Raw genomic sequence first — 57671 nt, 5'->3', positions numbered from 1 at the left:
CGGTCCGCGCGGTCTGCACGGCGAGCGCGTGGCGGGCCAGTTCGTGCTCGGCCGTGCCCATCAGCGCCTCCACCCGCAGGGTCTGACCGTCCATCAGGGCGCGGCGCAGGTCGTGCAGCAGCTCGGCGCACCGGCGCCGGCCGGCCGCGTCGACGTCCGCGCCGTTCGCCGCGAGCATGGTGAACTGCCGTTCCAGCGCGCCGAGCTGGTACTCGTGGCCGGCCTCGGCGGGCCGGCCGTGGTCCTGGCTGGCCGGTCGCAGCGCGACGGCCCGGCCGCGCAGCTCCTCGACCTCCGCACCGAGCGCGGCGTCCGGGTGGTGCAGTGCGCGCGACCGCAGGTCGGCCAGCCGGCCGGTCAGCTCGCTCACGGTGCGGGGGTCGGCCGCCGACCGCGCCGCGTCCAGCAGGGCCGCCACCTCGTCCAGGCCGCGGGCCGCCGCCGTCCCCTGCTCGCGCAGTGCGGCCGTCACCTGCCCGGCCCGCTCGGCCTCCTGGAGCCGTCGCCGCTCGTCGGTCCGGCGCTCGGCCTCCGCCAGGGCCTGCGCCACGCGCTCCCGCTCGCGGCGCTCGGCCTCGGCACGGGCCCTGGCCCTGGCGGCGGCGCGGCGTTCCGCCTCGGCGTGGCTCCTGGCCCTGGCCGCCGCGCGCCGCGCCCGCTCGCGGGCCCGCTCCTGCTCCAGCCGGCGGCGCCGTTCGGCCTGCCGCCGCCGCTGCGCGGCCTCGGCGGCGAGCCGCGAGGCGCCGACCGAGACGCTGCTGTACATCGGTGATCCGCTCACTGTCCCCCTCCTTCGGTGTGCCGGCCCCCGTGCCGGGGGACCTCGGTGCTCGGGGCCCCGACCGGCCGCCCCGGCCGGTGCGGGCCCGGGTCGTGCGGGTCCGGCCGGTGCGGGCCCGGGGCGTGCGGGTCCGGGCGGCCGTGCCGGTCCGGTGGTTCCGGTCGGTCCGGTGGGTCCGCCGTGGTGCGCAGGGCGAAGCCCCGGGCCTCCACGCGCCGCTCCAGCTCCTCGCGGAAGCCCGGCACCGCCGGCACCCCGGCCCAGGAGAGCGACCCGTCGAGCCCGACGGAGAACTCGATCCCGGCACCGGTGTCGGGATCCGCCGGCAGGTCCGCGTAGCGCGGCGACAGCCGGTGCAGACGCTGGTTGGACGACCCCCGCCAGCGCAGGTCCGCGTGGAGCGACGCCACGTACGGGCCGTCGACGAGCAGGTCGAGCCGGTCCAGCAGGTCCCGCTGCGCCGGGGTGCCGCGTCGCAGGGTCTCGATGCGGAAGCCGGAGTACGCCATCGCGGACAGCTCAGGCCGCTCCGCCCGCAGCCCGTCGAGGAGCGCGACCAGCGCCGCGGCCTGGGCGAACGGCTCGCCGCCGGAGATCGTGATTCCCTCGATCCCGGCCAACCCGGCCATCCGGTCGACCAGTTCGGCCACCGGTAGGCCCGGCCCGTCGGTGAACGGCAGCGTCTCCGCCGCGACGCAGCCCCGGCAGCGCAGCGGGCAGCCCTGCACCCACAGCACCGCCCGGCGGCCCGGCCCCAGAACGGAGCACCGGTCGAGGGTGCGCGCCACCGACAGCCGCAGGTCCGCCCCGGTCATGTGGTCCTCCCCGTGGTGTCCGCCGCCCTGGCCGCCCGGGACGCCCGCCGGTCCGGCGCCGCCCCGGCGGGTGCGCCCGGGTACGCCTCGCCGCCGCGCCGTGCCAGGTCGCACCACGGACACCACGGCCGCTCCACCGTGAACACGTGGCGGCTGTTCCCGGCGCAGCCGCGCAGCCTGCCGTCCGCCAGCTCCGCGCCCAGGGCCGCGGCCCAGACCGCCGCCGCCGGACGGCTGCCGGGGCTGCCCCGCCCGGCGGGGCCGAAGGCGGCGCGCAGGAGCGCGGCGATCCGGCCGGGCAGCAGGTCGGCCGGGGGCAGCGGCCCCCGCAACGCGACGGACCGGTGGTCCGTCAGCCGGCAGCGTCCGTGCGCCAGGTTGTCGTCCAGCGAGACGTACCGTTCGCCCCGCCCGGGGTGCCCGGCGAACGGGTGCAGTCCGGCCATCAGCAACTGGTGCACGACGACGGCCAGGACGAAGTCGTCGCCCGCCCGGGTCGGGGCGGTCACCGGGGCCGCCACCTCCTCCGGCGCCGTGTACCCGGCCGTGCGCATCCGGCAGGCGAACACCCGCCCGCCGTCCGTGAACTGCCAGGAGTCGACGTCCGCCATCCCGACCGCGCCGTGCCCGTCCACCCAGAGGTTGTCCGGCTTGAGGTCGCCGACGAGGTACTCCTCCGCGTGCACGGCGGCCAGCAGCGCCGCCAGTCCGGCCGCCGCCCGCAGGGCGGTCTCCCAGGTGGAGCCCGGCAGCCGGGTCCGACGGCCGGACTCCGACAGCAGGTCCTCCATCGGCCGGTACCGGCCGCGCAGATCGCCCATCAGATAGCCGTGCACCCCGCCGCGCACCGTGGTGACCGGGACCCGGGGCCAGGCCACCCCGCCGCCGGCGCCGGCGAGCAGCCGGACGGTGCGGGGCTCGCGCCGCCGCCGTACCAGCCGCTCGATCCGGTCCCGGTACGCGGAGGGGTCGGGCGGGCGCGGCACCAGTTTGGCGACCAGCGCGGGGGAGTCGTCCACGGCGTAGACCACGCCCTCGCCGCCCTGGCCGATCCGTTCGGTCAGCGACCACTGCCGGCCGTCGTCGGCCATCACCTTCAGAGCCATCGGGCACCGTCCGGACACAGGGCGCAGAGCACCGTCAGGTCGTCGCCGCTGCGGGCCGCCGCCGGGCCGGAGAGCAGGGCTCGCAGCGGCTCGGCGTCGCCGCCGTTGGCGCGCAGCAGGGCGGCCAGCGGGCCGAAGAAGTCCGGTGCGGCGAGCGGGCCGTGGTCGTCGGGGAGGCCGAGCACCGAGGGATGGTCCAGGGCGAGCGGCGCGCAGCCGTCCGTGGCCAGGACGACGCCGCTGAGGTCGGGCTCCCGCAGGACGAGGGTGGTGACGCTCGCGCGCGCCCCGGGCGTGGAGAGGAAGACCGCCGGGGTACGCGGCGGCAGCACCAGACGGCAGCGTTCGCCGTGGCTGCCTTCGTCGCCGTCGCCGCCGTGGCCGTCGTTGTCGTCGCCGGGCCGGGTGCGGGTGAGTACGGTGGCGAAGCAGTCGCCGAGGGCGAGGAAGGCCACCCACGGGGGCCGGAGCACGGCCGCCACCAGGGTCGCGGCCAGCGCACCCTCGTCCGCCTGCGCTGAGTCCACCGTGCCCGCGGCACCCACCATGCCCGTGTCGTCCGCGTCGTCCGCGTCGTCCGCGGGGTCCGGGTGGTCGGCGGCGAGGACGGCCCGCACCGCCCGCAGGTACGCGTCCACCACGGCCACCGAGCGCTCGCCGATCCAGCCCCGCCAGACCGCCGCGCCCCCGTCGGCGGGCGGGACGTCGGTCGCGAGCAGCCGGCAGGCCGCGTCCACCGCGAGGTGCGCCCCGAGCGCGCTGCGGTCGCGGCTGCCCGCGCCGTCCGCGACGGCCAGCACGAGCGGCCGGCCCCCCGTCGTCGCGGGCCCGCCGCCGCCGTGCCCGGCCGCCGCCTTGAACGCGTCCTGGCAGCCGCGTCCGCTCGCCAGGTGCCCGGTGCCCTGCACCACGGCGCCCGCCACGATCGGCGCGCCGCCGCCGGCTGCCGCCCGCCGGGCCGCGGCGGTCACCGGTGGTCCCCTTCCAGGCTGTCGAGGGTGCGGGCGTTCTCGGCGTGCGTCCTGAGCCGGTCGGAGATCTCCGTGGCCCTGAGGTGGCCGGTGCGGTCCGAGCTCTGGAACACGATGTCCAGGATCCGGCCGAAGTCCAGGTCCTCCAGCAGGTGGGTCGCCTGCGGTGCGAGGGCCTCCAGCACCTCCCGGTCGGCCCCCCGCACCCCGATCACGAAGAGCACGCACTCGTCGTCGTGCTCCGCCTGCCGCAGCTGTTCGGCGGTGGCCGCGATCTCCGCCGCGCCCAGCCTCGCCCCGGCCTCGTCGCTCGGTGCGCCGTCGGTGAGCAGCCAGATCAGCGGCCGGACCACCGGCACCTGCCGGGCCGAGAGGTCGCGCCGGCGCCGGCGGGCCAGGTCGAGGGCGAACCGCAGGGCGGGAACCATGCAGGTGTAGCCCCCGGCCGTCAGCTCGGGCGGACGCAGCCCGTCCAGCGGGCTGAACAGCGCCTCGCGGTCGGCCTCCTCCGGCGGGCGGAAGGCACCCGCCGCGATGTCGAAGACCCGCACCCGCGAGTCGAACGCGACCAGGCAGACCTCCACCCGGGACCGCAGGCGGTCCCGGTCCCGGACGGCGTCGAAACCACGGGTGAGGGCCCGGTTGAGGCTCGCGATCGGCGGGTCGTGCGCGGGGCGGTTCATGGAGGCGGAGGTGTCCAGCAGGACGATGACCGGCTGACGTTCGTCCCAGCCGCTCCCGAACCCGATCCGGGTGCCCGTCGCCCCGGTGGCCGTCGTCATGGCGCGCCCACCGCCTCCGCCGCCCCGGGGCCGCGCGAGGCACCGCGGGCGCTGGCCGCGCCGCCGTTCGGGCCGCCGCCGTTCGCGGTGGTGACGGCGTCGACGGCGTTGACGGCGCGGTGGAGGCCGGCGGCGTCGACGTGGCCCCCGGTGCGCGGCCGGGGCGGTACGACCGCGGCCCGCAGCGGGGCGAACAGCCGGTTCACCTCCGTCACCCCGTCCGTGGTGTCCAGTTCACGGGTAACCCCGGAGCCGCCCTTCAGCGACTCCTCGCCGCAGCGGTCGCCGAACAGCACCAGGGCCTGCCGGGGCCGGTGCCGCCGGGACTGCCAGACCAGCCCCTGGGCCTCCGGCACCCGCGACCGCAGCTCCGTGGCCCAGCGCCGCGTCTGGGCGTACCCGGGGCCCTCGGTCTCCAGGAGCCAGGAGTCCTGGCAGACGGCGGCGAGGTCCTCCTCGGTGATCAGTTCGACGAGGCACAGGTCGGCGGTGGTGTGCAGCGCGGTCAGCGAGCGCTGTGCGACGGCCCGGTAGGGGACCAGCCGCATCCCGGTGTCCGCGTCGAAGGGCATCGCGCGCAGCAGCACCTCGGCCAGCGCGGTGGCCGGCTCGGGCGCGGCGTACAGGAAGGAGTAGGGGTCGGCCACGGTGCCGTCGAAGCGGCTGCCGCCGAAGTGGGAGTCGGCCGGCACCGGGTTGAACCCGGCACCGGGACGCCCCGTCCGGTGGCAGCGCCAGAGCTCGGTGCCGGCCGGCAGGGTCCGCAGGTTCGGGCGCATCCGGAAGCCGTCGGACTCCCGGGGCGGGGGGTACGCGGGCATCAGTCCCCCTCCACCATGGACAGGGCGGCCGCGGTGAGCAGCTCGTCCGAGACCAGTCCGAGCAGGGCGGCCGGTGTGCCGCCCAGCCAGCTGTTGCCGGCGAGCCACCAGTCGGCAGCTCCCCAGGGGTCCGCCTCGGCGAGCAGCAGCCGGTTGATCCGCGTGACGACCGGCAGCGGGCCGTGGCCGGTGCCGGGCTCCGCGCCGGGGGCAGGTCCGGCGAACTGGAAGGCGGGGTAGCGGTGTTCGCCCGCCTGGTCGACCAGGCGGATGATCAGACCGGCACCGGCCAGTGCGGGCGCGTCCAGGCCGCGCGCGTCCAGGTCGGCGCGGCCGAGCGAGGGCTCGGCGAGCAGGCGGCGCTGCGCCGTGGCGATGATCTCGGCGGTGTCCGGAGCAGCGTGCGGAGCGGCGTGCGGAGGGGTTCCGTGGACGGGACCGTGATCACGGCCGGGGCCGGAGCCGGAGCCGGGGCCGGGTGAGGGGAGACCGAGGGCGGACTCCGTGAACGCGGACGCGGCGTCGGTCTCCGCCAGCCAGGCCAGCAGCTCCCGGGCCAGCGAGGCGGTGGGCCGGGGATCGGCGGCGACCAGCCGGGAGGAGTCCAGCGCCGCGCGCACCGGGTGGTCCAGCGGGAGCGGCAGCAGCGCGAGCTTGACCCCGTGGAAGGCCCTCCTGATGGCCCGCTCTTCACCCTGCGTTCCGGCGAGCTTGTTCAACCGGGCCACCAGCACGCCGTGTTGGGTGTCGTCCAGGTCGGCCCGTATCGCGGCCCAGTGCCGGCGGATCAGCGCCAGCAGCTCCTCCGGGTTCATTCCGTCCCCTCCGGTTCCGTCGTCGTGCCGGTCGTGCCGGTCGTGCCGGTCGTGCCGGTCGGGTCGGGTGCGTCCGTCGCGTTCGGCGGCGGGTCCGCGGCCCCCGGGTGGCCCTGGTGGATGAAGGCCGCCCAGAGCGGCAGCCGGTCGAGGTGGGGATGCGCGGCTTCACGGCGCAGCTCCCCGCCGAGGCTCTCGGGCGGCTCGCGGCGCGGGTCCAGCATCCAGAGCTGGGCCGCGCGCAGCGCGTCGGCCGGGCTGAGTCCGGTGACCGCCACGTGGTGGTGGAAGACCGCCATCATCAGCGCGGACGCGCCGTCCCGGGTGGTCCACCGCGAACCGACGACGTCCTTCGCGCCGGCCGCCAGGAAGGCCGTGGCGAGGGTCAGCGCCTCGTCGTGGTCGCGGGTGGAGAGGTCCGTCTCACAGGCGCTCAGCACCACCAGCGGGCCGGCCCGGACGGCGCCGGTCGCGGCCGGCCGGTCCAGCAGCCTGGTCACGGTGAGCATCCCGGCGTCGGGGGCGTCGGTCGGCCCGTTCGTGGACGGGTCGGACAGGCCGGACGGGTCGGACGGCGGCGTGGAGAGGGAGCGTGGCTGCGCCGGGTCGGGTGGGGCGAGGTTGAGCGCGGACACCGTCGGGCGGACGCCCGCCGAACCGTGCGAGGCGATGTGCAGCAGCGAGAGTGGCCGGGGAGCGCCCGCGCCGGGGAGCAGCGCGAGCACGTCCTCCGGGGTCCCGAGGCCCGCCGGATCGCCGTCCAACTGGTAGTACTCGCCGTAGAGTTCGGCATCCGGGTAGTAGCCGTCGCGGAGTGAGAGGACCTCCAGCTCGGCCCGGGTCAGGTCCATCCGGGGGTCGGCCACCAGCACCGGACGGGCGCCGGGGGCGATCCGTTCGCGGGCCGCCGCCCGCAGGAACTCCCGGCCCGAGGCCGCGTACGACAGCACCATGATCTCGCACGCGTAGCGGTGCCGGGAGTCCTCGGGCAGCCTGGCGGCGTGCCAGGGCACGGCGCCGAGGTTGCCGCAGGGGATCAGCACGAACCGGGGCGGCCCGGGGCGGCCCCGGTGGCGGCCGGGGTTGGCCTCCAGGCGCTCGGCGATGCCGAGGAGGACCGGGCCGACGACGGCCGGCCAGGCCCAGTCGCACAGGTCCGTCAGGGCCTTCTCCCAGGGCGCGTCGAGCGCCCGGGCGGCGGCGTCCGCCGCGCCGGTCGCGCCGGTCTCGGCGGCCCGGGCGGCCGCACGGCGCAGCCGCGAGCGCTCCGCGGACACGTCGAGGAAGGACTCCAGCGGCGCGCGGCCGGCCAGGGCGAGCTGCGGCAGGGCGAGCACCCCGGGTTCGAGGTCCGGCCCCAGGATGACCGCCATGCCGGGCGTCCCCTCCGCGCCCGGCAGCAGGTACACCAGGGCGTCGGTCTCGCCCGGCCGCAGTCCGGCGGACAGCTCCGCCGGGGTCGGCGGCTCGAACAACCCCGGCCCGCCCCGGAGCGCGTCCAGGGCCCGCCGCCGCAACAGGCTCGGGACCGGCTGCGCCGCGCCGCCGTCCTGCGCCGACCCGGCCTGCCGCCAGGCGTCCGCCAGCTCGCGGTGGCCGCGCGCCGCCAGCAGTTCGGGCACCTCGGCCGAGGCGGCGGCCGCCTGCAGCACCATCGACCGGCCGAGTTCCAGCATGGTCACCGCCCGTTCGACCTGCCCCTGGGAGCCGGCCCACCAGGCCGCGTCCAGGGCACGCGAGGCCCCGTCCCGGGCCTTCATCAGCCGGTGCTCGGCGCCGACCTCCAGCAGCACGTCGGCGGTCAGGACCTCGAAGGACTCCACCATGGCCTGCGCCGCGGACGCCTGATCGCCCGCCCCGGCGTCGCCGCGCCGGCGATGGGCCTCGGCCAGGGCCCAGAGGAGGTCGGCGTGCTGCCAGGTGCCGCCGTCCGCCGCGTCGCGGCAGGCCGCCGCCAGCTCCTCGACGGCACGGTCCTGGTCGGCGCGGGAGCGGGTGAGTTCGGCCTGGAGGTGGCTGACGAACGCGTCGAGCGGCAGCCGCCGTCCGCGACCGTTGAGCAGACTGGGCGGATGCTCGGACGACTCCGGCCCCGGGTGGGTGCGGATGAGCCCGGGGTCGCCGTCGACCACGGCGCGGATCGCCGAGAGGTTGACCCGCAGCGGCTCCAGCAGGCCGCCGTTGCCCGGCCCGGTGTCCAGGAGGCGCGCGCCCTCCTCCATGAGCTGCGCTCCGGTCCGCAGGGTCTCCGTGTCGCGGGTCAGCGTCCAGAGGTCCTGGTAGGACGATCCGAGCATCAGCAACGTGATTCCCAGCGCGCCGTCCTCCCCGGACAGGCCCTCCCGCACGGCGCGGAGCTCCTCGATGCAGGACGCGACGCCCGCCCGGTCCTCGGCGCGCTGGAACCGGTGGCTCCGCTGGCCCGCCGCGAGGGCCCGTACCTGGGCCGTGAACGAGAGCGGCAGATCGCCGAGTCGCCCCAGCACCTCGGTGAGCTGCCGCTCCGCCGCCTCGGCGTCGACCAGGTTCCCGCCGAGGTACTGCGAGGCGGACAGGACGGCGGGGCCGATGGCGCCGAGCAGCTGGTGCCAGTCGCTGCCGGGCGGCAGGCCGTCGGCGGCCCGTTGCAGCGAGCCGAGGGCGTCGGAGAGCAGGCCCTGGTCCCGCTGCTGCAGGGCGGGGACCAGGACGGTCATGGCGTAGGCCAGCGCGTCCTGCGCCGCGTCCGCGGGGTCGCCGGTGCCGTGGGCGCGGCCGGGCCGGAGCTGCTGCGCCAGCTCGGTGAGCTGCTCCGGTGCGAGGGAACCCGGCATCGACATCTCCACCATGGCGAGCGCCATCGCCATGGTCCGGTCGAACTCCTCGCGTTCGGCCTCCGTGTCGATCGGCACCCGGGGCCGTGACGGCTCGGCGGGCGGCGGGGCAACGGGCGCCGGGGCCGAGGGCGTCGGTTCGGCGAGCGGTCCGGCCGGGGTCGGTGCGGTCGGGGCCGGGACGGTCGGGATGAGACTCATCAGCATGCGCAGCTGCTGGAGGCCGGGGAAGTCCGCCGGCAGCGACTCCACCAGCGGCCCGACACCGGCGGCGAAGTCGGCGGTGTCGCCCTGGGCCAGCCCGAGGACCGTGGTCATGGTGTCCAACTGCGCGCGCAGCTCAGGCATCAGCCGGACGTCGCGCAGGTCGTCCAGGAGTCCCCGCAGCTCGGTGACCTCCGGCCCGCGCGGGTCGAAGGCTCCGGGGTTGTCCCGTTGCCAGCCGATCAGGGCGGAGAAGTGTCCCGTGCCGCCGTCGGGCCGGCTGGCCGGGTGGGGGATCACCAGCATGACGAGGTACAGCGCGGCCCGGTGGGCCTCCCAGCCGGTGAGCGGCACCTGGTGGGCCCGTGCCTCGCGCAGCAGCCGCAGCGCGTGGGGGCGGTCGGCGGGTGCCCCGCCCCCGCGCAGGTGACGTTGCGCGAGCAGCCCGCCGAGCCGTGCCGCCAGGACCGGCCCGGTCGGCTCGTCCGGTGCCAGCAGCCCCTCCAGCCGGTCGAGTTCGTCGATCAGCCGGTCGTGGGCCACCGGGTCGTCCAGCCGCAGCCGGGGCGGCCCGGACGGGTCGGGCAGCAGCAGGGCCTCGGCCCGCCCCGTCGCGTCCAGAGCCCAGGACCGGACCCCGGCGAGACCGCCGGTACTCGTCAACTCGTCTCCTGGAGGGTCATTCTGACCAAGCGTCATGATCCGACTCCGTCATCCGTGCGCCTCGTGGCGTCCACATCATGGCCTGCCGGGGAACCGGATGAACCCTGCCCGGGACCGGCGACCGGATCTCGACCGGCAATCAACCGCCTTCCGCCCGCAGCCGGGTCCGGACCGGCGGTTTCGCACCGTCGGGCGCCCTGTCGCAGGGGCCGGCGCGGGGGCCGGCGGCCTTCCGTCGGCGGGGCGGCGGCCGTGCGTGGGACCGCGCGCGGGGCGCCGTCCGGCGGCGGCTCCCCGCCCGGGCAGGGCTTCTCGGCGGATCGCCGGTGGCGGTACGGGTGGGCACAGCAGGGTGACCGGGCGGTTCCGAAAGGCTGACGATTCACCCTGGACCGGGCCGTTCGGACCGTTCGGACCGTTCGGACCGTCCGGGCGGCCGGGCCGGGGAGGACGGCCGGGCCCGACGCGGACGTCCCGGGGCTGCTGCGGACGGAGGTCCTGCTCCGGCACGCAGCCGCACGGCTCCTCCCGGACGTCCTGCCGGCCGGGCCCGGGGAACCGGTCGCATCCGGTGACCGGCCCGGGGAGTCGGGCCGGGCCGAACGGCCGGCCGGGGCGGGCGGGGATCCGCTGCCGGGCGAGGCGGAGCAGCCGGCGGAGACCAGCGAGGAACTGGAGCGCTTCCGGGGGATCCTCGTCGGTCACCGGCAGGGTGCCGTGCCGGTCGAGGAGGCCCGGCGGCAGGCCGAGGCGCTGCTCGTCTCCGACACCCAGTACCCGCCGGCCCGGAGTCCCCGGCTCTTCGGCGAGTCGGGCGGCGCCGTCGACCCGGCGGACCTGGCCCTGCCCGGGGGAAGGTGGCGCGGCGCTCGGCGTCCCGACGTCGAGCGCCGGTGGCGTGGTGGTCCGCGAGGGCGGGCCGGCCCGGGTCCTGCTGTCGGCCGCCGACCGGGACCGGGTCCGCCATACGGCCGGGCCTGACCGTCCGACACCAGATGATCTGCTTTACGGACCTGATGCTCTACCGACAGACTGCCCGGAGCGTGATCCCGCCCCGTCCCCCGGGTACGACCCGAACCACGAGAAACGGACCCACCGCATGCCCGACCTCCTGGAGCTGAGCCGACTCTGGCTCAGGCAGTACCACCCGGCCCCCGGGGCCGGCCTCACCCTGGTCGCGTTCCCGCACGCCGGCGGCTCCGCAAGCTACTTCCAGCCGCTGTCCGCCGCGCTCTCCCCGGACGTCGAGGTGCTGTCCCTGCAGTACCCCGGCCGGCAGGACCGCAGGTCCGAACCGTGCCTCGACAGCATCGGCGGACTCGTCGAGGGCATCTGCGAGGTACTGAGCCCCCGGACCGAGCGCCCGGTGGTGTTCTTCGGGCACAGCATGGGCGCCGTCCTCGCGTACGAGACGGCCCGGCGCCTGGAGAAGGAGTCCTCCGTCCGGCTGCTGGGCCTGGTCGCCTCGGGCCGCCGCTCCCCGACGACCGCGCGCGAGGAGACCGTGCACCTGCGCGACGACGCGGGCATCCTCGCCGAGATCCAGCGGCTGAACGGCACCGACTCCGCGCTGCTCCAGGACGAGGACATCCAGCGGATGATCCTGCCGAGCCTGCGGGCCGACTACACGGCCGTCGAGACCTACGCCCACCAGGCCGGACCGGCGCTGCGCTGCCCGGTCACCGTGTTCACCGGGGACGCCGACCCCCAGGTGACCCGGGCGGAGGCGGAGCGCTGGTCCGAGCTCACCGACGGGGGGTTCCGGCTCCGGAGCTTCCCCGGGGGCCACTTCTACCTGGCCACCCGGCCGGGCGCGGTGACCGGGGCCCTGACCGAGGAGATCGCCGCCTTCCGCACCCCCGGCTCCCGGGCCGCCGCGGCCGGGCCGGGCGACGCGGGCCCGGGCGCCGGCTGAGGCCGGCCGGGCCGCGCACGTCTCGCCGAGGCCCTCCCACGCCCCGTCCGTCGGACGACGGGGAGCGGGAGGGCCTCGGTCGCCGACTGCTGCGGGGTGCCGAACCGGGTGTTCTGCGCGCGGACCGCCGCCGTCTCCGGGCCGCCCTCGGGGGTCCGGTCCCGCGACCGGTGGCCCTCGAAGACGCGCTGCACCGGGACCCGGCCCAGGCAGGAGGGCGGCTCCCGGCCGGGCGGGACGGCCACCTCGTCGACGGCCAGGTGGTCCTCGACCCTGACCGCGTCCCAGGCGTGCACGACCCGGCCGTCGCCGGCGCGGAACCCGACGTGGCCCCGGTTGCGCTGCTCCCCGGGTGCCCCGCCGACCCGGCCCCCGCCGCCGGTCGTCCTCAGCCGGCCGTGTCGAGCAGGAGCCCCGCGGCCACCGCCGCCCCGTCGGTGCGGAAGGCGCCGGCGACGGCGGTCGCCCGCTCGCGGGTCTCCGGGGCCAGCGCGATCGCCAGCGCGGCGGACAGCGAGGCGGCGGTCGGGGTCGGGCCGTCGTGGGTGGCGCCGATGCCCAGGCCGGTCACCCGGCTCGCGAAGTACGGCTGGTCCGCCCCCTGGGGCACCACGACCTGGGGCGCGCCGGACCAGGTGGCCGTCGTCGTGGTGCCCGCGCCGCCGTGGTGCACGACGGCCGCCGACCGGCGGAACAGCGCCTGGTGGTTGACCTCGCCCACGACGAAGCAGTCGTCCCGGTCGTCGACCAGGGCCAGGTCGGCCCAGCCACGGGAGAGGACGGCCCGGCGGCCCTGCGCACGGACCGCCTCGACGCACGCCCGGGCGACGCCCGCCGGGTCGGGCAGGGGGATGCTGCCGAAGCCCACGTAGACCGGCGGAGCCCCGGCGTCCAGGAACGCCGCCAGGTCGGCGGGCAGCGGGCGCAGGTCCGGCAGGACCCACGCGCTGGTCTGCACCACGTCGAGGTCCGCCGGCTGCTCCCAGGGCGCCAGCACCGGGTCCGTGGCCAGCCAGGGCCGGTCGGTGAAGACGTGGTCACGGACGTCGTCCACCGGCGGCAGGCCGACCGAGACCCGGTGGGAGTTGATCGCCTCGCCGAACACCTCCTGCGCGTCCCGGGCGTCCCGGTCCCACAGCACCCGGTTGTCGGTCACGTCCGGCGGGAGCGGCCGGCCCGGCCGGGGGATCGGCGGGTGGTGCGGGGAGGGCAGGCTCACCGGCTGGTAACTCGCGTACACGTAGCGGATGCCCAGCTTCTCGGCCACCGACTTCACCCCGGCCACGGCCGGGACGAGGCCGGTCGCCACCAGGACGTCGCACCCCCCGGCGGCCGCCGCGGTGACGTTCGCGTGGAACGCGGCGACCATCTCGGCGGCGCGCCGGGGCACACCGCCCGGCGAGGGCGGCGTCCGCCCGGTCACCAGCTCCCGCACCGACCTGCCGGTCGGCACCAGCTCGACGCCGACCCCGGCCAGCCGTTTCGCGAACTCCTCGTCCGGCGGTGCGCACACCGTGACCTCCGCACCGAACTCCCGCAGGCGTACCGCGAGGGCCACCAGCGGCTCGACGCCCCCGCGTGAATCGTAGGCAGACAACAGCGCGCGCATTTCCGTCTCCGGTTCTCGCAGGTCCGGAGTCGCAGTTCCGGCTTCGATCGGAGATTGTGGGCCGGTACGGGGGCCTTGCCGCAAGCCCCCTGATGGGCTGTAGGTTGGGAGTGGCAAGGAGCGGATTTCTCCCCTTGCCCTTTTCTTCGCCCCGAATTCGGCCTTCCGTCGACGCTGCCGACTCTGCTGATTCCGCCGTTCCGCCGAATTCCGCTGCGGACGGTGGTTCTCCGGCGGGGCGGAGGAGGACCACCGTCCGCGGTGCGGTGGTGCGCCCTTGGGCGGAGGCCGGCGTGAACCTGCGGTCGAGCGCCGGGGTGGCCGCTCCGGCGCTCTGAGGTGCGCCCGGTCGCGCCCCTGTACGGGCCGCATTCCGCGTGCTGACATGTACGTGACAAAGCCGTCGGTCGGGTCCGCCCGTGGGGGTGCGTGACCGGGAGCCCGGCGGCCGGACGGAAGGAAACTCCCGTGACCGTACGCCTCATGGCCGTCGGCGGTGCCGCCGCGGTCCTGTTCGCCACCCCGTTGGCCGGCACCGCCGGCGCCTCCGGCTGGACGACGCCGCCGCCGGACAAGATCGTCATCGACGTCGCCACCGTCAACGGCTCCGGGTGCCCGGCCGGCTCGGCCGCGGTCGCCATCTCCCCGGACAACACCGCCTTCACCGTGACCTACAGCCAGTACGTCGCCCAGGTCGGCGTGGGTTCGAAGCCGACGGACTTCCGGAAGAACTGTCAGCTGAACCTCAACGTCCACGTCCCGCAGGGCTTCACCTACGCGATCGCCTCCGCCGACTACCGCGGCTTCGCCCACCTGGAGAAGGGCGCGAGCGCCGTCCAGAAGGCCAGCTACTACTTCCAGGGTTCGCCCGAGACCGCCTCGCTCAGCCACCGGTTCACCGGGGCGCTCGACGACAGCTGGCAGGCCACCGACACCGTCGCCGTCGCGGCCCTGGTCTGGTCGCCCTGCGGCGAGCTCCGCAACTTCAACATCAACACCGAGATCCGGGTCAGCGCGGGTACCTCGGACACGACCAAGACCACCAGTTTCATGACCATGGACTCCACCGACGGCAGCGTCAACACGGTCTACCACCTCGCCTGGAAGCACTGCCCCTGACCGGTCCGCCCACCATCCGGTGGGCGGGGGCGAGGTCGGCCCGTGGTGCCGGGGCCGACCTCGCCGGGGCGTCAACCGGCTGGCAGGATCGGGGACACGGGGGCAGGGAGGGAACCGGTGCGGGGCTTCGCGGTCGGCCACGGGTACGCGTGGTTCCAGGGACCGGCGGCATCCGACAGCACCCTGCACCGGCACGCCGCCTTCCAGATCGCCGTCGCCGTCGAGGGCGAGGTCGCCATGGTCGACGCGGACGGCGTCCGCCACCGCGCCGAGGCGCTGCTCGTCCCGCCGATGGTGCGGCACCGCCTGCTCGCGGTGCCGCACCTGCGGACGTTCTTCGTCGACCCGCACTGCGCCTTCGCCGACCGGCTGCGCGACCGCTGCGGTGCCGGCGTCACCGAGGCGTCCGAGCTGCGCGACCTCCGCGAGGCGGACCTGCGACCGGCCGGCGGGCGGCCGTCGAGCCGGCTCGACCCCCGGCTGTCGGCGGCGCTGGACCTGCTGGCGGACCGGAGCCTGCCGATGCCGGACCTCGCCGCCCGGGTCGGACTCTCACCCCAGCGCCTGCGGGCCCTGGCCCGGCTGCAGTTGGGCCTGCCGCTCGCCCGCTGGCGCATCTGGCGGCGGCTGGCCCGCGCGGCCGAGGCCATGCGGGAGGGGCAGTCGCTCGCCGACGCCGCGATCACGGGCGGCTTCGCCGACCAGGCGCACCTCAGCCGGCAGATGCGCGAGATGATCGGCTTCACCCCCTCCGCCGTCCTGCTCGCGCTGCGGCCGTCAGCCCCGCCGGGCGACGAGGACGGAGATCGAACCGTTGACCGTCGAGACCACCTCGGCCTCGCGGACGTCCCGGAAGCCGGCCTCCGAGATCAGCCCGGGCAGGACGCCGTCGGCGTTGGGCCGGGTGTCCTCCTTCCCGTCCGCCAGCTGCACGATCCGGAAGGCGAGGCGCATCAGCGGCGTCCGCTGGAGCCCGAAGTCGGCGATCACCAGCCTCCCGCCGGGCCGCAGCGCCTCGGACATCGACGCGAGGACGGACCGCTTCACCGCGAGGGGGCACTGGTGGAGCACCAGCCCGGAGACGACGGTGTCCGCCGAGCCGGGATCGAGGACGTCCGCCAGCGCGTCACCCATGCCCACCCGCCACTCGACGTCCGCACCGGCGGCCTTCGCCTTGCGCCGGGCCAGCGCCAGCACCTCGCGATCGGGGTCGACGGCGACCACCCTCGCCCGCGGCTCGACCCGCTTGAGCAGCAGGGCCAGTGAGCCGGTGCCGGTGCCCACGTCGACGATCACGTCACCGGGCCGCGGTGCGGCGTGCATGGCCAGCAGCCCGCGCCACAGCCGCTCCCGGGTCAGGGCGATCAGGGGGTCGTAGAAGCGGACCGGGGCGAACCGGCCCGTCGCGGGGGTGAAGGCCCGGCCGGTCACCTCCCCTGTCGCCCGTCCGGTCGTCTGTCCGGTCGTCGGGTCGGCGGCGTGGCCGGCCGAGGGTTCGTCGGTCGTTCGGCGGGTCGTGTGCTCGGTCATGCGAGCAGTCTCGGAGCGGCGACGCCCGCGGTCTTGAACGAACCGCTCACGGTCCGACCGGGCCGGCCGGATCCCGGCGGGGCCGTCGAGGAGGCTGGTGCCGGCGGTGTCGGTGGTACGTGCGAGGCTTTGCCCCGTGGCCGGACGGTGGCCCGGCAGCGGCCGGGCCGACACCGCACGGCGGCACGGAACGGGCAGGACGAGGGGGCGGGATGACGACGGATCTGCTGGTGGACGAGGCCTGGCGCCGAGCGACGCCGCCGGCGCGGCTGCGCGAGCTGGCCGCCGACCCCGCGCTCGCGCGGATCGTGGCGTCCCGGATCGGCCTGCCCGCCGACCTGGCGGAGGAACTCGCCGTGCGGGCCGAGGAAGGCGGTGACGTGCCGCGGTGGACACCCGTCGCCCGCGCGCTGGCCGCGCAGCCGGCCACCGCTCCCGCACGGCTGGCCCGGCTTTCCGCCCACCCCGACGAAGGCGTGCGGCGGGCCGCCGCCGTGCACCGTGCCACGCCCCGGCGGGCGGTGAAGGCGCTCGCCGCCGACCCCGCGGTCGCCGTGCGCCGCGCACTCGCCGCGCGCGAGAAGCTGCCCCGCTCGGTGGCCGCCGTCCTGGTCGCCGATCCGTGCGCGGACGTCCGGCTGACCGTCGCCCGCCGGGTCGGTGCGCGGCCCGAGGAACTCGACGCGCTGGCCGGCGACCCGGACCCGCGCGTGCGCCGCGTCCTGACGGCCCTCGGACGCAGCAGCGCCGCCGACCTCGCCGACCCGGACCCGAGGGTGCGCCGCACGGCCGTCGAACGCCGCGGGCACCGCGACCTGGCACCGGTGCTGGACACCCTCGCGGGCGACCCGGACCCGGCCGTCCGCGCGCTGGTCGCCACCCGGTGGCGCAACCACGACCCCGTCTCGCTCGCCCGGCTCGCCGAGGACCCCGACCCGCGGGTGCGGGCCGCGGCGGCGGACAACTGGTACACCCCGGTCGCGCAGCTGACCGCGCTCGCGGCCGATCCCGACCGCAGGGTGCTGGCGGAGCTCTCCGACAACCGCCTCGCCCCGCCCGCCGCCCTCACCCGCCTCGCCGACACGCTGGCGGGGCTCGCCGACGACGACACCGCCGCGGGCCGGGAGCCCGACCCCGAGGAGCGGGAGGAGCGCCGCCGCCTCGTCCACGCCGTCCTCGGCCACCCGGCGACCCCGCCCGAGACGCTGCGCCGCCTGCACGCGCTGGAGCTGAACCCGTACTTCCACGAGGGGAACGCGATGTCCCAGCCGAACTGGCCGGCCGACCTCCTCATCGGCTTCGCGCTCGACTACAGCGGGCGGAACGTCGAGGGCGAGGCCGAACGGGCGAGCTTCGACCGGATCGAGCGGGCGGTCGGGACGCAACCGCCGGAGCAGGTCCTCGCCGCGATGGTCGGGAGCCCGGTCTACTACCTGAGCCGGGCGGTCGCCAACCGGCACGTCCCGCCCGAGGCGCTGGCGGAGTACGCCCGCGCGGCCGCCCTGTCGCCCGAGGGTCACGACCTGGACGACCTCGCGAGGAACCCGGCCGCCCCGCGCGACCTCCTGCTCGGCTGGGCCGCCGAGAACCGGTACTGCTCGACCATGATGGAGAACCCCGAGCTTCCGGTGCCCGTGCTCGCCGCGATCGCCGGGTGTTCGGACGACGACCACGCCGCCGAGGCCCGCGACCTGCTGGAGGTCCGGACCCTGCGCGCGGCCGCACGAGGGGAGACGGGGAAGCCGTGCTGACCACCTCCGACTGGCGGGCCCGGTTCGACCGCCTGTCCGACGCCGGCGCCTACGCCGAGCGCATCGGCCGGCACACCCAGATCGCCGACTACCTCGACGACCCCGACTACGGCTGGTACGTCCACCACGGCGACCTGGTCGTGCCGGAGGACCTCGACCACGACGTCGCGCTGATCGTCGACGGCGACCTCGTGGTGCACGGGTTCGTGGACGACTACGTCTCCCGCATCGGCCTGCTGGTCGTCCTCGGCGACCTCGTCGTGCGCGACCTCGTCTCCTGGGGCTCGGTGTACGTCGGGGGAGACCTGCGGGCCGAGGGCATGGTCTGCGGCCACTACAACGACTTCGTCTTCGAGGTGGCGGGCGCCGTCCACGGGCGGGCGCTGGTGCTGAGCGACAAGTCCTCCTCCTACGGCACGGGTGAGCTGGAGGTCGAGATCGACTCCTACGACCCGACGAGGGAACAGCTCAGGGCCGCGCGGGAGATCCTCGTCCCGCAGCTGTACGACGGGGGCGCGAAACGGGCCCGGGAGGGCCGGCCGCCCAAACTGGGGCGACCGAGCTACCGGCGGATCTGCCGTCGGCTGCACGCCGGCAAGCCGCTGTTCCGCACCGCGGACTGACGGACGCCGCGCGGCGCCGGCGCGCGGCCGACTGCTGCGGCGACGTCACGGGCGTGTTGCCCCCGATGGCGTTACCCGTGCGGCACTTGATCGCCTCCGGCCCACGTGTGAGTGTGGGTCGGACGCCCGGCGATCGGTCCCCGGGTCGTGACAGTCGAACCGCGCCGCTCCGTGCCGAGCCCGTCGCGGAAACGGAGGAACCGGTGCCGCTGCCCTCGCAGCCCCTTCGCAAGCTGGGGTTCCTGACCATCGGGCTGTTCGACCCCGCCGACCCCGGCCGGGGTCACGAGTCGACGCTCCAGCTCATCGAGCTCGGCGAGCAGCTGGGATTCGACAGCGCCTGGGTGCGCCACCGGCACCTCCAGTACGGGATATCCTCGCCCGTCGCCGTGCTGGCGGCGGCCTCGCAGCGCACCCGGCGCATCCAGTTGGGCACCGCGGTCATCCCGCTGGGGTGGGAGAACCCGCTGCGGCTGGCCGAGGACCTCGCGACCACCGACATCCTGTCCGGCGGCCGGCTCAACCCCGGCATCAGTGTCGGACGGCCCGGCCACTTCGACCAGGTCGCCCCAGCGTTGTACCCGGACACCGCCGAGGCCGAGGAGTTCGGCTACGAGCGGGTACGGCGGCTGCTGGACTTCGTCAAGGGCGAGCCGGCCACCGACTTCAGCGGCGTCGAGGGCATCGAGGTGTTCTCGGACCGGGTCCAGCCGGTCGCGCCCGGCCTGGCGAGCCGCATCTGGTACGGAGGCGGGAGCCTGCGCTCGGCCCGGTGGGCGGGGGAGCAGGGGCTGAGCCTGCTGACCAGCAACGTGGTGCGGGCTGAGGAGGCGGAGGACTTCGCCGAGATCCAGCGTTCGCAGATCGAGGCCTTCCGCGCCCACCACCCCGAGGGCGCGCGCGCCCGGGTCTCCCAGGGACTCGTGGTCATCCCCACCGACGGCGCCTCGGCCGAACAGCGCGCCAAGTACCGGGAGTACGCCCTGAACCGGCTCCCGCGCACCACCTCCCCGCAGGGTCCGGCACGCGTGATGTTCGCGCCGGACCTGGTCGGGACGTCCGAGGAGATCGCCGAACAGCTCTACGCGCACGCCGCGTTCCGGGAGGTCGACGAGGCCGTCTTCGCGCTGCCGTTCACCTTCGGCCACGAGGACTACGTGCAGATCCTCACCGACATCGCGACCCGGCTCGCCCCCCTGCTGGGGTGGAAGCCGACCGTCTGACCCGACGCGGCGGGCGGCGTGGCCGATGCTGCCGGCGTGGCCGACCGCGCTGACCGGTGGGCCTGTTCGCCGCCGCACGGCGTCGGGACCTCCCGGTCCGGTGCGACGCGGGGTGCCGGCCTCGGCGGCAATGACGGTGTCCCCGCGCGCCCCGCACCCGGTCTCGACGCCGGTCTCCACGCCGTCCGACGGCCCCTGGGCGTGGCCGAGTCGGGCGCGCCCGCCCTCGACCGTCCCGGCGTCACGCCGCCCGCCGTCCTCCGATCGACTGTGGCGTGACCGCAGGCGCGCCCCGGGTCGCAACGGCCCGTACCGGACCGGGATTTCCGCCGCGGGGGTGGGCGGCGGCGTCGTGCCGCCCGCGCCGGTGCCGGGGCGCCGCCCCACCTCCCGCCGGTACGCCGCGGGGGACCTGCCGGACCGGCCCGCGGTCGTCGAACGGTCGGCCGGCGGCACCCGTTCCGGCACCCGTCCCGGCGTCCGTTCCGTGACGCGGGATTTCCCTGAAGGATCATCAACTCCCGATCGTCGGATGATAGTTAGTCGCCAGATCGGGATATTCACTCGTGAGCATGAATGCCGAATCGGGCCCTTGTGCCGGTCGGCCGTATGCGTAACGGTTGTGGTCGAAGGAAGCCTCGCCGCGTCGACCGCACGGTGGGGTGCGTGATCCCTCCCGGGGCTGCTCCGTGCACGCGTGCGGCGGATGTCCCGGTGCCAACCCTGCCGGCCTTTTCAGGAATGCGGGAGACAACCGATGCCGTCCGATGTCGCTGCGCCCGCCGAGAACCCCGCCCCGGGGTCCGGTCCCGCCACCGTCGCGCTCGTGGGGGCCGAATTCGGATGGGGCAGTTCGGGGAAGCTCAGCGCCGTGCTCTCCGCGCTGCGGCGCCGTCCGACGACGCCGCTGCGCTTCGTGGGCCTGGCCTCCGGGCTGGGCCGGCCGCTGCTCGCCGAGCACACGGTGGACGGCTGGTACGACCTGCCGGACGATCCGGAGCGGCTGGCCGCGGCGGTCCGGGAGATCGTCCGCTCGCAGGGTGTGCGGGCCGCCGTGGTCGTCCTGGACGGCGCGGCCGCGAAGGCGCTGCTGGCGGCCGGCGTGCCGACGGTGTTCGTCGACAGCCTGCCCTTCCTCTGGTCCGAGGGCGACCGGGACGCCCTGCCGCTGGACACGACGGTGTACTGCGCGCAGCGGAGCGTCGAGCTGCCGTCCGAGTGCCTGGACGTCCTCGCCGGCGCCCGGGCCCTGCGCTGGGTCGAGGCGGTCATCGCCGCGCCGCGCGCCGCGGGGTCCGCGCATGCCGCCGGGGGGCCCGCGGGCGGGCGGAGCACCGGCGGCCCGTACCGCAGGGCGCTGATCAGCCTGGGCGGGCTGCGGGCCCCGCGACTCGGCGATCCGGGCAACTACCCGCGCCTGGTCGTGCCGGCCGTCCTGGAAGCCCTCGCCGCCCACGGCGTCGAGGAGGTGCACATCGCCGGGAACCTGCCCGCCGACCTGGCGGGCCGGCTGGTCGACGCGTCGATCGCCCCGCCGCGGACGACCACCGGCCCGCTCGGCCACGGGGCGTTCCTGGAGCGCCTGGCCGCGAGCGACGTCCTGCTCACCTCGCCGGGCCTGACCACCCTGCTGGAGGCCGGCGGCCTGAACGTCCCCACGATCTGCCTGCCGCCGCAGAACCTCAGCCAGATCTTCAACGGCCGCTACCACAGCCAGGCGCTCGACGCCCGGCTCCGGGTGCCCTGGCCCAAGGACGTGCTCGCCGAGGACGAGGCGCTGGCGCTGCGTTCCGAGGGGGAGGACCACGCCCTGGAGCTGATCTACGGCGCGATCGAGGCGGCGGCCCGGGGCGACGACCACCGAGCCGTCGGGCGCGTCCTGCGGGACGGTGTCCTGGAGGCACTGCGCCGGTCCGCGGAGGTCGAGGACTGGGGCGCGCTCACGACCGCGGTCGGCACCGGAGGCGCGGCCCAGGTGGCCGACGCCCTGCTCGAAGTCCTGGACGCGGCGCACCCGTCCACCTGACCCGGCGGCCGGGTCCGGCCGTCCCCGCCCCTGCTCCGTCCGCCCTCGACCCCGCCCCGCCTCCGTCCCGTGAACCGCCTGGAAGGTCCCGCCCCGTGCGTGCACGTGATCGCTACCTCTTCATCAGGATCCTGGAAGCCTGCAACGCCGACTGCTTCATGTGCGAGTTCGCCCTCTCCCGCGACACGTTCCGGTTCTCCCGGGAGGACTTCGACGACCTGCTGCCCAAGGCCCGGGACGCCGGCGTCGGGTACGTCCGGTTCACCGGCGGGGAGCCGCTGATGCACCCGGACGTGGTGGAGCTGGTGCGCTCGGGGACGGCCGCCGGGATGAGGATGTCCCTGATCACCAACGGCTCGCTGCTGCCCCGGCAGGCCGCCCGGCTGGCCGAGGCCGGCCTGGCCCAGGTGATCGTCAGCCTGGACGGCTCCTCCGGTGCCACCCACGACGTCTACCGGCGGTCCCCCGGCATGTTCGACAGCGGGCTGCAGGGCCTGCGCGACGCCGCCGCGCTCGGCGTCCTGCCCAGGGTCAACACCGTGGTCGGGCCGCACAACTACACCGAGATGCCGCAGCTGCAACAGGTCCTGACCGAGGCGGGGGTGCAGCAGTGGGAGCTGTCCGCCCTCAAGCTCGACCGCACCGTCACCTACCCCGACGCCGACCACGTCCGCACCGTCTGTGATCCGCTCTACGAGGCGGACCCGGACGCCGTGCTGGTCCCGATGGGCAAGCGCTTCTACGGCGACACCCCGGAGGAGCAGGAGCGGTACTTCACCCGGTCCGTCACCCCGCGCGCCGCCGAGCCGCTGTGCCACGTCGCCGACGACGTCATCTACGTCGACGGCAAGTACGGGCGGATGTACGCGTGCAGCTGCATCCCGCACCGGGACGGTGACGACGGGCCCGGCGGCGCACCGCTGCGGGAGCAGGGCGTGATCCGGCTGGACACCCCGGTCTTCCGGTCCCACGCCGACTACTTCCGCGAGCGCGGCCCCGAGGTGTGCAGCGGGTGTTCCACCACGGCCGCCGGCTACAGCGACGACGTGGCCCGGCTCGGGACGGTGGGACCGTGGCACTACTGACCTCCGGTCCGGAGACCGCCCCGCCGGCTGCGGAGACCTCGTCGGTGGAGACCTCGTCGGCTGCGGAGGTCCGGCCGGCCCCGCACGCTCCGGACGGCCGTGCCCCGTGCGGCCCCGGGGTGCTGCTGAGGGCCCGGGAGGGCCAGTTGGACTCGACGCTCGCCCTGCGCCGGGTGGCGGCCCACCTCGGGGACCTCCACCGGGTGGACGGGCCGGACCCCGACCCGCCACCCGTCGTGGCACTGGTCTGCGACGACCTGGCGGCCACCGAACGGCTGCTGGCCCTGGGTGTTCCGGTGGTGCACCTGGCGTCGGGCCATCCGGGGCCGTCCGCCGCCGACGCGCCGCCGGAACGCGCGCTCGGCCGGACCCACCGGCCCGGGTGGCTGCCGCGGTCCGGGCCCGCCGCCGGGGCCACCCGCCCGACCGGGGTCCTCGCGCCGCACCGCACCGGCCGCAGCCGGACGCGCTCGGGCACCCTCCTGCTGCTCTCCCTCTGGGGCGTGCCGGACGCCGACGCGGAGGCCTTCGCCACCGGACCGCTGCCGCGGCTCGCCGACGCCGCGCTGCGGCGCACCGGAAGCTGCACCGTGGTCGCCGACACCGGGCTCGACCTCCTGCGGTCCGCCCTGGAGGGCCGCGCGGAACACCCGGGCCTCCGGGTGGACCGGGCCTCCGAGGTCGACCCGGACGCGCTGCACGCCGGGGCCGCCGTGTTCCTCGCCTCGCCGGTGCTCGGGGTGCTGGCCCTCGCCCAGGCGCGCCGGGCTCCCCTGACCCTGCTGCCACCGCTCGGGCCCGCCCAGCGGGACCTGGCCGCCCGGGTCGCCGCGGTCCTGCCCCTGCCGACGGCGGAGGATCCCGACGACCCCGGCCTGTGGGAGCCGTCCGCGGCGACCGCGGCGGGGCCCTGGCACCTGCTCGATCCGGCCCTGGACGACCTGCGCGGCGCACAGCGCGTCGCCCGCACCGTCCGCCAGCTCGCGCTCGCCCCACCGTGAGCGCCCCCGCGCGGTGAACCCGCCGTCCCCGAGCGCGCCCCGCTGTGAGCTCGCCGCAGCGGTCCGTCCCGTCACCTCGTCAGCCCGCCGGTCCGGCCACGCCGGTACCGCCCCCCCTCACCCACGTCGCCCGCCTCGTGCTGGAGCCGCCATGTCCGACACCCTCCGCGAACCCACGGCTGCCACCCGCCCCGAACTGATCCGCCCCAGGGTCCCCGAGACCGACTGGGACGACTGGCGCTGGCACATGCGCCGGCGCATCACCACCGCCGACAAGGCCCGGCAGTGGATCAACCTCAGCGTCGACGAGGAGAAGGCCATCACCGGGGTGGCGGGCAAGTACCGCTGGAGCGTCACCCCCTACTACGCGTCGCTGATGGACCCGGACGACCCGGCCTGCCCGGTCCGGCTGCAGGCGGTGCCGGCGCTCGGCGAGCTGATGGAGTTCCCCGGGGCCGAGGTCGACCCGGTCGGCGACACCTTCTACCGCAAGACCAACCGGGTGGTGCACAAGTACCCGGACCGGGTGATCATGCTGGTCACCGAGGCGTGCCCGGTCTACTGCCGCCACTGCACGCGCAAGTTCCACACGACCGACGTCGAGGGCACCTACTTCCGCGACGACGAGGGCGGCTCGTACGACGAGGACCTGCGGTACATCGCGGACCACCCGGAGATCCGGGACGTCCTGCTGACCGGCGGCGACCCGTTGTCCTACCAGGACGGCAAGCTGGAGGAGATCATCGCCGGGCTCCGCGCGATCCCCAGCGTGGAGATCATCCGGATCGGCAGCAGGTTCCCGGTGCTGTTGCCGCAGCGGATCACCGAGGGGCTCTGCTCGATGCTCGCCCGGTACCACCCGGTCTGGCTGAACACCCACTTCAACCACCCGAAGGAGATCACCCCGGAGGCCGCGGCGGCCGTGGACCGCCTGCTCCGGCACGGGATCCCGGTCGGGAACCAGACGGTGCTGCTGCGCGGGATCAACGACGACGTCGACACCATGCGCACCCTGATGACCGAGCTGCTGCGGATCAGGGTCCGGCCCTACTACCTCTACCACTGCGACAACGTCACCGGGGTCTCGCACTTCATGACGTCCGTGGAGAAGGGCTGGGAGATCATGGCCGGCCTCCAGGGCCACATCACCGGGTTCGGCGTCCCCCAGTACGTGCTGACGACCAAGATCGGCAAGATCCCCATCGCGCAGCCCTCCTACACCCCCACCCCCGACGGCCTGCTGCTCCGCAACTACCGAGGCCAGGAGATGGTCGTCGACGGTACGGCGCAGCCGATCACGGAGTCAGACACCCCATGAGCTCTCTCGACAAGCGGCTCGGGCAGCGCTTCCTGCCCTACGGAGCGAACTACCTCGACTGGTCCGACATGGCGGAGCTGCAGGAGGTGATCGAGCACCAGGTCCTATTCCGCTACCAGACCGAGACCGAGAGCATGGCCTCCCGGCTGGAGCGCAGCGTCGCCGAGCGGCTGGGCGCGGGCCACGCCCTGGCGGTCCACAACTGCACGGAGGCGCTGCGGCTGGCGCTGATCTCCACCCGGCCCGCCATCGGCGACCTGGTCCACATCCCGGCGGTCACCTTCGTCGCGGTGGCCGGCGCGGTGCTGTCCTGCGGTCTGGTCCCGGTGCTGGTCGACGCCGACGACTCGCTCTCGATGGACCCGACCCTGCTGCCGCCCGACGCGCAGCGGGTGATCACGGCCCACATGGAGGGCACCGTGGCACCCCTGCCGGTGGGTGTGCCGTACCTCGTCGAGGACTGCGCCCAGTCCCTCGGTGCCCGGTTCCCCGACGGCCGGTACGTCGGGACGGCCGGGTACGCGGGGACGTTCAGCTTCCACCACAACAAGGTCCTCACCTCGGGCGAGGGCGGGCTGCTCGTCACGAACGACGAGGACGCGTGGGCGACCATGCGCCGCTACCACGACCACGGCTCGGCCCGGGTGCCGGGGCACTACCCGACGTGGAACCGGGACGCCCACTTCGGCGAGAACTTCGTGACCAGCGAGCAGGTCGCGGCCGTCCAGTGCCAGCAGTTCCGGCACCTCGACGAGCTGCTCGCCGGCCTGGAGCGGATGTACGCCATCGCCATGGCCGAGCTGCCGAACCGGTCCGACCTGGTGGTGCGGCCCCGGGCCGCCGGGGACGTGAAGGTCAGCCTGCGGTTCCGGTGCGAGAGCAGGGAGTTGCGGGACGCCTCGGTGGCGGCGCTCACCGCGGCGGGGATCGCCAACTGGACGCTCGGGAAGTACCTGCTGCCCGACCACCCGGTGCTCACCGGCCGGCGTTCGCTCTACCGCGACGGCTTTCCGTGGAACCACGCGCCCGAGGGCCCGCTCGCGCTCAGCCGCGACGGCTTCGCACGGACCAGGGACCTCCTGGACCGCACCCTGTGCGTGCCGCTCTCCCCGGAACTGTCCGAGGAGGAGCAGGCCCTCGCGGCCAAGGCCGTCCGCCAGGCGCTGGAGGCGGTGTGACCGACGCCGAGGTGCTGCTGATGGTGGACGACCGGCCGTCCTCGTTCACCCGCTACGCGGCCCGGGAACTGGCCGGCCGGCTGGTCCTGCTGAGGTTCGCCGGGACGGCGCCGGACCTGCCCGAGGACTACCTCCTGGAGACCGCGCACCTGCCCGCCTTCTGGGTGCGCGAGGACGTGCCGGCGCAGGAGGAGGCGAAGCGCTACCGGGAGTGGGCGGCCGGGCTGCCGACGGCCCCGAGCCGGTTCTGCAATCCGTCGGAGCCCCGGCAGGCGGTGGCCCAGCGGTTCGCGGAGCTGGCGGGCCTCCCGCACCTGACCGAACAGCAGGTGGTCCTGGTCCGGGACAAGGCCGCCATGAAGGAGCGCTTCCGTGAACTCGGCCTGCGGACGGCGGAGTTCGCGCGGGTCCGGTCGGCCGAGGAGGTCGGGCGGTTCGCCGCCCGGCACGGCTGGCCGGTGGTGCTCAAGCCGGTGGACTCGTTCGCCTGCGTGGACACCCACCGGCTCACCGGGCCGGGCGACCTCGCGGGGATCGACCTCGGCGCGCGGAACTGGATGGTGGAGGAGCACCTCGGCGGCACCGAGTGGGAGGTGTGCGCGCTCATCCTCGACGGCGAGGTCCTGGACGCGTGGCCGAGCGCGATGCCCTGCCGCCCGTTGGACATCGTCGACGGGGCGATGAACGCCAACATCAGCGTCGGCACCGGGGACGGCCCGCCGGTCGACCTGCGGGCGCTGGTCCAGCGCATCGTCACCGGGACGGGCGTCGACCACGGGTACGCGCACATGGAGTTCTTCCTGATCGACGGCGAGGTGTACGCGGGGGAGATCGGCGTGCGGCTCGCGGGTTGCGAGATCCCCGCCAACCACGGCCACGCGTACGGCTTCGACGTGTTCGGGGCCACCCTGGCGGTCTACCTCGGCCGCCGCCCGGACCTGGCCTACCGGGAGCGCCGCTGTGCGGGCGACCTGCTGCTGCCGCTGCCCGGGTCCGGCAGGGTCGGGCGGATCACGTCCCGCGAGGAGATCCTGGGGATGCCGGGGGTCGTCGACGCCGTGCTCAAGGTCGCCGCCGGTGACGCGGTGACGGCCCGTCGGGCGTCGCACAACGCCTCGGGTTACGCCCATGTCGTGGGAGGGTCGGTGGAGGAGGTGGAGGCCCGGATGCGTGAGGTGCTCGACCGGTTCACGATCGAGGTGCTGCCGGAGCGGGAGTCCGACCCCGTCCCGCTCTGATCCCACGCGCGCGAGCAGTGCCACCCGCACCACCCGCAATACCCGCACCACCCGCCTCGCTCGCGTCGTCCGCGGGCAGGGGCCGCACCACCGACCCCGCCGCCCCCGGGCGGCCACGGAACGGAGACCGACCACGTGACCAGCGGCCTGCCCCGTCGCTTCCTCGACCTGCTCACCCGACCCCGGGTGGCCGGCGCGGCCTGGTGGAGCGTCGTCTCCAGGCTGCCGGTCTACCTGATGTCGCTGGCCGTCGTGCTGACGGTCCGTGAGCAGGGCGGCAGCTACGCCCAGGCCGGTCTGGTCGCCGCGCTGTACACCCTCGGGATGGCCCTCGGCAGTCCGCTGATCGCCCGCCGCCTCGACCGGCGCGGGCGGGCGACGGTGCTGACCGCCACGGCTCTCGCGTACCCGGCGGCGCTCGCCGTCCTGGTCTGGGTCACCCGCCCCGGCGGGTGGGCGCAGCCGGTGGTGGCGGTCGTCGCCGGGGTGGTGCTGCCGCCGGCGAACGCCTGCATGCGCTCGCTCTGGGCGCGGCTGCCCCTCCGGGAGGAGGAGCGCGAGACGGCCTACCTCTGGGAGGCCCTGCTCACCGAAGTCCTGGTGATCGGCGCGCCGCTGATGCTGGCGGCGCTGATGCTGGTCGGTTCGGCGGGCCTGGCGCTGACGACGGTCGCGGTGCTCGGCGGCCTGGGCACGCTGGGGCTCGCGCACACCCGGCTGCCCCCCGGCACCGACGGCGCCGAGGCGTCCGCTCCGGACGGCCCGGACGGCCCGGGTGGCGGGAACGATCCGAAGGACCCGGGCGGCCCGAAGGACCGGGGCGGCCTGCTGGGTCCGCTGCGCGAACCGGCCCTGCTCGCGCTGGCGGCCGTCATGGCCGTCTCCGCGGTACCCGTCGGACTGCTGACCCTGGCGATCCCGGCCTTCGTCGCCCGGCACGGGGCCCCCGGCGGTGCGGGCGTGGTGTACGCGTGCTGGGGGATCGGCAGCGCCCTGGGCGCCCTCTGGCTCGGCCGCTCGCAGTCCCGGGTGCCTCCCCAGGTGCGCTTCCCGCGCCTGCTGCTGGCGTACGCCCTCGGGACGGGGCTGACGCTGCTCGCCGGCTCCCAGGTGGGCCTGGCGTTGGCCCTCGCGGTGGGCAGCGCGCCCATCGCCCTGGTGTCCGCCAGTGAGATGACCCTGGTGAGCGCCATCGCCGACGGCCGGTCGTTGGCGGAGGCGTTCACCTGGGCGTCGCTCGCCACCGTCCTGGGCGACGCGCTGGGCCAGCAGGTCGGCGGCCTGCTGATGGACCCGTTCGGGCCGCGGGCGGTCTTCGCGGTGGCGACCTGCACCGCCCTGGCCGCCGCCGGACTGGCCTTCGCCTGCCGGGGGTTGCTGGCCCGTCGGCCGGCCCCGCTGGTGGAGTGTGCGGCGTGACGGCCGGGCCCGCGACCCCCGTGGTCGGCCGCCGGTCCGGCCCCTCCGGCCTGTGCGGCCCGCGCCACCCGTGCGGGGCCCGCGGTCCGCGGAGCCCCCGCCGGCCCCGCAGTCCCGGCCGTCCCCCCGGCCCGCACCGTCCCCCCGGCTCCCTCCGGCCACGCAGGCGCTCCCGCCTCCGCCGGCCCGTCGACCCGTTCACCCGTCGTCGGCTCGTGCCCCGAGCCGCTCCCTTCCCTCCCGCCCTCCCGGCGCGGACGACCCGAGGTGGTCCCTCATGAGTACAGCCCTCACCGACCGGCGGCCCGACGGGCCGTCCGCGCCGAAGCCCCTGTTCCGCCAGGTCACCCGGCAGCAATTACCCCAGGCCGTCCGGGAGTTCCTGGACGCCCCGGAACTCTCGCCGGTGCCCGTCGCGACCGAGGACCGCGCCGACCTGGCAGCCGGTGTCGAGCTCGCGGGCCGGCTGTACGGCGGCCTGCGGCGACCCCACCCGGTGGACGTCGGAGTCGTCCTCGGCGCGGCCGACCTGCCCGCGGGGCTCGCCGAGCTGGCCCGCCCGCTCGCCCGGACCTGGGTGTCCGAGGAGGAACTGGCGGACCTCCCGGCGTTCCGGGCCCGGCACGCCGGCTCGCTGCTGGTCGTCGGCTGCTACGACCGGCTCACCCTCGACCCCGTCCGGGCCCTGCTGATGGCCACCTACCGCGGCCCGCGGCACGGGCTGACGCTGCTGAGCGGCCGGGACGGCGACTCGGTGGTGTGGAACGTGGCCAAGCAGTACGCGGAACCGGCCCTCGACGTCGACGCGCTGGGCCTGTTCACCGACACCGACCGGCCCCCGCGGCTGCCCGGCGTCCAGGTCTTCGACGACCGCGACTTCGAGCGTTCGGACATCCAGGCGGAGATCCTCGGCACCCGGTGGCGGCGGGTGGCCTTCCAGGGGCACGGCAAGGACGACAGCGTCAACCTCGGCGAGTTCACCATCTGCGGCCTCAACGGCACGGCCCGCGCCGTGCCCGGACTGCTCGGCCCGCGCTGCGCGTACGGACTCCCCTGCTACAAGCCCGAGGACAAGCTGGTGCCCCTCAACCGGGTGGAGGCCGTCGAAGTGGTGCTCAGCGCCTGCAACAGCGGCCCGCTCGCGGACCTCGCCCTGTACGACCCGAAGTACCAGCTGCTGCTCAACGCGCTCGACGGCCCGGCCCGCACGGTGGTGTCGGCCGTGTCGGTGCACGACTCCGACCGGCCGGAGAACGTCGCCTGGATGCACGGCGCCCTCCTCGGCGCCGACTCCGTCGACACCCTCAACGCCAGTCTGGCGGGCTCGCACCCCTACCCGGCGTTCATGCGGTTCGGACTGCCGGGCGCACCGGAGGACACCCCGCCGCCCCCGGCCCCGGCGGACCACCGGCCCGACGCGCTGCTGCTCACCGTGGGCCGGCGGCTGACCGCCTACCTCGCGTCCGACCTGCTGCCGCACAACCACCCGCTCCGGCCCCGGCTGACCAAACTGGCCCGCAAGGTGGACCTCTGGGTGGCCCGGCCCACGCATCTCGCCGACCAGTCGCCCGAACAGATCCACGCCTCGCTCACGGCGGACCTGCAGTCCCTCGACCACGTGATCACCGAGCAGGTCGCGGCCGACCCCGAGACCGAGCTCATGAACTACCCGGCGCACTTCGGGGACCGGAGCAGCCTGGACCCGCAGGTCCGGGAGGTCACCTGCCACTGCGGCCGCCCCGCGCAGGAGTTCACCCGGCGCGGGCTGCTCCCGCAGATCCTGGACACCACCTGCGCCGTCTGCATGCGGTGCGGTGACGTCACCTTCCGGGTCCCGGACGCTCCCGCGCTGCTCGCCCACGCCGCGGACGAGGTCGAACAGGGCGGGGTGCTGGAGGTCCGGGCCACCGTCACCGCGGCCCGCTCCGGCCCGGTCCGGCTGGGGCTCTTCGTCCCGACCTACCTGCGCGAGGACACCACCGTGGAGCCGGTCACCACCAGGCTCAAGCTCCCCGGCGGACAGGCCGAGGACGTCGCGTTCCGTGTGCGGTTCGCCCCCGGCACGGCCCCGCAGGCCTACTACTTCACGGTGTTCGCCGTGCAGGACCTCGCCGTCTCGACGGCCCGGCGCCACTTCGGGGTCGTCCCCCGGAGCGCCTGACCCACCCGCAACCCCAGGGAGAACCATGGAGAGCCAGACCAAGCCGGCCATCGAACTGATCGAGCAGAACGGCGAGGTGACCCTCAGCATCGGCGGCGAGCAGGCCATGCAGGCCTGGGAGCGGGACCTCATGTGGGCCAGCGCCGACATGCTCTGCGAGTACGGCCGGGACTTCTACGAGGTGGGACTCGGTCTCGGCCTGTCCGCGCTGCGCATCGCCGGCAACCCGGCGACCCGCAGCCACACCGTGCTCGAACTCTTCGACGAGGTCGAGGACCTCTTCCGGGCCCGGCACCCCCGGGTGCCCGACAACCTGACCGTCGAGCGCGGCAACTTCTTCGAGCGGGTCTTCGACCTGCCGTCCGAGAGCATCGACGGGATGTTCTTCGACCCGGCCCTCGACATGGACGTCTGGACGGACGCCGAGCTGTGGGCCAGGACCATGCCGGAGGTCGTCCGGGTGCTGCGGCCCGGCGGCGTGTTCATCCCGTTCTTCAGCACCAAGCCGGAGCTGCGCTGGCAGTACCTGCCGCACTTCCGGTCGATCCGGGTCGAGCGGCACCCGTTCGTCGCCTACGACACCACGGAGTACACCCACGGCGGCACCACCGGTGACGCCTTCATCCAGTGTTTCCGCAAGGACTGACCCGGCACACCGTCCGCCGTCCACGACCGCTCCGCCGGTCGGCCCTCACCCGACACCGCGCACCGGCGCCGCCCCGGAGGTACTCCCATGACCGTCACGCTGCCCGATGGCTCCCGCCCCGACCTCGGCATCCGATCGATCTTCCTCGCCGGCCCGTTCATCCAGCTCCTGGACCCGGAGACCGGCGAGATGCCGGCCGACGCCCGGGCCCCGTTCGACGTCCTGATCAAGCACTTCGAGGCACAGGGACTCTCCGTGCACAACGCCCACCGCCGCGAGGCGTGGGGCGCGGAGCTGATGCGGCCCGAGCAGTGCACCCGGCTCGACCAGGACGAGATCCGCAAGGCCGACGTCTTCGTCGCGCTGCCGGGCCATCCGGCCTCCCCGGGCACCCACATCGAGATCGGCTGGGCGAGTGCCTTCGGCAAGCCGATCGTCCTGCTGCTGGAACGCGGCCGGGAGTACACCTTCCTGGTGCAGGGCCTGCACACGGTGGCGTCGGTGGAGTACGTGGTCCACACGGACATCGCCGCCTGCCTGCCCGCCGTCGACCGGGCGGTCGAGCGGGCGGTGCTGCGCCTGCGGGAGGGCGAAGGCGGCCGGTGACCGTCGACCGCCCGGGGCCGGGCTCCGGCTCAGGCCGGAGCCCGGCCCGCCCGTCCTCGGCCCCGTTCACGGCCCCGTCCACCGTTCCGCTCCGGCCGGTCCCCGGGGAGCGCGGCAGGTTCGTGCGGATCCTGCCGGCCGTCCTGGCCTGCCTCGCCCTGACCGCCACCGCCACCGGCTTCGTGCCGCCCGGCGGCCGGCGGCACGGGCCGGCCCCGGCACCGACACCGGCGGCGGCGGTCTACACGGTCGCGCTGACCGGTGACTCCGCGGGAGGCCGGTGGTCCGGGCGCGAGGAGGTGAGCTTCACCAACGACTCCCCGGAACCGCTCCGGGAGGTCCAGCTCCGTCTGTGGGGCAACGCGCACGGGGGCTGCGCGGAGCCGGCGGTCACGGTGACGGGCCTGGTCGGAGCCGCCGGGGACGCGTTCTCGGTGGGCTGCACCGCGCTGCGGGTCACCCTGCCGGTCCCGCTCGGTCCCGGGGACCGGCACACGATCGGCTTCGACCTGACCGTCCGGGCCCCCGAACGCGCGGACAGCGCCGACCGGTTCGGACGGCACGGGGCGTACAGCTACTTCGGCAACGCGCTTCCGGTGCTCGCGGTGCGGGACGCCGCGGGCTGGCACCTCGACCCGTTCACCGACACCGGGGAGTCCTTCTACACCCTGGCCGCGGACTTCACCGTCGCCCTGGACCACCCGTCCGGCCTGGGGGTGCCGGCCACCGGCACGTCGACCGGGGCCCCGGGTTCCGCGGGACGCACCGTCACCACGGCGACCGCCCGGCAGGTGCGCGACTTCGCGTGGGCCGCGGGCCCGTTCGGCACCGTCTCGGGCGTCTCCGCGGGCGGGGTGGTGGTCAACGTCCACACGGTGGCCGGCGTCGGGGCGGAGGACGCGCGGGCGATACTGGCCGTCGCGGTGTCCGCGACGGACGCGCACTCCCGGGCGTTCGGCGCCTACCCGTACGCGGAGCTGGACGCCGTCCTGGACGACGACCTCTGGTTCAGCGGCATGGAGTACCCGGGATTCGTCCTGGACCGGGTGAACACGACCGCGCTCGTCCACGAGGTCGCGCACCAGTGGTGGTACGGCGTCGTCGGAGACGACCAGTACGGCCGGCCCTGGCTGGACGAGTCGTTCGCCGAGTACGCCACGGACCTGGCCCTCGGCCGGGACGGGGCGGACTGCTGGAACTCCGTCGCGTGGTCGTCGCCGCAGGAGCGGATCACCAACGGCATGGCGTACTGGGACGACCACCCGGCCCGGTACGGGGAGGTCGTCTACGGGTACGGCGGGTGCGCGCTGCACGACCTGCGCCGGCTGATCGGAGCCGGGGCGATGGCCGACCTGCTCCGCGGCTACGTGCGCGAGCACTGGTACGGCGTGAGCAGCACGCCGGCGTTCAAGGCCGCGGCCCAGGCCGCCACCGCCGAGGACCTCGCCCCGTTCTGGGCCGCCCACCGGATCGACGGCTGACCGCCGCCCGAGGACCCGGGTCGGGTCGGTCGGGCGGCGGCGGGCCGTGGACGGCGCGCTTCACGCGGTGCGGTGGGCGTCCTCGGCGTGGACCGGGTGGGCGAACGGCTGTCCGGCGGTGTAGCGGGCGAGCTCGTCGGCCGCGGCGGCGGCCATCCGGTGCAGCTCGCGGCCGAGCGAGCCCGCGATGTGCGGTGTGAGCACGACGTTGGGCAGGTCGTAGAGCGGGGAGTCGGGCGGCAGCACCTCGGGGACGGTGACGTCGATGACGGCGTCGAGCCGCCCCGTGGTCAGCTCGCGGACCAGGGCGTCCTGGTCGACGAGGGAGCCGCGGGAGGTGTTGACGAGGGTGGCGCCGTCGGGCATCAGGGCGAGCCGCCGGGCGTCGATCAGGTGGTGGGTGTCGGGGAGCTCGGGGGCGTGGACGCTGACCACGGCGCTCTCCGCGCACAGCTCGTCGAGCCCGACGGAGCGGGCGCCGAGGCGGGCGGCCTCGGCCGGTTCCACGTACGGGTCGTGGAGGAGCAGGTCGAGGTCGTGGGGGCGCAGGAGTTCGAGGACCCGGCGGCCGATCCGGGAGGCGCCGACGATGCCGACGGTGCGCCGGTAGTTGCCCGCGTCGGCGTAGGCGGCCTGCCAGTCGTACGGGGCGCGGCGGGTCCGGTAGTCCTCGCGGATGCGCAGCAGCTGCTTGTTGGCGTGCAGGACGGCGGCGACGGTGTACTCGGCGACGGGGAGGGCGTTGGCCCAGGCGGCGGAGGTGACCTGGATGCCGCGGTGCCAGCAGGCGTCGGTGATGTGGTGCTTGACGGAGCCCGCGGCGTGGATGACGGCGCGCAGCCGGGGGGCGGCGGCGAGGACGGCCTCGTCGATCGGGGGGCAGCCCCAGCCGGAGACGATCACCTCGGCCCCGGCGAGGGCGGTGGCGGCCTCGGGGGTGGTGAAGTCGTCGAGGACGAGCGCCGGGTCGAGGTCGGCCAGGGCGTTGAGACGGGCCATGGTGTGCTCGTCGATCAGGCGGCCGGTGAGGTCCCGCTGCATGGCGAGCACGGCGCGGGGGCGGCGCACCGCGCCGGCCCCCTCGGCCGCCGGGGGGTGGGGCATGGTGTTCGTTCCCTCGGGGTCGGCGTGGGCGGCGGGGTTCACTTGACGCTCCCTGCCGTGAGTCCGGCCTTCCAGTGCCGCTGGAGCAGCACGAAGGCGAGGATGAGCGGGACGACGGCGAGGAGCGCGCCGGTGACGACCAGCGGGTAGTACTCGGGGAAGGCCTTGGTCTGGGCGTTCCAGGTGAAGAGGCCGAGGCTGACCGGGAAGAGCTCGTTGTCGGAGAGCATCACCAGCGGCAGGAAGAAGTTGTTCCAGATCGCGGTGAACTGGAACAGCACCACGGTGACGAAGCCGGGCATGACCATGCGCAGCCCGATCGACCAGAAGGTGCGCAGCTCGCCGGCCCCGTCCACCCGGGCGGCCTCCAGGACCTCGCCGGGGACGTAGCCGGCGCAGAACACCCGGGCGAGGTAGACCCCGAAGGGGTTGACCAGGGAGGGCAGGAAGACCGCCCAGAAGGTGTTGACGATGCCGAGTTCGGAGGCGAGCAGGTACATCGGCAGGGCGAGCGCGGTGGTGGGCACCAGGACGCCGAGCAGCACCAGTCCGAACACCTTCTCCTTGCCGGGGAAGTCGTAGACGTGGAAGGCGTAGCCGGCGGCGACGCAGACCAGGGCGCAGAGGACGGAGCCGAACCCGGCGTAGAGCAGGGAGTTGAGGTACCAGCGGAAGTAGATGCCGTCGCCGGTGGTGGCGAGGTCGTGCAGGTTCCGGCCGAGGTTGATGTTGTCGGGGGTCAGGGCGTTGCCGCCGAGGAGGTCCGCGGTGTTCTTGGCGGCTGCGGTCAGCAGCCAGCCGAGCGGCAGCAGGGTGTAGACGGTGGCCAGGACGAGGGTGCCGTTGACGGCGGTCCCGGAGAGGGTCCAGGGGCGGCGGGGGGTGCTCATGCCGCGGCCTCCTTCCGGCGGTCGGAACGGCTGCGGGTGGCCCGGGTGACCGCGAAGGACAGCAGGGCGGCGGCGAGGGCGAGCAGCACCGAGGAGGCGGCGGCCAGGCCGTAGTCGCCCCGCTCGAAGGCGGCGGTGTAGGCGTACATGTTGGGGGTCCAGGTGGAGACCACGCCCGGTGCGGTGCCGTGCAGGATCATCGGTTCGGTGAAGAGCTGGAGCGAGCCGATGACGGTGAACAGGCCGACCATGGCGAGCGAGGGCTTGATGAGCGGGATCTTGATGCTCAGGGCGGTGCGCAGCGGGCCGGCGCCGTCGACCACGGCGGCCTCCAGCACCTCGCGGGGGATGGCCTGGAGCGCGGCGTAGAAGATGACCATGTTGTAGCCGGTCCACTGCCACAGGGCCATGTTGACCACGGCGGGCAGGGGGTTCCCGAGCGGGTCGGGCTGGGTGCCGAGGGTCTCCAGGGCGTCGAGCACCGGGCTGATGCCGGGGGTGTAGAGGTACATCCAGATCAGCGCCGCGATGATGCCGGGGACGGCGTGCGGGATGAAGAGCGCGAGTTGGAAGAACCGCTTCGCGCGGGTCAGCGCGGAGTCCAGCAGCAGGGCGAGGACGAGTGCGAAGCCGGCCATCAGCGGGATGTAGAGCAGGCAGTACCGGGCGATGGTGAGGAAGCCCTCGCGGTAGGCCTCGTCCTCCAGGGCCCGGGTGTAGTTGCCGAGGCCGGTGAAGACGGTCTCGGTGCCGCCGAAGCCGAGTCCCGAGTGGCGCTCGGTGAAGAGGCTGAGCCGGACCGCGTAGCCGATCGGGACGAGGGTGCAGGCCGTGAAGAGCAGGAGGAACGGGGCGAGCAGGACGGCCGGGGCCCCGTACCGCCCGCGCCGCGCGGTGGCGGCGGCGCGGGCGGTCCCGGTGCGGGTGGTGCGGATCGTCACTGGGCGACCTTCAGCCCGCGGTTCTTGAACTCGGCGAGGGTGGCCTGCTGGGCGGCGGCCAGGGCGTCGTCGATGGTGCCGGTCCGGCCGGCGACCTTGCCGAAGGAGTCCTTCAGCGAGCCGTTGGTGAGGCCCATGACCGGCCCCCAGGTCCAGCCGGGCTTGATGGACCTGGCGGCGTCCGGGAACACCGCGTAGAGGTCCTGGCCGCCGTAGAAGTCGGTGTTGAAGGCCTGCTTGGCGACGGGGACGAGCTCGGTGGCGGCGGGGAAGGCGGAGGAGGTGCCGGAGGCGATGCGGGCCTTGAACCCGTCGGCGGTGGTGGTGGCCCAGGTGGCGAACTCGACGGCGGCCTTGGCCTTCTTGCTGTCCTTGGAGACGGCGAAGGTGGTGCCGCCGAGCATGCCGCTGGCGGGGTTGCCGTCCCAGGTGGGCATGGGGGCGACCGCCCACTTGCCGTTGATGTCGGGGGTGGTGCCGAGGTTGGACTTCAGGACGCCGCCGCCCCAGGAGGCGCCGAGGTAGCCGGCGGTCTCGCCCTTCTGGAGGGAGGCGGTCCACTGCTGGCTGAAGGAGGGCTGGACGTGGACGAGGTCCTCGTCGATCAGCTGCTGCCAGTACGCGGAGACCTTCTTCGTCTCGGGTCCGGTGAGGTCGGCCTTCCAGGCGTCGTCGGCGGCGGTGAACCAGCGTGCGCCGTTCTGCCAGGCCATGGCCTCGAAGGTGGTGGGGTCGTCGGGGAAGAAGGTCGCGATGCGGGCGTCGGGCTGGGCGGTCTTGAGCTTCTGCGCGGCGGTGCGGAACTCGTCCCAGGTCTTCGGCGCGGTGATGCCGGCCTTCTCGAAGAGGTCCTTGCGGTAGTAGAACGCCTGCGGTGCGGCGTCCAGCGGCAGGGCCCAGGTCCGGCCGCCGAGGGAGGTGAGCTCGGTGGCCTGCGGCAGGTACCTGGCCTTCAGGTCGGCGCCGACGAGCTTGCTGATGTCCTGGACGGCGCCCTGGCTGACGAAGTCGGGCAGCTGCGGGTACTCGACGTTGAACACGTCGGGGGCGTTGCCGGCCTTGACGGCGTTGGAGAGCTTGGCGTAGCCGCCGGCGTTGCCCGCGGGGATCTCCTCGAAGGTGATCTGGATGTTCGGGTGGCCGGCGTTGAAGGCGGCCACCACCTCCTTGGTGCCCTTGGCCCAGCCCCAGAAGGTGAGGGTGACGGGCTTGCCGTCGTCGGCGCCGGCCGAGCTCTTGGCGTCGCTTCCGCAGGCGGCCAGCAGGCTCACGCAGAGCGCGGCGGCGGTGGCGGTGGCGGCGGCGCGCAGGGCTCTGCGACGGGAGGGCACGAGTGAGCGCATGGCACAGCTCCTAAGAGGGGCGTCACGGTTCCGGGACGGGGGCGTCGGTCCGGGCCGGACTCGTGAGGGTGGGGGCGACTGGCTGTCATCCTGAGCAGGTTGTCGATCGGCGTCAAGGCATCTGGATCGAATGATCCGATCCGATCAGTTGACCGGTCGTCGTCAGGGTTCGATCATCAGGCCCGTGAGCTGCGTGAACGTCGGCCCAGTGAGGTGGATTCCGCAACGTCACAATCTGATCAAGCTGTTCATTTGATCCGACGGTCTTGACGAATGATCAGTCGGTTCCTAGATTCCGCACAGGGGCCCGCCCGCCCCGGACCCGCCGACGAAGGACACCCCATGCCGCTGCCCCCGGAGGACCGACACCTCAGCCCGCACACCGGCTGGACCAGGGCGCACTGGGAGGCGGCCGCCGACGACCTGCTCGGCGCCGTCCGCCCGTACGCGAGCCCCGGCCGCGCGCTGATCGACCTGCCCGGCGACCGCCCCAGCTGGTCGGGCCGCCGCTCCGACGGCCTGGAGGGCTACGCCCGCACCTTCCTGCCCGCCGCCCTGCGCATCGCCGGCGCCGGCGGCGCCGACCCGCACGGACTGCTGGAGCACTACGCCGCCGGGCTCGACGCCGGCACCCGCACCCCGACCGCCGAACGCGACCTGGCCGACGGCGACCTCGACTCCTGGCCCCTGATCACCGACCGCGGCCAGGCCATGGTCGAGGCCGCCTCGATCGCCTTCGCCCTGCGCCTCACCCGCCCCTGGCTCTGGGACCGCCTCGACGGCGCCGTCCGCGACCGCGTCGGCCGCTGGCTCGCCGACGCCCTGCACCGCGCGCCCAACGACAACAACTGGTGGATCTTCCCGCTGTCGGTCGGCGGCTTCCTCGCCGAGGCCGGCATCGAGGAGAAGGACGCCCGCGCGGCCGTGCGGCGAGGCCTGGAGAAGATCGACCGCTGGTACCTCGGCGACGGCTGGTACACCGACGGCCGCCCCCGCGCCTTCGACCACTACAACGGCTGGGCCCTGCACCTCTACCCCGTCCTGCACGCCCACCTCGCCGACGACCGGCCCCTGCTCGCCGAGTACGGCGACCGGCTCGCCGCCCACCTGACCGGCTACGCCCACCTGTTCGGCGGCGACGGCGCGCCCGTCCACCAGGGCCGCTCGCTCACCTACCGGTTCGCCGCCACCGCGCCGCTGTGGGCCGGCGCCCTCACCGGCCGGACCCCGCTCGACCCCGGCACCACCCGCCGGCTGGCCTCCGGCGCCCTGCGGTACTTCCTCGACCGCGGCGCCGCCGACGACCGCGGCCTGCTCACCCTCGGCTGGCACGGCCCCGAACCCCGGCTTACCCAGCCGTACTCCGGTCCCGCGTCCCCCTACTGGGCGGGCAGCGGATTCCTCGGCCTGCTGCTCCCGCCCGGCCACCCGGTCTGGACGGAGCCCGAGCGGCCCGCGCCCTGCGAGACCCGCGACGTCGTGCTCGCCCTGCCCCGGCCCGGCTGGCTGGTCCAGTCGACCGCCGCCGACGGGCTGGTCCGCCTCCACAACCACGGCAGCGACGACCAGCCGGTCGACCAGGTCCTGCCCGACAACCCGCACTACGCCCGGCTCGCCCACTCCACCGCGACCGGCCCCACCCTCGACGGGCCCGCCGACAACCACCTCGCCCTGCTCGTCGACGGCGAGCCCACCGAACGCGGCCGGATCCACCCGCTCGGCACCGGACCCGACTGGGCCGCCTCCCTCTCCCGTCCGCGGGCCGCCGGGCGCGAGCTGCCCGGGGTCTCGGTCACCTCGGTCACCCTCGTGCGCGGCGCCGACGAGGTCCGCGCCCACCTGGTCACCGGCGCCGCCTCCGGCACCGCGGTCCGCCACAGCGGCTGGGCGGTCGCCGGCGGGCGCGTCGAGGCCGCGGTCGTCGGTGCCGACGCGGGTGCCGGTACCGGTGCCGGTACCGGCCTCGCCATCGGCGCCGTCGTCCGCGCGGACGGGCGGCTCACCAGCGGACTCCGCTCCCTGTACGGCTTCGGCGAGGCCGCGACGCGGACCGTGCCCGGGGGAACCGCGTTCGGCGCCGAGGCCGCCCTGCCCGTCCTGAGCGGCACCCTCGGGGACGGTCCGGCCCTGCTCGTCTGCGCCGCCGGGCTCACGGCCGGGCCCACCGCCGCCGGGCTCACCGCCGCCGGGCTCACCGCCGCCGGGCCCACCGCCGCCGACCGGCCTCCCGTGGCGGCCGTCGAGGTCGCCGTGCGGTCCGGTGACGGCTGGCGGCTGCGGGTGTGCTGGCCCGACGGCGAGGTGCGGGAGGTGCGCATCGGGGCAGGCTCGGTCCACGTCGGCCGGGAGGGCTGAACCCGCGCGCGGGGGCCTCGGCCGTTCGGTCCCGGCCCCTCCTCCGGCCGCCCGTCCGGGCGGGCCCCCGGTTCGCCGGGACGGCCGCCGCCAGTCCGCGCCCCGGCGGGGGAGGGGTCGGGACGTCAGCCGGCCGGGACGCCGACCGGCGCGAGGTGGGCCGCGGGGCCCACCGGCGGCCGGGTCCCGGCGGGACGGACGCGCTCGTGGCGCGCCGGCAGTTCGACCACCCGGCAGCCGTGCCGCTCCAGCAGCTCGCCGACCGTCCGCACCTCGGACCCGTCGATGGAGAACACGAAGGGGCCCGGGACCAGCACCGTCTTGATCCACCCGGCGGCGACGCCGCTCAGCAGCCCCTCCAGCGCGGGGAGGCCGTCGGCCGCGCGCAGGCCGTTGTCCAGGTACAGCAGCGGCTCCGGCAGGCCCAGCACCTCGGCCAGGTCCTCCAGGGCCCGGCGGTGGCACTCCATCGCCGTCGCGTCGAACGGGTAGCAGCGCAGGTAGACCGCGACGCCCGGGGCGGCGTCGACGGCGCTGGTGTCGTGGGGGCTGCTGTCCATGGGGTCACCTTCTGCCGATCGCGGTTGGTGGGAACCCGGCGCCGCGCCCGCCCCACGCCGTGTCTCCAGGACACGCGAACGATCGATGGGTAATCAATCCGGGTCCCTACGCATCTTCACCGTCGGTCACCGGATCGGCCCGGTATTGGCACGTTCCGTGACCGGCTGCGCCCGGATCGCCCGGATCGCCCGGCACGGGGCCGGGCGGTCCCGGGGCCCCGCCGATCGCCGCGTCAGCCGCCGCAGGAGGTGCGCACGCGCAGGACGGGAAGCAGCGTGGTGCGGTGGACCGGCAGCTCGGGGCCGGCCGCGAGGCGACGCAGCAGCAGGTCGAACGCCGCCTGCCCGACGGCGCGCTTCGGCGGGGCGACGGCCGTCAGCGGAGGCGCGGCCAGGGCGGCGAACACGTCGTCGTAGGCGATCAGGGCGACGTCGTCGGGCACCCGCAGACCTCGGGCGCGCAACAGCGGCGGCAGCCTGATCGCGTCCTGGTCGTTGTGGACGAGCACCGCCCGGGTGCCCTCCGCGGCGGCCTCCGCGATCCGCGCGGACAGCAGCTCGGGGTCGGTCGGCACGCCCGTCGGCGCCAGCGTGTCGAGGGTCGGCAGGGGCCGCAGCCCGAGCAGGCGGGTGCCCTCCTCGTACCCGGCCCGGACCTCCTCGGCCGTCCAGGAGTCGCCCCGGGCGGCCAGCAGGACGCGCTCGTGGCCGAGGCCGGCGAAGTGCCGCAGGGCGCTCAGGACCCCGTGGCGGTGGTCGGAGCCGACGGTGTCGAGGTGCGAACCGGGGCCGTCCGGGGTGGGGGAGCGGCGCTCGACCAGCACGGCGGGCACCGGCAGGGCGTCCAGCCAGGCGCAGCCCTCCGGGGCCTGGCCGGGGAGCAGCCCGGGGGCGAGCAGCAGGCCCTCGGCGCCGGACTCCAGCAGCCGTTCCACCTGCACCCGGTCGTCGCCCGTGCCGTACGGCGCGATGCCGAGGACCAGCCGGGCCTCCGCGGCGGTGGCGGCCGTGCGGGCGCCGGCGATGACCTCGTCGAAGTAGGAGCCGACGGAGGGCACGAGCAGGCCGACGGTGCGCCCGGCCCGGCCGGGCCGAAGGCCGCCCCGGGCGGGGGCTCGGTCGGCGTCCGGCCGGTCGAGCGAGACGAAGCCGTGCGAGCGGCTGAGTCTGCCGGCGTCGGCGAGCATGGCGACGTCGCGGCGGACCGTGACCGCCGGGATGCCCAGTCGGTCGGCGAGGTCGGTCAGCCGTACCTGCCCGCCGAGATCGCCGACGGCGGTCACGATGAGCCTGCGGCGCTCTTCTCCCGAAGCGGTCATCCTGCCCTCCATCGCCGATCCAGTGGATTTGATCAAACAGTATCGTTCGATCGAAATACGATCAAGAGGCGTGGTCTTTATCGATTGATTGACCACCCGATCGATGAGCTCGTAGGGTGCGTACCGGTGATCGCCCGCCGGTCACATCCGCCCGCCCCGGCTCCCGCGCGGGCCCGCACCGCCCCGGTTCCCGTCCGGTCCGTGACCCACGCCTAGGCGCACCCGCCCCGGCGGACGCCGGCCACGCCGCGCCGGGCGCGCCCACCCACCCGCCCACCCTCCCGCCCGCCCTACCGCGGAGGCACCCATGGCCGACCCGGCCGCCCCCACGTCCCTGACCGTCGACGGAGACACCTTCCTGCGTGCGGGCCTCCCGCACCGGATCGTCTCCGCGGCCGTCCACTACTTCCGCATCCGCCCCGAACAGTGGCTCGACCGGCTCACCCGGCTCCGGGCCATGGGCGTCAACACCGTCGAGACCTACGTCGCGTGGAACTTCCACCAGGCCGCCCCCGGGGTCAGTGACTTCGACGGCGACCGCGACCTCGCCGCGTTCGTCCGCACCGCCGGCGAGCTCGGGCTCGACGTGATCGTCCGGCCCGGCCCGTACATCTGCGCCGAGTGGGAGTTCGGCGGCCTGCCCGCCTGGCTGCTCGCCGACCCGGCCGTCCGGCTCCGCCGCGTCGACGGGCCCTACCTGGCCGCCGTCGACGCCTGGTTCGACGACCTCGTCCCCGTCCTGCTCCCGCTGCTCACCTCCCGCGGCGGGCCCGTCGTCGCCGTCGCCGTCGAGAACGAGTACGGCAGCTACGGCAACGACACCGCCTACCTGGAACACCTGCGCGCCGGCCTCGTCCGGCGCGGTGTCGACTGCCTGCTCTTCACCGCCGACGGCGCCGAGGACGGCTTCCAGCTCGGCGGCGTCCTGCCCGGGCTGCTCACCACCGGCACGTTCGGCTCCCGGCCCGAGGAGTCCCTGGCCTGCCTGCGCCGCCACCAGCCGGTGGGCCCGCTGGTCTGCATGGAGTACTGGACCGGCTGGTTCGACCACTGGGGCGCGCCCCACCACCTGCGCGACCCCGCGGAGTCCGCTGACGTCCTCGACCGGATGCTCGCCGCCGGCGCGTCCGTGAACATCTACATGGGCCACGGCGGCACCAACTTCGGCTGGTGGAACGGCGCCAACCACGACGGGACCACGTTCCAGCCCGACACCACCAGCTACGACTACGACGCGCCCGTCGGCGAGGCCGGCGAACTCACCGAGAAGTTCCACCTGTTCCGCCGGGTGATCGAACGCCACCTCGGCCCCAACCCGCACCCCCTGCCGCCGCTGCCCGCACGGCTCGCCCCGCAGAGCGCGCCGTTCACCGCGAGTGCCGGCCTGTCGGCCGCCCTCGACGACCTGGCCACCGTCCACCACCGACCGGAACCCGAACCGATGGAGGCCCTCGGCCAGAACCTCGGGCTGATCCACTACCGCACCCGCCTGCGCGGCCCCCTCGGCCGCGGCGAGCTGCGCGTCGACGGTCTGGCCGACCGTGCCCAGGTCTTCCTCGACGGCCAGCCGCTCGGTGTCCTGGAACGCGACCGCCCCGACGAGGCCCTGCCGGTCGAGGTGCCCGAGGGCGGCGCGGTGCTCGACCTCCTCGTCGAGAACATGGGCCGCGTCAACTACGGCCCGCTGCTCCACGACCGCAAGGGCGTCACGGGCGGCGTGCGCATCGGCAACCAGTACCAGCTGGGTGGCTGGGAGATCCGCCCGCTGCCCCTGGACGACCTCACGGCAGTGCCGTTCGCCGCACCCGGCCACCGGGACGGGCCCGCCTTCCACCGCGCAGCCCTGACGGTCGCGACGCCCGCCGACGGGTTCCTCGCGCTGCCCGGCTTCACCAAGGGCATGGCCTGGCTCAACGGTTTCGCCCTCGGCCGCTACTGGGACCGCGGGCCGCAGCGCACCCTCTACGCCCCCGCCCCGCTCTGGCGGGAGGGGCGCAACGAACTCGTGGTCCTCGAACTCCACCGCGCGGGCACCCGCGTCGAGCTCCGGGACCGACCCGACCTCGGCCCGGCGGTCACGGAGGAGATGCCCCAGTGGTGACGGTGCCCGGCGGCGCCCGCGCCCCGGGGCGGCGTTCCCGGGGTGACGCGCGGTCGGGGCCCAACCGCCCGGGCCCGTCCGCCCCGGCCCGTCCGCCCGGCCGTCCGTCCGTCGTGCGCTGACGGACCGTGTGCCGACCGAACACGGGCCGTGCATCGACCGAATGATAGATTCCTGTCCGCCTGGGCAGGTGACCCCGCCCGGCCGGACGACGGGCAGGGGAGTGTGGGGATGTCGATCTCGGCGGACGAGCGCCGCACCCGGATCCTTGAAGCGGTTCAGGAGCTCGGCTCGGTCCGGCTGACCGACCTCGCGGAGCGGCTCGGCCTGCCCGCCGTCACCGTCCGCCGGGACGTCGCGGCACTCGCCGACTCCGGCCTCGTCCGCCGCTCGCACGGCTCGGTGTCGGCCGCGACCGGGGCGGGCGCCGTCGCCACCGGGCACGGGCCGTCGCTCGGCCTGCTCGTGCCGGCGGTCGGACAGTACTTCGACGAGATCATCGCGGGTGCACGGGCCGCCGCCGGGCGGGCCGGTGCCCAGCTCGTGCTCGGCATCTCCTCCTACCAGGCCGGTGCGGACCGCTCCCAGGCCGAGCAACTGCTGAAGTCCGGCGCCCAGGGGCTGCTCCTCGCGCCCAACTGGACGCCCGACGACCGGCCTTCCGACCAGGCCTGGGCCGAGGAACTGCCGGTGCCCGCCGTCCTGGTCGAGCGCAGGCCGGTGCCGGGGAGCCCGGCGGAGACGCTCGACTCGGTCGCCTCCGACCACCGCCACGGCGTGCTCCTCGCGCTGCGCCACCTGGCCGGGCTCGGACACCGGCGGATCGCCCTGGTCGCCCGGCGTGACACCTGGACCGCGCACGAGGTCCGCCGGGGCTATGCCGAGGGCTGCGAGGTGCTGGGTCTGCCCGTGGAACCCCCCGTCGACATCGTCACCCCGGTGGCGGACCTGCCGGCGGTCGCGGACCGGCTGGCCGAGGGCTGCGCCCGGGGTGTGCGGGCGGCCGTGGTCCACAACGACCAGGACGCCATCCAGCTGCTCCCGCTGCTGCGGGCCCGGGGGCTGCGGGTGCCCGAGGACCTGGCCGTCATCAGCTACGACGACCTGTTCGCCGGCCTCGGGGCACCGCCGCTCACCGCGGTGGCGCCGCCGAAGCAGGCCGTGGGCGCGGAGGCGGTGGGGCTGCTCCTGCGCAGGCTCGGGAGCGTGGCCGAGGCCGGCCCGGTGCACCACGTGCGGCTCCTGCCGGTCCTGACGATCCGTGAGTCGTGCGGAGCGGTGTCGGGCTGACGCACCGTGGGGACCATCTGACGCACCGTGGGAACCATATTGATCGTTTGATCAATATGTGGGGAAATCGATCGAGATGGATTGACTCGATCAGTGGGCCGTCCTAGGGTGCGGGCGGGCGCCCACCCTCCGTCCCTCCCCCACCCCGGGAGCTTCTCGCATGCTCGTTCCCCCCACACTCAGACGTGCCGCGATCGTCGCGCTGACGGCGGCCGCACTCCTCGTTCCGGCCCTTTCCCCGGCCGGAGCCGTCACCGCCGCCCCTGCCGACCCCACCGGCACCGCCCGCTACCTGGACTGCTCGGCCGCCTCGAACGGCACCGGCAGCCAGGGCAGCCCCTGGAACAGCCTCGCCACCGCCAACGCCCACGTCCTCGGCCCCGGTGACCGGCTCCTCCTCAAGCGGGGCGCGACCTGCACCGGAACCCTCAGGCCGCAGGGCTCCGGAACCGCGGGCGCACCGATCACCCTGGCCGCCTACGGCACCGGCACCGCCCGGCCCGTCGTCGCCGGCGACGGCGCCACCACCGAGAAGGCCGCCGTCCACCTGTTCAACGTCGAGCACTGGGAGATCCACGACCTCGACATCACCTTCCGCGACACCGGCTCGACCAAGCGCGAACGCAACGGCCTGCTCGTCGAGGTCGCCGACCTGCCCGACGGCGTCGGCAGCCACTACCTGGTCGACGACGTCCACGTCCACGACGTCAGGGGCGACGCCACCAAGTGGTCCAACGGCATCCAGTTCCGCGTGTCCGGCACCACCACCCCCACCAACTTCGACGACGTCGTCGTCCAGGACTCCCGCATCGACAACGTCGACCGGGAGGGCCTCACCAACCGGACGACCTGGATGTGCCGGCCCCAGTACGGCACCGGTGACGACTGCGGGACGAAGAACAACTGGCGCGCCAACACCCGCCTGGTCTTCCGCGGCAACACCATCAGCAACACCGGCGGCGACGGCATCGTGCTGCGCGCCGCCGACCACGGCCTCGTCGAGCACAACACCGCCTACGACATCGCCATGCGCCCGATGGGCGCCAACGCGGGTATCTGGACCATCAATTCGGACGACACCCTCATCCAGTACAACGAGGTCCACCACGTCCGCCGGCTGTCCGACAACGGTGACGGCATGGCCTTCGACTCCGACTTCGGCAACAACCGGGCCGTCTTCCAGTTCAACCACAGCCACCACAACGAGGGTGGCTTCATGCTCTTCTGCGGTTCCTGCGGCAAGGGTTCCAGCAGCACCGGAACCGTCGTGCGCTACAACCTCAGCCACCACGACGAGGACCGCTGGCTGGCCGCCTCCGGCGAGAACAGCGCCGACCTCTATCACAACACGGTCTACCTGCCCGCCGGTTCCACCGCCGACCTCGTCCAGGACGGCTACGGCGCCACCCTGGCCCGGTTCACCGACAACGTCTTCGTCAACCTCGGCAGCGGAGGCTTCGACGGACTGGACAACAGGGGGACGTACGAGGCCAGGAACTTCACCTGGGCCTCGAACACCTTCTTCGGCAGCCACCCCGCCGGCGAGCCGGCCGACCCCGAGAAGAAGACCCACGACCCGCGGTTCGTCAACATGGGCGGCACCGCGGCGGCCGACTACCGGCTGAGCGCGGCCTCCCCTGTCCGCGGCACCGGCACCGCGATCCCCACCCTGGGCACCCGGGACTACTTCGGCAACGCCGTCCCGCAGGTCTGCCGCGCCGACCGCGGCTTCCACCAGGCCGCCGCGTTCGACGACGCCACCTGCACCCCGATCGACCTCGTGCGCAACCCCGGGTTCGAGAACACCGCGCTCAACCCCTGGACCGGCTACGGCGGCGTCACCCTGGACAGCTCCACCAGGCACGGCGGCGCCCGTTCGGTGAAGGTCGGGCCCGCCCAGGCCGCCGCCGAGCAGGTCATCCAGGTCAGGCCCGGCACCACCTACACCCTCGGCGGCTGGGGCAAGGTCTCCGCGAGCGGCACCGAACTCTCGGTCGGCGCCAAGCAGTACGACACCGCCGGCTCCTCCGCGCGGACGCTCTTCACCACTACCGCCTTCACCGAAGGATCCGTCACCTTCACCACCGGTCCGACCGCCACCACCGCCAGGATCTACTGCTACGCCCGTAGCGGCACCGGCCACGGCTGGTGCGACGACATCACCGTCCGCGCGCACTGACACGCCCCGGCGCCCGGCTCCGGACCACCCCCGGGTCCGGTGCCGGACGCCCCCCTGTCGGGCTCCGGTCGCGGCTCCGGGCCCGCCGTTCCGGGGCGGGGTGTCGGAATACCGGCGGTGGCGGGTTTCCCCGTTCCCCCCGGCGCCCGGCCCGCCTACTCTTCGGTGCCCTGCGGCCCTGCCCACCGGCTGCCCCCTCCGAGGGTCGGCCGGTCGGCCGGTCGGCCGGTCGCCGGTGGACCGGAGGCCGGTGGACCGGGCAGGGCTGCCGAGCAACGGGAGACGTCATGTTGGGGCCGTTCGGTGTCACCGAGTCCGAGGAGCAGCTCTACCGGGTGCTGCTGACCCTGGCCGAGCCGAGCCTCGCGGAACTGGCCGCGGCGACCGGCTGCGGCGCCTCGGGCGTCACGCGCCGGCTCCGCGCCCTGGAGGAGAAGGGGCTGGTGACCAGGACACCGGCACGCCCGGTCCGCTACCGGCCGACGGCGCCCGACCTGGCGTTCGAGATCCTCGCGCTCGACCGTCACAAGGAGATCGACCGGGCCCGTCTCGCGGCGGGGGAGCTGACCGTCCTCTGGGAGGCCGCGGCGCGGGCACGGGCGGTGCCGCTCCAGGTGGTCGTCGGCCAGGACTCCAACACCCAGCGCTATCTCCAGACCCAACTGGCGGCCACGCGCGAGGTGTTGACCCTGGACCGGCCGCCGTACCTGGAGGAGGGCGTCGAGCCCCAGTACCGGGTCCAGCTGGACCTCATGGCCCGCGGGGTGCACTACCGGACCGTCTACGACCGGCTGTCCCTGGAGGAGCCCGGCCAGTACGAACGCCTCCGTGTCCTGGCGGAGCACGGTGAGCGGGCCAGGGTGGTCGACGGCGTACCGCTGAAGATGCTGATCACCGACCGCAGCAGCGGCCTCGTCCCGTTCGTCCTCGCCGGACAGCGCCAGAGCGTGGTCCTCGACCGCTCGCCCCTGCTCGACGGCCTGGTCGCGCTGTTCGAGGCGCTGTGGGAGCGCGGCACCCCCCTGTGGTCGACGAGGAAGGCGGGCGGACTCGACGCCTCCGACGAGCAGATGCTCGGGTTCGCGGCGGCCGGCTACACCGACGAGTCGATCGCCCGGCGGACCGGCCTGAGCAAGCGGACGGTCGAGCGCCGGATGAGGCACCTGATGGACGTCCTGGGCGCCCGGACGCGCTTCCAGGCCGGGATCCAGGCCGGACGCAGGGGATTCCTGGAGTAGGGGAACCCCGGAGCACGGGATGCCGGGAGCGGAGCCGCGCCCCTCCCCGGGCCGACCGTCGGTGCGTCAACCGAGCAGCCCCCGCCGTGCCGCCTGGAGCCCGGCCTGGAACCGGGTGCGGGCACCCAGCGTGTCCATCAGCCGGCGCATCCGGCGCTCGACCGTCCGCTTGTTCACCCCCACCTTGCGGGCGATGATCTCGTCGGTGTACCCGGCGGCGGCGTAGCCCAGGAGCTGGACGTCCTCCGGGCTGAGCGCGTCGGACGGGCGGCCGTTGCCCCACAGCGGGGTGCCGCGCTCCCACATCGCCTCGAACAGCGCGACCAGCCCGTGCAGCAGCGGGGAGCTGCGCAGGACGACGGTCTGCCGCTCCCCGGCCAGGACGAAGGGGACGAGGGCGGTGGTGCGGTCGGCGATCAGCAGCTTCATCGGCAGCCCGTCCACGATCCGGGCCCGCTCCCCCCGCTGTGTCAGCCGGCGGGCCAGCGCGAGCTGTTCGGGCTCGGCCAGCGCGGTGCGGTCGTAGACCGTGCGGTAGGACACCCCCCGGTCCATGAGGTCGAGCTGGACCTCGGTCTGGTCGGCCATGCCCTCCTCGACGTACGGGGGCATGTCGAAGATCAGCACCTCCTTCCGGGTCGACTGCTGGATCTGCCGGAAGTGCTGCGTGTTGGCGTCCCGGCCCTGGACGATCTGCACCGGCGGCTCGTGCCCGGCGCGGCCGCTGCGCCAGAGGTCGTCGAGCTCGACGGCCGCGAGCCTGGCCCGGTCGATCTGCTGGTGGAGGCTGAGCGCGAGCACCTCGACCGCCAGTTCCGGGGGAGAGGGGCGGAACCGCACCGGCCGGGTGGGGGAGCGGGTGACCAGTCCCTTGGTCTCCAGCTCCCTGAGCTGACGTCTGAGACGGGACGGTTCACCCCCGGTGGCCTCGACGAGTTCGGCGAGGGTGGGGTCGGGCCGCCGCAACAGGGCGCGGTAGAGCGCCTCCTCCTGGGGCGGGACTCCGAGCGCGTCCAGCACGGTTGCCTCCTCGGCGTTCGGCGGTCCGGCTATCGGCTGCGGACCTCCGCAGAGGGCATCGTAGGCCCCCGCGCGGGCCGGGAGGAGTGCTGTCGGCTTCCCGTCAGAGGCGGCAAGCCGACATTCCCGAGGGGCCGTTCCGGCTCTAGCCTTCTCGGCAACTCCCGCCCCCCACAAGGAGGAAGCATGAGACGAACCGCGATATTCGCCGGCCTGGTGCTGGCCGTGGTCGCAGGATCCGGAGCCGTCCCCGCCTCGGCGCAGTCCGCAGGCCCCGCCGGACAGGACAGCGCCCGCTACCTGGTGGTGCTCAAGGACGGCGCGGCGACCGACCCCACCACGGTCGCCCGTTCCGCACGCGGCGTACGGCTCGGCTCGGTCTACCGGTCGGCGCTCAGCGGCTTCTCGGCCGACCTGACGCCCGCCGCGGTCCAGGTGCTGCGCGCCGACCCGGCGGTCGCCTACGTCGAGGCGTCGGCGACCGCCCACGCGCACGGGCAGGCCCTGCCGAACGGCGCGGCCCGCATCGGCGCCGCCTCGAACACCGGCCTGAAGGTCGGCGACGGGCTCGACCAGCGGGTCGACGTGGACGTGGCGGTCATCGACTCCGGTATCGACTACACCCACCCGGACCTGAACGTGGTCCGGCGGGTGAACTGCGTGCGCGTCACCTCGTGCGTCGAGAACGCCGGGATGGACGACAACGGGCACGGCAGCAACGTGGCCGGCATCATCGGCGGCCTCGACAACGGCCTCGGCTACGTCGGCGTCGCGCCGGGCGCCCGGCTGTGGTCGGTCAAGTCCCTGAACAGCAAGGGCAGCGGCTCCACCGAGGAGATCGTCAACGGGATCGACTGGGTCACCGCGCACGGCGCCGAGATCGAGGTGCTGAACCTCAGCCTCGGCTTCGACGGCACCGTCCGGGCCGTCAACGACGCGGTGAACCGGGCGATCGCCAGGGGCATCGTGGTCGTGGTGTCGGCCGGCAACGACCGCCGGGACGTGGCGAACCAGAGTCCGGCGAACGTACCGGACGCCGTCACGGTGTCCTCGCTCAGCGACGCCGACGGAAAGCCGGGCGGCCTCGGTGACTTCGCGTGGTGCAACAAGAACAACCGCAACCGGGACGACGCGCTGTCGGACTTCAGCAACTTCGGCCGCGGTGTGGACGTCGCGGCTCCCGGCGACTGCATCCGCTCGGCCTTCAAGGAGGGCGGGTACTCCAACTACAGCGGTACCTCGCAGGCGGCCCCGCACGTGGCCGGCGCCGCCGCCTGGCTGGCCCGCGGTGCCCACAAGCCCGTCGACCGCGCCGGGGTGCTGGCCGTCCGCGACCGCATCGTGAACGCCGGCAGCTCCAACTGGACGGACACCTCGGGCGACGGCGTCAAGGAACCCCTCCTGGACCTGACGAACACCGCGGTCTTCCCGGCCGGCGGCACCGCCGGACCGGACGCGACGTTCGTGCCCGGCTGTGACCGCGCGACCCGCCGCTGCACCTTCGACGCCTCGCTCACCGGCGGCAGCGGACTCAGCTACAGCTGGGACTTCGGCGACGGCACCACCGGCACCGGCGTCAGGCCCGTCCACACCTACGGCGCGTACGGCACCTACACCGTCAGGCTCACCGTCACCGACGGCTCCGGCCGCACCGGCGGCAACGGGACCACGTTCCGCCTCCTGGAGCCCAACCACAACGACCGGCCCGTCGCGAACGTCGGCGGCTTCTGCACCGTCAACGGCAACTGCGTGCTCGACGGCGACGGCTCCTACGACCCGGACGGCAGCCTGGCGAGGTACAGCTGGAACTTCGGCGACGGCTCCACCGGCACCGGCCAGAGCGTCAACCACACCTTCCCCTACGCGGCCTCCGGCACGTACACGGCGACGCTGACGGTCACCGACGACAAGGGCGGCACCGGCAGCGACTCCGCGACCGTCAGCTGCACCAGGTTCCCGTACTACATGACCTGCTCGATCTCCTGACCGCGGGTCGGCCCGGCACCCCCACCCGGGCCGGGCCGGTCCTCCGGTCACCCCCCGGGCCGGGCCCCGCACCGCGCGGGGACCGCACCGCGCGGGGCCCGGCCCCGCCCGACGGGCCCGCACGAGACCTCTGCCCGGCCCCCGCCAGTGGCGGGGAACCGGCGGGTCGGATCGCGGCGAGCCGCCCTGGCCTCCTCGGCAACTCCCTTCCCCCACAAGGAGAAAGAATGAAGCACGCCGTCATACTCGCTGGCCTGGTGCTGGCATCGGTGGCAGGAACAGGGGCCGCCCCGGCCTCGGCGCAGGAGCCTGCCTCCGGATACATCGTGGTGCTCAAGGACGGCGCGGCGACCGACCCCACCACGGTCGCCCGCGATGTCCGGGGCGCCGACGTCCGCTCGGTCTACCGGTCGGCGCTCAGCGGCTTCTCGGCCGACCTGACGCCCGCCGCGGTCCAGGTGCTGCGCGCCGACCCGGCGGTCGCCTACGTCGAGCCGTCGGCGACCGCCCACGCGCACGGGCAGGCCCTGCCGAACGGCGCGGCCCGCATCGGCGCCGCCTCGAACACCGGCCTGAAGGTCGGCGACGGGCTCGACCAGCGGGTCGACGTGGACGTGGCGGTCATCGACTCGGGCAGCGACTACTACCACCCGGATCTGAACGTGGTCCGGCGGGTGAACTGCGTGGGCGTCACCTCGTGCGTCGAGAACGCGGGGAACGACGACAACGGGCACGGCAGCAACGTGGCCGGCATCATCGGCGGCCTGGACAACGGCGTCGGCTACGTCGGTGTCGCGCCGGGCGCCCGCATCTGGTCGGTCAAGTCCCTCGACAGCAAGGGCAGCGGCTCCACCGAGGAGATCGTCAACGGCATCGACTGGGTCACCGCGCACGCCGGCGACATCGAGGTGGCCAACCTCAGCCTCGGCTTCGACGGCACCGTCCGGGCCGTCGACGACGCGGTGAACCGGGCGATCGCCAGAGGTGTCGTGGTGGTCGTCTCGGCGGGCAACGACCACCGGGACGTGGCGAACCAGAGCCCGGCGAACGTGCCGGACGCCGTCACGGTGTCCTCGCTCAGCGACGCCGACGGAAAGCCGGGCGGCCTCGGTGACTTCGCGTGGTGCAACAAGAACAACCGCAACCGGGACGACGCGCTCTCGGACTTCAGCAACTTCGGCCGGGGCGTGGACATCGCGGCCCCCGGCGACTGCATCCAGTCCGCGTTCCGCAACGGCGGGTACTCCAACTACAGCGGTACCTCGCAGGCGGCCCCGCACGTGGCCGGCGCCGCCGCCTGGCTGACCCGCGGCGCCCACAAGCCCGTCGACCGCGCCGGGGCACTGGCCGTCCGCGACCGCATCGTGAACGCCGGCAGCTCCAACTGGACCGACACCTCCGGCGACGGCGTCAAGGAACCCGTCCTCGATCTCGGCAGCACGGCGGTCTTCCCGGCCGGCGGCACCGCAGGACCGGACGCCACCTTCGTCGCCGGCTGTGACGACAGCGGCCGGAGCTGCACCTTCGACGCCTCCCTCACCGGCGGCAGCGGCCTGACCTACAGCTGGGACTTCGGTGACGGCGCCACCGGCACCGGCGTCAGGCCCGTCCACACCTACGGCGCGTACGGCGTCTACACCGTCAGGCTCACCGTCACCGACGGCTCCGGCCGTACCAGCCGCAACAGCGCCGCCGTCCGGGCCACCGACCCGGCGGCGAACGAGAAGCCCGTGGCCGCCTTCACCCGCTTCTGCACCGCCGCCGCGTGGTGCGGGTTCGACGCCACCGAGTCCTTCGACCCCGACGGCACCGTCGTCTCCTACCGGTGGGACTTCGGCGACGGCACCACCGGCACCGAGCTGAAGCCCGGCCACACCTACCCGGCCGCGACGGCGACCTACACGGCCAGGCTGACCGTCACGGACCGGAAGGGCGCCACCGCCTCGTCGACGGCGAGGATCAGCTGCACCAGGCAGCCCTACCTCACCATCTGCACGGCGTCCTGACACCGCACCCCTGAACGCCGGTCCGGCCCGGCTCCCCACCCGGGCCGGACCGGACCCCGCGGGGCGACCCGCCGAACGAAGACCACCCCGCCGGGCGAAGACCGGCGGAAGACCAGAGGAGCAGGGAAGAGCATGGGACGGATCGTCGTCGTCACCACCGGCGGGACCATCGCCGGTCGCCGCCGCGGAGCCGGCCTGGCCGCGGGAGCGAGCGGCCGGGAGGTCCTGTCCAGGGCCGTGGTCCCGCCGGGGGTCTCGGTCGAGGTCGTGGACCTCTGCACCCTCGACAGCCCGCTCATGACCACGGCCCGGCAGCTGACCCTCCTCCGGAAGGTCCATCAGCTCTTCGCCCGGGAAGACGTCGAGGGCATCGTGGTCACCCACGGGACGGACACCCTGGAGGAGACGGCGTTCCTGCTCGACCTGCACCACCACGACACCCGGCCGGTGGTGTTCACCGGAGCCCAGCAGCCGCTCGACCACCCGGGGGACGACGACGGGCGGCGCAACCTCCACGACGCGCTCCTCGTGGCCTCGGCCGTGACCGGGGCCGGCACGCTGGTGGCGTTCGGCGGCAAGCTGTTCGCGGCGCGCGGCACCGTCAAGTCCCACACCCTGGCCGTCGACGCCTTCAGCAGCACGGAGGACGGCCCGATCGGCGAGGTCCGGGACGGGACCGTCACCCTCTTCAAACGGCCCGGCCGACCGGCTCCGATCCCCATGCCGCCGCGCACCGTTCCCCAGCTTCCGCTGCGTGTCGACATGGTGATGCACCACTCGGACGCCGACCCGGCACTGCTGCGGGCCGCCGTGGCCGGCGGGGCCCGCGGCGTCGTCCTGGTGGCCACCGGTGCCGGGAACGCCACCCCCGCCTTCACCGCGGCCGTCGCCGAGGCCACCGCCGGGGGCGTGCTCGTGGCCCTGACCACCCGCGTGCCGGGCGGCCCGGTCGCCGAGCTCTACACCAACGGCGGGGCGGTGGACCTGGTCGCCGCAGGCGCGGTGCCCACCGGACTGCTCCGCGCGGGGCAGGCCCGCATCGCCGTCCTCGGCGCGCTCCTGGCCTCCGACGAGCAGGCCGAGCGGCGCCGGCTCCTGCACCACGTGCTCGCCCTGCCCGCACCGTACCGGGCCGCCTGAACCCGGCGTCCCCCGCGGCGGTGCGCCTCCCGCGCCGCCGCGGGGGACGCCGTCACCGCAGTGGACCAGCCGCCGGCCCCGCTCCCGTGCGGACCGGCAGAGAGAGGACTCCCGCACCGTGAACATACCCGGAAGGACCGCCGCGGCCACCGCGCTCGCCGTGGCCGTCGCCCTCGGTTCCCTCCTGTTGCCCGGGCCGGCCGTCGCGGCCGACCGGGGCCCGACCCCCCGGGACCCGGCCGACGCGCAGGCCGCCCACGGGGTGGAGCACGACCTGCCCGGCCCGTTGACGGAGAAGACCAGGGCCCGGCAGAAGGCCGCCACCGAGCAGTTGCTGGCCGGCACCGCCGAGGTCGAGACGCGCGGCAGCGGCACCGCCGTGAAGCTCGGCCGGGACCAGTACGTGGAACTCGCCCGGGAGCGGACCGACCGGATCTTCACCGTCCTGGTGGAGTTCGGCGACCGGGTCGACACCACCACCCAGCACGAGGGCGGGCCCAAGTACGGCGGGACGCCCGGCCCGCGGCACAACCGGATCGAGCAGCCGGACCGGGCCGCCGACAACTCCACCGCCTGGCGCGCCGACTACGACCGGCAGCACTACCAGGACCTCTACTTCCACCCCGGCCGCGATTCGCTCAGGACGTACTACGAGAAGCAGTCCTCCGGCCGCTACTCGGTCGAGGGCACCGTCACCGACTGGGTGAAGGTGCCGTGGAACGAGGCCCGCTACGGCTCCGACTTCTGCGGCGACAACGTCTGCGACAACGCGCAGGACCTCGTCCGCGACGGCCTCGACGCGTGGGTCGCGGCCGAGCGGGCCAGGGGCCGTACCGACGCCGAGATCAAGGCCGCGATCGCCGAGTACGACCGCTGGGACCGCTACGACTTCGACGGGGACGGCGAGTTCAACGAGCCCGACGGCTACGTCGACCACTTCCAGATCGTGCACGCCGGCGTCGACCAGTCGGCCGGCGGCGGAGCACAGGGGACGGACGCCCTCTGGGCGCACCGCAGCTACGTCTACGGCTCGGGCTCGGGCAGCACCGGGCCGGCCGGCAACAAGCTGGGCGGCACCCCCGTCGGCGACACCGGCATCTGGGCCGGCGACTACACCATGCAGGCCGAGAACGGCGGCCTCGGCGTCTTCGCCCACGAGTACGGCCACGACCTCGGCCTGCCGGACCTCTACGACCGGAGCGGCCACGGCGTCGACAACGCCGTCGGCTACTGGTCGCTGATGGACTCCGGCTCCTGGCTCGGCGAGGGACGCGACGAGATCGGCGACCGCCCGGCGGACCTCGACGCCTGGAGCAAGCTCCAACTGGGCTGGCTCAGCTACGACAAGGCGAAGGCCGGCACGCTCTCGCTGCACCACACCGGCCCGGCCGAGTACCACTCGGCGCGCCCGCAGGCCGTGGTGGTCGAGCTGCCGAAGAAGACCGTCACGACCGTGGTCAACACCCCGTACGCGGGCACCAGCGAGTGGTGGAGCGGCAGCGCCGACAACCGCAACGCCCAGCTCGTCCGCGACGTCGACCTCACCGGCCGCACCTCCGCCACCCTGACGGCCAAGGGCTGGTACGAGCTGGAGAGGGGCTTCGACTTCGGCTACGCCGAGGTTTCCACGGACGGCGGCGGCAGCTGGACGGCCCTCGCCGGCACCTTCGGCGGCGCCCCGATCCGGCCGAACGGCAGCGGCATCCCGGCCCTCGACGGCGAGTCCGGCGGGGCCTGGGGCGACCTGGCCTACCCGCTGGACGGCTACGCCGGACGGGCCGTCAAGATCCGCTTCCGGGTGACCACCGACGGCAGCACCCACCTCAGGGGGCTCGCCCTGGACGAGCTGGCGGTCACCGCCGACGGGACGGTGCTGTTCACCGACGGCGCCGAGCACGGTGACGGCGGATGGACGGCCCGGGACTTCAGCCGCACCACCGGCACCTTCACCGTCGACCACCCCCGCTACTACCTGGTCGAGAACCGCCAGTACGTCTCCTACGACACCACGCTGAAGAGCGGCCCCTACGTGTTCGGCTCCCGGCAGCGCCCGCGACGGGTCGACCACTTCCCCTACCAGAACGGTCTGCTGATCTGGTTCTGGGACGCCTCGCAGACCGACAACAACGTCTACGAGCACCCGGGCAGCGGCCTGGTGCTGCCGGTCGACGCCCACCCGGGCGCCCTGACGTGGTCGGACGGCACCCCGATGCGCACCCGGGTGCAGAGCTACGACGCGACGTTCGGATCCGAGGCGACCGACAGCTTCACGCTGCACCGGGCGGACGTGCCCACGACCGTGCCGAGCCTCCCCGGCGTCACCGCCTTCGACGACCACGCCGGTTCGTACTGGGACGCCTCGAACCCGTACAACAGCGTCAGGGTGCCGGACACCGGCACGCGGATCGAACTGCTGTGGAACAGCGCCGACAAGCTGGAGTCGATCATCATGGTCAGGCCCGCGGGCTAGCGTCGTGCGCCCGGCGGATCCCGCCGGGC

General features: G+C 74.8%; 42 protein-coding genes and 1 pseudogene (1 of these 43 running past the window's edge). 26 read left to right on the top strand and 17 right to left on the bottom strand.

Annotated features, from left to right (window positions below):
* The 8 genes in view from ABZY91_RS15395 to ABZY91_RS15360 are tightly spaced (each overlapping or abutting the next) and all read right to left on the bottom strand, a layout consistent with a single transcriptional unit that may run on beyond the window.
* Window positions 1–781 carry the beginning of a hypothetical protein gene (locus ABZY91_RS15395; protein WP_355402670.1) on the bottom strand. It extends 866 nt beyond the left edge of the window, so the window shows 781 of its 1647 coding nt (coding positions 1–781); the start codon lies at window positions 779–781; its stop codon lies beyond the left edge, outside the window.
* Entirely contained in the window at window positions 778–1596 is an 819-nt protein-coding gene (locus tag ABZY91_RS15390; RefSeq protein ID WP_355402668.1) for a 4Fe-4S single cluster domain-containing protein, read from the bottom strand. The genes ABZY91_RS15395 and ABZY91_RS15390 overlap by 4 nt, the downstream gene beginning before the upstream one ends.
* A complete protein-coding gene (locus ABZY91_RS15385; protein WP_355402666.1) occupies window positions 1593–2702 on the bottom strand; it encodes a hypothetical protein in 1110 nt (369 codons plus the stop codon). Before ABZY91_RS15385 ends, ABZY91_RS15390 begins: the two co-directional genes overlap by 4 nt.
* Window positions 2693–3673, bottom strand: coding sequence for a protein phosphatase 2C domain-containing protein (locus tag ABZY91_RS15380; protein ID WP_355402664.1), 981 nt, complete (start codon window positions 3671–3673; stop codon window positions 2693–2695). The genes ABZY91_RS15385 and ABZY91_RS15380 overlap by 10 nt, the downstream gene beginning before the upstream one ends.
* Window positions 3670–4455 carry a VWA domain-containing protein gene (locus ABZY91_RS15375; protein WP_355402662.1) on the bottom strand — a complete coding sequence of 262 codons (786 nt, stop codon included), beginning with the start codon at window positions 4453–4455 and terminating at the stop codon, window positions 3670–3672. Before ABZY91_RS15375 ends, ABZY91_RS15380 begins: the two co-directional genes overlap by 4 nt.
* Complete coding sequence (locus ABZY91_RS15370) at window positions 4452–5276, bottom strand: RES family NAD+ phosphorylase (protein ID WP_355402660.1); 825 nt, start codon at window positions 5274–5276, stop codon at window positions 4452–4454. Before ABZY91_RS15370 ends, ABZY91_RS15375 begins: the two co-directional genes overlap by 4 nt.
* Window positions 5276–6091, bottom strand: a complete 816-nt coding sequence (locus ABZY91_RS15365) for a hypothetical protein (protein ID WP_355402658.1) — start codon at window positions 6089–6091, stop codon at window positions 5276–5278. Before ABZY91_RS15365 ends, ABZY91_RS15370 begins: the two co-directional genes overlap by 1 nt.
* Window positions 6088–9771 (bottom strand): CHAT domain-containing protein, encoded by a 3684-nt coding sequence (locus tag ABZY91_RS15360; protein WP_355402656.1) that lies wholly within the window; start codon window positions 9769–9771, stop codon window positions 6088–6090. The genes ABZY91_RS15365 and ABZY91_RS15360 overlap by 4 nt, the downstream gene beginning before the upstream one ends.
* A 1099-nt stretch (window positions 9772–10870) precedes the next feature.
* Between ABZY91_RS15360 and ABZY91_RS15355 the strand changes: the two genes are divergently transcribed.
* Window positions 10871–11686 (top strand): alpha/beta fold hydrolase, encoded by an 816-nt coding sequence (locus ABZY91_RS15355; RefSeq protein ID WP_329876985.1) that lies wholly within the window; start codon window positions 10871–10873, stop codon window positions 11684–11686.
* Window positions 11687–12074: 388 nt separating this feature from the next.
* Here the strand turns inward: ABZY91_RS15355 and ABZY91_RS15350 are convergent, their stop codons facing one another.
* On the bottom strand, window positions 12075–13295 hold the full coding sequence (locus ABZY91_RS15350) for a glycosyltransferase (RefSeq protein WP_355402654.1): 1221 nt from the start codon (window positions 13293–13295) through the stop codon (window positions 12075–12077).
* 483 nt (window positions 13296–13778) lie between these two features.
* On the opposite strand from ABZY91_RS15350, the gene ABZY91_RS15345 reads away from it, so the two are divergent.
* Window positions 13779–14414: a DUF4360 domain-containing protein gene (locus ABZY91_RS15345; RefSeq protein WP_355402689.1), complete on the top strand. Its 636-nt coding sequence runs from the start codon at window positions 13779–13781 to the stop codon at window positions 14412–14414.
* 237 nt (window positions 14415–14651) lie between these two features.
* Window positions 14652–15161 (top strand): annotated as a pseudogene (locus ABZY91_RS15340) (AraC family transcriptional regulator); the annotation flags it as partial.
* Window positions 15162–15191: 30 nt separating this feature from the next.
* Here ABZY91_RS15340 and ABZY91_RS15335 read toward each other — a convergent pair.
* The gene (locus ABZY91_RS15335; RefSeq protein WP_355402652.1) at window positions 15192–15944 is read right to left on the bottom strand and encodes a class I SAM-dependent methyltransferase; all 753 of its coding nucleotides are present in this window, start codon (window positions 15942–15944) and stop codon (window positions 15192–15194) included.
* Window positions 15945–16156: 212 nt separating this feature from the next.
* On the opposite strand from ABZY91_RS15335, the gene ABZY91_RS15330 reads away from it, so the two are divergent.
* From ABZY91_RS15330 to ABZY91_RS15265, 14 genes are all read left to right on the top strand, one after another.
* Window positions 16157–17695, top strand: coding sequence for a hypothetical protein (locus ABZY91_RS15330; RefSeq protein ID WP_355402650.1), 1539 nt, complete (start codon window positions 16157–16159; stop codon window positions 17693–17695).
* Complete coding sequence (locus ABZY91_RS15325) at window positions 17689–18318, top strand: hypothetical protein (RefSeq protein ID WP_355402648.1); 630 nt, start codon at window positions 17689–17691, stop codon at window positions 18316–18318. The genes ABZY91_RS15330 and ABZY91_RS15325 overlap by 7 nt, the downstream gene beginning before the upstream one ends.
* Before the next feature lie 203 nt (window positions 18319–18521).
* Window positions 18522–19541 (top strand): LLM class flavin-dependent oxidoreductase, encoded by a 1020-nt coding sequence (locus tag ABZY91_RS15320; RefSeq protein WP_355402646.1) that lies wholly within the window; start codon window positions 18522–18524, stop codon window positions 19539–19541.
* Window positions 19542–20298: 757 nt separating this feature from the next.
* On the top strand, window positions 20299–21567 hold the full coding sequence (locus tag ABZY91_RS15315; RefSeq protein WP_355402644.1) for a hydroxymethylcytosylglucuronate/cytosylglucuronate synthase: 1269 nt from the start codon (window positions 20299–20301) through the stop codon (window positions 21565–21567).
* Window positions 21568–21662: 95 nt separating this feature from the next.
* Window positions 21663–22652 (top strand): cytosylglucuronate decarboxylase, encoded by a 990-nt coding sequence (gene blsE, locus ABZY91_RS15310; RefSeq protein WP_329951345.1) that lies wholly within the window; start codon window positions 21663–21665, stop codon window positions 22650–22652.
* The gene (blsF, locus tag ABZY91_RS15305) at window positions 22640–23653 is read left to right on the top strand and encodes a CGA synthase-related protein (RefSeq protein WP_355402642.1); all 1014 of its coding nucleotides are present in this window, start codon (window positions 22640–22642) and stop codon (window positions 23651–23653) included. Before blsE ends, blsF begins: the two co-directional genes overlap by 13 nt.
* A gap of 151 nt (window positions 23654–23804) precedes the next feature.
* Complete coding sequence (gene blsG, locus ABZY91_RS15300) at window positions 23805–24971, top strand: arginine 2,3-aminomutase (protein ID WP_329877012.1); 1167 nt, start codon at window positions 23805–23807, stop codon at window positions 24969–24971.
* Window positions 24968–26149: a DegT/DnrJ/EryC1/StrS family aminotransferase gene (locus ABZY91_RS15295; protein WP_355402640.1), complete on the top strand. Its 1182-nt coding sequence runs from the start codon at window positions 24968–24970 to the stop codon at window positions 26147–26149. The genes blsG and ABZY91_RS15295 overlap by 4 nt, the downstream gene beginning before the upstream one ends.
* The gene (locus ABZY91_RS15290) at window positions 26146–27387 is read left to right on the top strand and encodes an ATP-dependent carboxylate-amine ligase (protein WP_355402638.1); all 1242 of its coding nucleotides are present in this window, start codon (window positions 26146–26148) and stop codon (window positions 27385–27387) included. The genes ABZY91_RS15295 and ABZY91_RS15290 overlap by 4 nt, the downstream gene beginning before the upstream one ends.
* A gap of 135 nt (window positions 27388–27522) precedes the next feature.
* Window positions 27523–28806 (top strand): MFS transporter, encoded by a 1284-nt coding sequence (locus ABZY91_RS15285; protein WP_355402636.1) that lies wholly within the window; start codon window positions 27523–27525, stop codon window positions 28804–28806.
* Between the two features lie 277 nt (window positions 28807–29083).
* Window positions 29084–30967, top strand: a complete 1884-nt coding sequence (locus tag ABZY91_RS15280) for a hypothetical protein (RefSeq protein ID WP_355402634.1) — start codon at window positions 29084–29086, stop codon at window positions 30965–30967.
* Window positions 30968–30992: 25 nt separating this feature from the next.
* Complete coding sequence (locus ABZY91_RS15275) at window positions 30993–31613, top strand: class I SAM-dependent methyltransferase (RefSeq protein ID WP_329951351.1); 621 nt, start codon at window positions 30993–30995, stop codon at window positions 31611–31613.
* A gap of 87 nt (window positions 31614–31700) precedes the next feature.
* Window positions 31701–32219, top strand: coding sequence for a nucleoside 2-deoxyribosyltransferase (locus ABZY91_RS15270; protein WP_329951352.1), 519 nt, complete (start codon window positions 31701–31703; stop codon window positions 32217–32219).
* 122 nt (window positions 32220–32341) lie between these two features.
* A complete protein-coding gene (locus ABZY91_RS15265) occupies window positions 32342–33700 on the top strand; it encodes a M1 family metallopeptidase (RefSeq protein ID WP_355402631.1) in 1359 nt (452 codons plus the stop codon).
* Window positions 33701–33760: 60 nt separating this feature from the next.
* Here the strand turns inward: ABZY91_RS15265 and ABZY91_RS15260 are convergent, their stop codons facing one another.
* The 4 genes from ABZY91_RS15260 to ABZY91_RS15245 form a co-directional block, all read right to left on the bottom strand.
* Complete coding sequence (locus ABZY91_RS15260; RefSeq protein WP_355402687.1) at window positions 33761–34741, bottom strand: hydroxyacid dehydrogenase; 981 nt, start codon at window positions 34739–34741, stop codon at window positions 33761–33763.
* Between the two features lie 101 nt (window positions 34742–34842).
* Window positions 34843–35694 carry a carbohydrate ABC transporter permease gene (locus tag ABZY91_RS15255; protein WP_329877028.1) on the bottom strand — a complete coding sequence of 284 codons (852 nt, stop codon included), beginning with the start codon at window positions 35692–35694 and terminating at the stop codon, window positions 34843–34845.
* Window positions 35691–36554 carry a sugar ABC transporter permease gene (locus ABZY91_RS15250; RefSeq protein ID WP_329877065.1) on the bottom strand — a complete coding sequence of 288 codons (864 nt, stop codon included), beginning with the start codon at window positions 36552–36554 and terminating at the stop codon, window positions 35691–35693. The genes ABZY91_RS15255 and ABZY91_RS15250 overlap by 4 nt, the downstream gene beginning before the upstream one ends.
* 77 nt (window positions 36555–36631) lie before the next feature.
* On the bottom strand, window positions 36632–37978 hold the full coding sequence (locus ABZY91_RS15245) for a sugar ABC transporter substrate-binding protein (RefSeq protein ID WP_329951354.1): 1347 nt from the start codon (window positions 37976–37978) through the stop codon (window positions 36632–36634).
* Window positions 37979–38320: 342 nt separating this feature from the next.
* Here ABZY91_RS15245 and ABZY91_RS15240 point away from each other — a divergent pair, with 342 nt between their 5' ends.
* Window positions 38321–40333 (top strand): DUF2264 domain-containing protein, encoded by a 2013-nt coding sequence (locus tag ABZY91_RS15240; RefSeq protein ID WP_355402628.1) that lies wholly within the window; start codon window positions 38321–38323, stop codon window positions 40331–40333.
* Between the two features lie 125 nt (window positions 40334–40458).
* Here ABZY91_RS15240 and ABZY91_RS15235 read toward each other — a convergent pair whose 3' ends face one another.
* Entirely contained in the window at window positions 40459–40893 is a 435-nt protein-coding gene (locus ABZY91_RS15235; protein WP_355402626.1) for a hypothetical protein, read from the bottom strand.
* A 233-nt stretch (window positions 40894–41126) separates the two neighbouring features.
* Window positions 41127–42212: a substrate-binding domain-containing protein gene (locus ABZY91_RS15230; protein WP_355402624.1), complete on the bottom strand. Its 1086-nt coding sequence runs from the start codon at window positions 42210–42212 to the stop codon at window positions 41127–41129.
* Between the two features lie 307 nt (window positions 42213–42519).
* On the opposite strand from ABZY91_RS15230, the gene ABZY91_RS15225 reads away from it, so the two are divergent.
* The 4 genes from ABZY91_RS15225 (at window position 42520) to ABZY91_RS15210 (ending at window position 49020) form a co-directional block, all read left to right on the top strand.
* Entirely contained in the window at window positions 42520–44313 is a 1794-nt protein-coding gene (locus ABZY91_RS15225; RefSeq protein ID WP_355402622.1) for a beta-galactosidase family protein, read from the top strand.
* 231 nt (window positions 44314–44544) lie between these two features.
* Window positions 44545–45603 (top strand): substrate-binding domain-containing protein, encoded by a 1059-nt coding sequence (locus ABZY91_RS15220; protein ID WP_355402620.1) that lies wholly within the window; start codon window positions 44545–44547, stop codon window positions 45601–45603.
* Window positions 45604–45763: 160 nt separating this feature from the next.
* Window positions 45764–47782, top strand: coding sequence for a carbohydrate binding domain-containing protein (locus tag ABZY91_RS15215; RefSeq protein WP_355402618.1), 2019 nt, complete (start codon window positions 45764–45766; stop codon window positions 47780–47782).
* Between the two features lie 287 nt (window positions 47783–48069).
* A complete protein-coding gene (locus ABZY91_RS15210) occupies window positions 48070–49020 on the top strand; it encodes a helix-turn-helix domain-containing protein (protein ID WP_355402616.1) in 951 nt (316 codons plus the stop codon).
* Window positions 49021–49086: 66 nt separating this feature from the next.
* Here the strand turns inward: ABZY91_RS15210 and ABZY91_RS15205 are convergent, their stop codons facing one another.
* Window positions 49087–50040 (bottom strand): helix-turn-helix transcriptional regulator, encoded by a 954-nt coding sequence (locus ABZY91_RS15205; RefSeq protein WP_355402614.1) that lies wholly within the window; start codon window positions 50038–50040, stop codon window positions 49087–49089.
* Between the two features lie 186 nt (window positions 50041–50226).
* On the opposite strand from ABZY91_RS15205, the gene ABZY91_RS15200 reads away from it, so the two are divergent.
* The 4 genes from ABZY91_RS15200 to ABZY91_RS15185 all read left to right on the top strand — a co-directional run bounded on the left by ABZY91_RS15200 (window position 50227) and on the right by ABZY91_RS15185 (window position 57642).
* Window positions 50227–52026 (top strand): S8 family serine peptidase, encoded by a 1800-nt coding sequence (locus tag ABZY91_RS15200; protein WP_355402612.1) that lies wholly within the window; start codon window positions 50227–50229, stop codon window positions 52024–52026.
* 227 nt (window positions 52027–52253) lie between these two features.
* The gene (locus tag ABZY91_RS15195) at window positions 52254–54032 is read left to right on the top strand and encodes a S8 family serine peptidase (protein ID WP_355402610.1); all 1779 of its coding nucleotides are present in this window, start codon (window positions 52254–52256) and stop codon (window positions 54030–54032) included.
* Between the two features lie 132 nt (window positions 54033–54164).
* Entirely contained in the window at window positions 54165–55172 is a 1008-nt protein-coding gene (locus tag ABZY91_RS15190) for an asparaginase (protein WP_355402608.1), read from the top strand.
* Window positions 55173–55290: 118 nt separating this feature from the next.
* Window positions 55291–57642: an immune inhibitor A domain-containing protein gene (locus ABZY91_RS15185; protein ID WP_355402606.1), complete on the top strand. Its 2352-nt coding sequence runs from the start codon at window positions 55291–55293 to the stop codon at window positions 57640–57642.
* The last annotated feature ends 29 nt before the right edge of the window (window positions 57643–57671 follow it).

Origin of the sequence: Kitasatospora sp. NPDC002965 (assembly GCF_040611255.1) — a bacterium.
Lineage (GTDB): Bacteria > Actinomycetota > Actinomycetes > Streptomycetales > Streptomycetaceae > Kitasatospora.
This window is presented reverse-complemented; position numbering and strand designations above follow the sequence as displayed.

Bases quoted from the DNA above. Each gene is read 5' to 3' on its own strand.
- ABZY91_RS15390 (WP_355402668.1), bottom strand. From the start codon at position 1,596: ATGACCGGGGCGGACCTGCGGCTGTCGGTGGCGCGCACCCTCGACCGG.
- ABZY91_RS15385 (WP_355402666.1), bottom strand. From the start codon at position 2,702: ATGGCTCTGAAGGTGATGGCCGACGACGGCCGGCAGTGGTCGCTGACC.
- ABZY91_RS15375 (WP_355402662.1), bottom strand. From the start codon at position 4,455: ATGACGACGGCCACCGGGGCGACGGGCACCCGGATCGGGTTCGGGAGC.
- ABZY91_RS15370 (WP_355402660.1), bottom strand. From the start codon at position 5,276: ATGCCCGCGTACCCCCCGCCCCGGGAGTCCGACGGCTTCCGGATGCGC.
- ABZY91_RS15365 (WP_355402658.1), bottom strand. From the start codon at position 6,091: ATGAACCCGGAGGAGCTGCTGGCGCTGATCCGCCGGCACTGGGCCGCG.
- ABZY91_RS15355 (WP_329876985.1), top strand. From the start codon at position 10,871: ATGCCCGACCTCCTGGAGCTGAGCCGACTCTGGCTCAGGCAGTACCAC.
- ABZY91_RS15350 (WP_355402654.1), bottom strand. From the start codon at position 13,295: ATGCGCGCGCTGTTGTCTGCCTACGATTCACGCGGGGGCGTCGAGCCG.
- ABZY91_RS15345 (WP_355402689.1), top strand. From the start codon at position 13,779: ATGGCCGTCGGCGGTGCCGCCGCGGTCCTGTTCGCCACCCCGTTGGCC.
- ABZY91_RS15335 (WP_355402652.1), bottom strand. From the start codon at position 15,944: ATGACCGAGCACACGACCCGCCGAACGACCGACGAACCCTCGGCCGGC.
- ABZY91_RS15330 (WP_355402650.1), top strand. From the start codon at position 16,157: ATGACGACGGATCTGCTGGTGGACGAGGCCTGGCGCCGAGCGACGCCG.
- ABZY91_RS15315 (WP_355402644.1), top strand. From the start codon at position 20,299: ATGCCGTCCGATGTCGCTGCGCCCGCCGAGAACCCCGCCCCGGGGTCC.
- blsG (WP_329877012.1), top strand. From the start codon at position 23,805: ATGTCCGACACCCTCCGCGAACCCACGGCTGCCACCCGCCCCGAACTG.
- ABZY91_RS15295 (WP_355402640.1), top strand. From the start codon at position 24,968: ATGAGCTCTCTCGACAAGCGGCTCGGGCAGCGCTTCCTGCCCTACGGA.
- ABZY91_RS15280 (WP_355402634.1), top strand. From the start codon at position 29,084: ATGAGTACAGCCCTCACCGACCGGCGGCCCGACGGGCCGTCCGCGCCG.
- ABZY91_RS15275 (WP_329951351.1), top strand. From the start codon at position 30,993: ATGGAGAGCCAGACCAAGCCGGCCATCGAACTGATCGAGCAGAACGGC.
- ABZY91_RS15270 (WP_329951352.1), top strand. From the start codon at position 31,701: ATGACCGTCACGCTGCCCGATGGCTCCCGCCCCGACCTCGGCATCCGA.
- ABZY91_RS15260 (WP_355402687.1), bottom strand. From the start codon at position 34,741: ATGCAGCGGGACCTCACCGGCCGCCTGATCGACGAGCACACCATGGCC.
- ABZY91_RS15255 (WP_329877028.1), bottom strand. From the start codon at position 35,694: ATGAGCACCCCCCGCCGCCCCTGGACCCTCTCCGGGACCGCCGTCAAC.
- ABZY91_RS15245 (WP_329951354.1), bottom strand. From the start codon at position 37,978: ATGCGCTCACTCGTGCCCTCCCGTCGCAGAGCCCTGCGCGCCGCCGCC.
- ABZY91_RS15240 (WP_355402628.1), top strand. From the start codon at position 38,321: ATGCCGCTGCCCCCGGAGGACCGACACCTCAGCCCGCACACCGGCTGG.
- ABZY91_RS15235 (WP_355402626.1), bottom strand. From the start codon at position 40,893: ATGGACAGCAGCCCCCACGACACCAGCGCCGTCGACGCCGCCCCGGGC.
- ABZY91_RS15230 (WP_355402624.1), bottom strand. From the start codon at position 42,212: ATGACCGCTTCGGGAGAAGAGCGCCGCAGGCTCATCGTGACCGCCGTC.
- ABZY91_RS15225 (WP_355402622.1), top strand. From the start codon at position 42,520: ATGGCCGACCCGGCCGCCCCCACGTCCCTGACCGTCGACGGAGACACC.
- ABZY91_RS15220 (WP_355402620.1), top strand. From the start codon at position 44,545: ATGTCGATCTCGGCGGACGAGCGCCGCACCCGGATCCTTGAAGCGGTT.
- ABZY91_RS15215 (WP_355402618.1), top strand. From the start codon at position 45,764: ATGCTCGTTCCCCCCACACTCAGACGTGCCGCGATCGTCGCGCTGACG.
- ABZY91_RS15210 (WP_355402616.1), top strand. From the start codon at position 48,070: ATGTTGGGGCCGTTCGGTGTCACCGAGTCCGAGGAGCAGCTCTACCGG.
- ABZY91_RS15200 (WP_355402612.1), top strand. From the start codon at position 50,227: ATGAGACGAACCGCGATATTCGCCGGCCTGGTGCTGGCCGTGGTCGCA.
- ABZY91_RS15195 (WP_355402610.1), top strand. From the start codon at position 52,254: ATGAAGCACGCCGTCATACTCGCTGGCCTGGTGCTGGCATCGGTGGCA.
- ABZY91_RS15190 (WP_355402608.1), top strand. From the start codon at position 54,165: ATGGGACGGATCGTCGTCGTCACCACCGGCGGGACCATCGCCGGTCGC.